This window comes from Xanthomonas arboricola pv. guizotiae (assembly GCF_002940205.1).
Classification (GTDB): domain Bacteria; phylum Pseudomonadota; class Gammaproteobacteria; order Xanthomonadales; family Xanthomonadaceae; genus Xanthomonas; species Xanthomonas arboricola_C.
Window position 1 is genome coordinate 1 of the sequence record NZ_MDSK01000018.1, and the last position, 56,029, is coordinate 56,029.

At 66.0% G+C, this 56,029-nt stretch carries 50 protein-coding genes, 2 pseudogenes and 1 riboswitch; of the genes and pseudogenes, 21 read left to right on the forward strand and 31 right to left on the reverse strand.

What is annotated here, in order from left to right; translation table 11 throughout:
• Positions 1–102 precede the first annotated feature (102 nt).
• Positions 103–509: pseudogene (locus XarbCFBP7408_RS12150) on the forward strand (integrase core domain-containing protein); the annotation flags it as partial.
• 198 nt (positions 510–707) lie between these two features.
• On the opposite strand, the gene XarbCFBP7408_RS12160 reads toward XarbCFBP7408_RS12150, so the two are convergent.
• The 5 genes and pseudogenes from XarbCFBP7408_RS12160 to XarbCFBP7408_RS12180 form a co-directional block, all read right to left on the reverse strand.
• Positions 708–1,043, reverse strand: coding sequence for a hypothetical protein (locus XarbCFBP7408_RS12160; RefSeq protein ID WP_104563180.1), 336 nt, complete (start codon positions 1,041–1,043; stop codon positions 708–710).
• Positions 1,044–1,154: 111 nt separating this feature from the next.
• Positions 1,155–1,451, reverse strand: a complete 297-nt coding sequence (locus XarbCFBP7408_RS23490; RefSeq protein ID WP_104563181.1) for a type II toxin-antitoxin system RelE/ParE family toxin — start codon at positions 1,449–1,451, stop codon at positions 1,155–1,157.
• Positions 1,334–1,732, reverse strand: coding sequence for an addiction module protein (locus XarbCFBP7408_RS23495; protein WP_429001788.1), 399 nt, complete (start codon positions 1,730–1,732; stop codon positions 1,334–1,336). Before XarbCFBP7408_RS23495 ends, XarbCFBP7408_RS23490 begins: the two co-directional genes overlap by 118 nt.
• A 161-nt stretch (positions 1,733–1,893) precedes the next feature.
• Positions 1,894–2,624: pseudogene (locus XarbCFBP7408_RS12175) on the reverse strand (IS5 family transposase).
• 96 nt (positions 2,625–2,720) lie between these two features.
• Positions 2,721–3,125, reverse strand: a complete 405-nt coding sequence (locus tag XarbCFBP7408_RS12180) for a hypothetical protein (protein ID WP_258072119.1) — start codon at positions 3,123–3,125, stop codon at positions 2,721–2,723.
• A gap of 331 nt (positions 3,126–3,456) precedes the next feature.
• Between XarbCFBP7408_RS12180 and XarbCFBP7408_RS12185 the strand changes: the two genes are divergently transcribed.
• Together XarbCFBP7408_RS12185 and XarbCFBP7408_RS12190 are read left to right on the forward strand one after the other, a co-directional pair.
• A complete protein-coding gene (locus XarbCFBP7408_RS12185) occupies positions 3,457–3,927 on the forward strand; it encodes a hypothetical protein (RefSeq protein WP_104563182.1) in 471 nt (156 codons plus the stop codon).
• Between the two features lie 131 nt (positions 3,928–4,058).
• Entirely contained in the window at positions 4,059–4,784 is a 726-nt protein-coding gene (locus XarbCFBP7408_RS12190) for an AraC family transcriptional regulator (protein WP_104563235.1), read from the forward strand.
• An 828-nt stretch (positions 4,785–5,612) separates the two neighbouring features.
• Here XarbCFBP7408_RS12190 and XarbCFBP7408_RS12200 read toward each other — a convergent pair.
• The 4 genes from XarbCFBP7408_RS12200 to gcvP all read right to left on the reverse strand — a co-directional run bounded on the left by XarbCFBP7408_RS12200 (position 5,613) and on the right by gcvP (position 13,955).
• A complete protein-coding gene (locus XarbCFBP7408_RS12200; protein ID WP_104563183.1) occupies positions 5,613–7,721 on the reverse strand; it encodes a catalase in 2,109 nt (702 codons plus the stop codon).
• Between the two features lie 205 nt (positions 7,722–7,926).
• Complete coding sequence (locus tag XarbCFBP7408_RS12205; RefSeq protein WP_104563184.1) at positions 7,927–8,781, reverse strand: aldo/keto reductase; 855 nt, start codon at positions 8,779–8,781, stop codon at positions 7,927–7,929.
• Positions 8,782–8,839: 58 nt separating this feature from the next.
• Positions 8,840–10,468 (reverse strand): carboxylesterase/lipase family protein, encoded by a 1,629-nt coding sequence (locus tag XarbCFBP7408_RS12210; protein ID WP_104563185.1) that lies wholly within the window; start codon positions 10,466–10,468, stop codon positions 8,840–8,842.
• Between the two features lie 553 nt (positions 10,469–11,021).
• On the reverse strand, positions 11,022–13,955 hold the full coding sequence (gene gcvP / locus XarbCFBP7408_RS12215; protein WP_104563186.1) for an aminomethyl-transferring glycine dehydrogenase: 2,934 nt from the start codon (positions 13,953–13,955) through the stop codon (positions 11,022–11,024).
• Positions 13,956–14,053: 98 nt separating this feature from the next.
• Positions 14,054–14,168, reverse strand: a riboswitch (glycine riboswitch).
• Positions 14,169–14,424: 256 nt separating this feature from the next.
• On the opposite strand from gcvP, the gene XarbCFBP7408_RS12220 reads away from it, so the two are divergent.
• Positions 14,425–15,678, forward strand: a complete 1,254-nt coding sequence (locus XarbCFBP7408_RS12220; RefSeq protein ID WP_104563187.1) for a multidrug effflux MFS transporter — start codon at positions 14,425–14,427, stop codon at positions 15,676–15,678.
• A 16-nt stretch (positions 15,679–15,694) separates the two neighbouring features.
• Complete coding sequence (locus tag XarbCFBP7408_RS12225) at positions 15,695–16,096, forward strand: hypothetical protein (RefSeq protein WP_016901679.1); 402 nt, start codon at positions 15,695–15,697, stop codon at positions 16,094–16,096.
• Positions 16,097–16,314: 218 nt separating this feature from the next.
• Here XarbCFBP7408_RS12225 and XarbCFBP7408_RS12230 read toward each other — a convergent pair whose 3' ends face one another.
• From XarbCFBP7408_RS12230 to XarbCFBP7408_RS12245, 4 genes are all read right to left on the reverse strand, one after another.
• Positions 16,315–18,333, reverse strand: coding sequence for a M2 family metallopeptidase (locus XarbCFBP7408_RS12230; RefSeq protein ID WP_104563188.1), 2,019 nt, complete (start codon positions 18,331–18,333; stop codon positions 16,315–16,317).
• Positions 18,334–18,443: 110 nt separating this feature from the next.
• The gene (locus tag XarbCFBP7408_RS12235; RefSeq protein ID WP_104563189.1) at positions 18,444–20,111 is read right to left on the reverse strand and encodes a phosphoethanolamine transferase; all 1,668 of its coding nucleotides are present in this window, start codon (positions 20,109–20,111) and stop codon (positions 18,444–18,446) included.
• Entirely contained in the window at positions 20,108–20,872 is a 765-nt protein-coding gene (locus XarbCFBP7408_RS12240; RefSeq protein WP_104563190.1) for a phosphatase PAP2 family protein, read from the reverse strand. Before XarbCFBP7408_RS12240 ends, XarbCFBP7408_RS12235 begins: the two co-directional genes overlap by 4 nt.
• A 100-nt stretch (positions 20,873–20,972) precedes the next feature.
• Entirely contained in the window at positions 20,973–22,706 is a 1,734-nt protein-coding gene (locus XarbCFBP7408_RS12245; RefSeq protein WP_181106535.1) for an ArnT family glycosyltransferase, read from the reverse strand.
• Between the two features lie 136 nt (positions 22,707–22,842).
• Here XarbCFBP7408_RS12245 and XarbCFBP7408_RS12250 point away from each other — a divergent pair, with 136 nt between their 5' ends.
• Together XarbCFBP7408_RS12250 and XarbCFBP7408_RS12255 are read left to right on the forward strand one after the other, a co-directional pair.
• Positions 22,843–23,559, forward strand: coding sequence for a response regulator transcription factor (locus XarbCFBP7408_RS12250; protein WP_016901685.1), 717 nt, complete (start codon positions 22,843–22,845; stop codon positions 23,557–23,559).
• Positions 23,552–24,847 (forward strand): sensor histidine kinase, encoded by a 1,296-nt coding sequence (locus XarbCFBP7408_RS12255; protein ID WP_104563191.1) that lies wholly within the window; start codon positions 23,552–23,554, stop codon positions 24,845–24,847. The genes XarbCFBP7408_RS12250 and XarbCFBP7408_RS12255 overlap by 8 nt, the downstream gene beginning before the upstream one ends.
• A gap of 206 nt (positions 24,848–25,053) precedes the next feature.
• On the opposite strand, the gene XarbCFBP7408_RS12260 is transcribed toward XarbCFBP7408_RS12255, so the two are convergent.
• From XarbCFBP7408_RS12260 to XarbCFBP7408_RS12280, 5 genes are all read right to left on the reverse strand, one after another.
• Positions 25,054–25,545 (reverse strand): hypothetical protein, encoded by a 492-nt coding sequence (locus XarbCFBP7408_RS12260; RefSeq protein WP_425522542.1) that lies wholly within the window; start codon positions 25,543–25,545, stop codon positions 25,054–25,056.
• A gap of 69 nt (positions 25,546–25,614) precedes the next feature.
• Positions 25,615–25,872 (reverse strand): cell division topological specificity factor MinE, encoded by a 258-nt coding sequence (gene minE / locus XarbCFBP7408_RS12265; RefSeq protein ID WP_005994583.1) that lies wholly within the window; start codon positions 25,870–25,872, stop codon positions 25,615–25,617.
• 2 nt (positions 25,873–25,874) lie between these two features.
• Complete coding sequence (gene minD, locus XarbCFBP7408_RS12270) at positions 25,875–26,684, reverse strand: septum site-determining protein MinD (RefSeq protein WP_046342008.1); 810 nt, start codon at positions 26,682–26,684, stop codon at positions 25,875–25,877.
• 35 nt (positions 26,685–26,719) lie between these two features.
• Positions 26,720–27,460, reverse strand: a complete 741-nt coding sequence (minC, locus tag XarbCFBP7408_RS12275; RefSeq protein WP_104563192.1) for a septum site-determining protein MinC — start codon at positions 27,458–27,460, stop codon at positions 26,720–26,722.
• Between the two features lie 3 nt (positions 27,461–27,463).
• The gene (locus XarbCFBP7408_RS12280) at positions 27,464–28,063 is read right to left on the reverse strand and encodes a GNAT family N-acetyltransferase (protein ID WP_104563193.1); all 600 of its coding nucleotides are present in this window, start codon (positions 28,061–28,063) and stop codon (positions 27,464–27,466) included.
• 226 nt (positions 28,064–28,289) lie between these two features.
• Here XarbCFBP7408_RS12280 and XarbCFBP7408_RS12290 point away from each other — a divergent pair, with 226 nt between their 5' ends.
• The 5 genes from XarbCFBP7408_RS12290 (at position 28,290) to XarbCFBP7408_RS12310 (ending at position 32,810) form a co-directional block, all read left to right on the forward strand.
• Complete coding sequence (locus tag XarbCFBP7408_RS12290; RefSeq protein ID WP_016901692.1) at positions 28,290–29,486, forward strand: sensor histidine kinase; 1,197 nt, start codon at positions 28,290–28,292, stop codon at positions 29,484–29,486.
• On the forward strand, positions 29,486–30,127 hold the full coding sequence (locus XarbCFBP7408_RS12295) for a response regulator (RefSeq protein WP_016901693.1): 642 nt from the start codon (positions 29,486–29,488) through the stop codon (positions 30,125–30,127). The genes XarbCFBP7408_RS12290 and XarbCFBP7408_RS12295 overlap by 1 nt, the downstream gene beginning before the upstream one ends.
• Before the next feature lie 373 nt (positions 30,128–30,500).
• The gene (locus tag XarbCFBP7408_RS12300) at positions 30,501–31,670 is read left to right on the forward strand and encodes an SRPBCC family protein (protein ID WP_104563194.1); all 1,170 of its coding nucleotides are present in this window, start codon (positions 30,501–30,503) and stop codon (positions 31,668–31,670) included.
• 91 nt (positions 31,671–31,761) lie between these two features.
• Positions 31,762–32,133: a DUF423 domain-containing protein gene (locus XarbCFBP7408_RS12305; RefSeq protein WP_104563195.1), complete on the forward strand. Its 372-nt coding sequence runs from the start codon at positions 31,762–31,764 to the stop codon at positions 32,131–32,133.
• Between the two features lie 2 nt (positions 32,134–32,135).
• A complete protein-coding gene (locus XarbCFBP7408_RS12310) occupies positions 32,136–32,810 on the forward strand; it encodes a DNA-3-methyladenine glycosylase family protein (RefSeq protein ID WP_104563196.1) in 675 nt (224 codons plus the stop codon).
• Positions 32,811–32,849: 39 nt separating this feature from the next.
• On the opposite strand, the gene XarbCFBP7408_RS12315 is transcribed toward XarbCFBP7408_RS12310, so the two are convergent.
• The 4 genes from XarbCFBP7408_RS12315 to XarbCFBP7408_RS12330 all read right to left on the reverse strand — a co-directional run bounded on the left by XarbCFBP7408_RS12315 (position 32,850) and on the right by XarbCFBP7408_RS12330 (position 35,141).
• Positions 32,850–33,647, reverse strand: coding sequence for a M15 family metallopeptidase (locus XarbCFBP7408_RS12315; protein ID WP_104563197.1), 798 nt, complete (start codon positions 33,645–33,647; stop codon positions 32,850–32,852).
• Positions 33,648–33,804: 157 nt separating this feature from the next.
• Positions 33,805–33,984 (reverse strand): hypothetical protein, encoded by a 180-nt coding sequence (locus XarbCFBP7408_RS12320; protein WP_047128318.1) that lies wholly within the window; start codon positions 33,982–33,984, stop codon positions 33,805–33,807.
• Positions 33,981–34,265, reverse strand: a complete 285-nt coding sequence (locus tag XarbCFBP7408_RS12325; RefSeq protein WP_016901699.1) for a hypothetical protein — start codon at positions 34,263–34,265, stop codon at positions 33,981–33,983. Before XarbCFBP7408_RS12325 ends, XarbCFBP7408_RS12320 begins: the two co-directional genes overlap by 4 nt.
• A gap of 9 nt (positions 34,266–34,274) precedes the next feature.
• A complete protein-coding gene (locus XarbCFBP7408_RS12330) occupies positions 34,275–35,141 on the reverse strand; it encodes an SPFH domain-containing protein (RefSeq protein WP_104563198.1) in 867 nt (288 codons plus the stop codon).
• A 126-nt stretch (positions 35,142–35,267) separates the two neighbouring features.
• Between XarbCFBP7408_RS12330 and purT the strand changes: the two genes are divergently transcribed.
• Positions 35,268–36,467 (forward strand): formate-dependent phosphoribosylglycinamide formyltransferase, encoded by a 1,200-nt coding sequence (gene purT, locus XarbCFBP7408_RS12335; RefSeq protein WP_104563199.1) that lies wholly within the window; start codon positions 35,268–35,270, stop codon positions 36,465–36,467.
• A 107-nt stretch (positions 36,468–36,574) separates the two neighbouring features.
• On the opposite strand, the gene XarbCFBP7408_RS12340 is transcribed toward purT, so the two are convergent.
• Entirely contained in the window at positions 36,575–37,804 is a 1,230-nt protein-coding gene (locus XarbCFBP7408_RS12340) for an endonuclease/exonuclease/phosphatase family protein (protein ID WP_258072120.1), read from the reverse strand.
• A gap of 52 nt (positions 37,805–37,856) precedes the next feature.
• Positions 37,857–38,771 carry an arginyltransferase gene (locus tag XarbCFBP7408_RS12345; protein ID WP_181106543.1) on the reverse strand — a complete coding sequence of 305 codons (915 nt, stop codon included), beginning with the start codon at positions 38,769–38,771 and terminating at the stop codon, positions 37,857–37,859.
• On the opposite strand from XarbCFBP7408_RS12345, the gene XarbCFBP7408_RS12350 reads away from it, so the two are divergent.
• On the forward strand, positions 38,662–39,399 hold the full coding sequence (locus tag XarbCFBP7408_RS12350) for an EF-hand domain-containing protein (protein ID WP_386142348.1): 738 nt from the start codon (positions 38,662–38,664) through the stop codon (positions 39,397–39,399). The two genes, XarbCFBP7408_RS12345 and XarbCFBP7408_RS12350, sit on opposite strands and share 110 nt — an antisense overlap.
• Before the next feature lie 193 nt (positions 39,400–39,592).
• Here the strand turns inward: XarbCFBP7408_RS12350 and XarbCFBP7408_RS12355 are convergent, their stop codons facing one another.
• The 4 genes from XarbCFBP7408_RS12355 to XarbCFBP7408_RS12370 all read right to left on the reverse strand — a co-directional run bounded on the left by XarbCFBP7408_RS12355 (position 39,593) and on the right by XarbCFBP7408_RS12370 (position 43,282).
• Entirely contained in the window at positions 39,593–40,786 is a 1,194-nt protein-coding gene (locus XarbCFBP7408_RS12355; RefSeq protein ID WP_104563201.1) for an RNA polymerase sigma factor, read from the reverse strand.
• A 99-nt stretch (positions 40,787–40,885) separates the two neighbouring features.
• The gene (locus XarbCFBP7408_RS12360) at positions 40,886–41,377 is read right to left on the reverse strand and encodes a pathogenicity-like protein (protein ID WP_104563202.1); all 492 of its coding nucleotides are present in this window, start codon (positions 41,375–41,377) and stop codon (positions 40,886–40,888) included.
• Positions 41,378–41,525: 148 nt separating this feature from the next.
• Complete coding sequence (tesB, locus tag XarbCFBP7408_RS12365) at positions 41,526–42,440, reverse strand: acyl-CoA thioesterase II (RefSeq protein ID WP_104563203.1); 915 nt, start codon at positions 42,438–42,440, stop codon at positions 41,526–41,528.
• 71 nt (positions 42,441–42,511) lie between these two features.
• The gene (locus XarbCFBP7408_RS12370) at positions 42,512–43,282 is read right to left on the reverse strand and encodes an enoyl-CoA hydratase/isomerase family protein (RefSeq protein WP_104563204.1); all 771 of its coding nucleotides are present in this window, start codon (positions 43,280–43,282) and stop codon (positions 42,512–42,514) included.
• A 53-nt stretch (positions 43,283–43,335) separates the two neighbouring features.
• On the opposite strand from XarbCFBP7408_RS12370, the gene XarbCFBP7408_RS12375 reads away from it, so the two are divergent.
• Complete coding sequence (locus XarbCFBP7408_RS12375) at positions 43,336–43,782, forward strand: copper chaperone PCu(A)C (RefSeq protein ID WP_104563205.1); 447 nt, start codon at positions 43,336–43,338, stop codon at positions 43,780–43,782.
• 259 nt (positions 43,783–44,041) lie between these two features.
• Here XarbCFBP7408_RS12375 and XarbCFBP7408_RS12380 read toward each other — a convergent pair whose 3' ends face one another.
• Positions 44,042–44,449, reverse strand: coding sequence for an acyl-CoA thioesterase (locus XarbCFBP7408_RS12380; protein WP_104563206.1), 408 nt, complete (start codon positions 44,447–44,449; stop codon positions 44,042–44,044).
• Positions 44,449–47,406, reverse strand: coding sequence for an excinuclease ABC subunit UvrA (uvrA, locus tag XarbCFBP7408_RS12385; RefSeq protein ID WP_104563207.1), 2,958 nt, complete (start codon positions 47,404–47,406; stop codon positions 44,449–44,451). Before uvrA ends, XarbCFBP7408_RS12380 begins: the two co-directional genes overlap by 1 nt.
• Before the next feature lie 292 nt (positions 47,407–47,698).
• On the opposite strand from uvrA, the gene rplU reads away from it, so the two are divergent.
• The 3 genes from rplU to obgE all read left to right on the forward strand — a co-directional run bounded on the left by rplU (position 47,699) and on the right by obgE (position 49,574).
• Positions 47,699–48,019 carry a 50S ribosomal protein L21 gene (rplU, locus tag XarbCFBP7408_RS12390; RefSeq protein WP_104563208.1) on the forward strand — a complete coding sequence of 107 codons (321 nt, stop codon included), beginning with the start codon at positions 47,699–47,701 and terminating at the stop codon, positions 48,017–48,019.
• 12 nt (positions 48,020–48,031) lie between these two features.
• Positions 48,032–48,292: a 50S ribosomal protein L27 gene (gene rpmA, locus XarbCFBP7408_RS12395; RefSeq protein WP_010365804.1), complete on the forward strand. Its 261-nt coding sequence runs from the start codon at positions 48,032–48,034 to the stop codon at positions 48,290–48,292.
• A 232-nt stretch (positions 48,293–48,524) separates the two neighbouring features.
• Positions 48,525–49,574 (forward strand): GTPase ObgE, encoded by a 1,050-nt coding sequence (gene obgE / locus XarbCFBP7408_RS12400; RefSeq protein WP_104563209.1) that lies wholly within the window; start codon positions 48,525–48,527, stop codon positions 49,572–49,574.
• Positions 49,575–49,666: 92 nt separating this feature from the next.
• On the opposite strand, the gene rpsT is transcribed toward obgE, so the two are convergent.
• Positions 49,667–49,936 carry a 30S ribosomal protein S20 gene (gene rpsT / locus XarbCFBP7408_RS12405; RefSeq protein WP_003484323.1) on the reverse strand — a complete coding sequence of 90 codons (270 nt, stop codon included), beginning with the start codon at positions 49,934–49,936 and terminating at the stop codon, positions 49,667–49,669.
• A 116-nt stretch (positions 49,937–50,052) separates the two neighbouring features.
• On the opposite strand from rpsT, the gene murJ reads away from it, so the two are divergent.
• The 3 genes from murJ to ileS all read left to right on the forward strand — a co-directional run bounded on the left by murJ (position 50,053) and on the right by ileS (position 55,819).
• A complete protein-coding gene (gene murJ, locus XarbCFBP7408_RS12410; RefSeq protein ID WP_104563210.1) occupies positions 50,053–51,645 on the forward strand; it encodes a murein biosynthesis integral membrane protein MurJ in 1,593 nt (530 codons plus the stop codon).
• Between the two features lie 295 nt (positions 51,646–51,940).
• Positions 51,941–52,981, forward strand: coding sequence for a bifunctional riboflavin kinase/FAD synthetase (locus tag XarbCFBP7408_RS12415; RefSeq protein WP_104563211.1), 1,041 nt, complete (start codon positions 51,941–51,943; stop codon positions 52,979–52,981).
• A gap of 6 nt (positions 52,982–52,987) precedes the next feature.
• Entirely contained in the window at positions 52,988–55,819 is a 2,832-nt protein-coding gene (ileS, locus tag XarbCFBP7408_RS12420; protein ID WP_104563212.1) for an isoleucine--tRNA ligase, read from the forward strand.
• Positions 55,820–56,029 lie beyond the last annotated feature (210 nt).

The window sequence follows — 56,029 nt, forward strand, 5'->3', positions numbered from 1 at the left end:
CCGTACCGCTCGCTCTCGGACCTCTGGCGAATACTTCATTGCTTTGCTCATGACTCCATCCTCTCAAGAGTTGGAGCCTCCGGGAATCCCGGGGGGTTCAGTGCGATCTCCGGACACGGCGTTGTGCGCGTGCTCGATCGGTTGGCACACAGTCGCGGTTTGCGGAAGGTGATCCGCACCGAGCGCGAAGCCTGCCCTAGGGGCACAACGGCAAGGAGTTTTGCGGCAAAGCGATGGTCGCCTGGGCGCATGACCGAGGTGTGCAGCTACGGCTGATCCAGCCGGGCAAACCGAACCAGAACGCCTACGTCGAATCGTTCAACGGCCGGCTGCGCGACGAATGCCTCAACGAACACTGGTTCCCAACGCTGTTGCATGCACGCACCGAGATCGAACGCTGGCGACGCGAATACAACGAGGAACGACCCAAGAGCGCAATCGGCGGCATGACCCCGGCTGCGTATGCCCAACATCTGGCAAACACCGATATCATCAGCCCCGGACTCTAAACCCGGCCGCTACTCAGGGCGGGGGGACGTCGTCCGGGCCAAGGTGGATCTGTCCGAGGTCGTGCCTCCACTGCAGGAAAGCGTCCGCCAGTCTCAGGCCCTGGATGCGCAACGGTCGCAGCAGGATACGGTTGAGCAAGCACCTACACGATCGATGTAAAGGTCGAGCCGCGAAGTGGCTTCGGCTTGAGTGAATTGTTAGGCTTCATTGTGCGGCTTGCGAGGCAAAGCGACAACGTTGCCAGAAGACGAATGCTTAGTGCCCTTTAGTGGTGCTGGACGGAGAAGACCAGGCGCTACAGTCCAACGCTGACCGTCATCCGTAAGCAAGGAGACCGATTTTTTGTTGTAGCGAACGATGACGCCATAAACCGGGCCACGCATGTCCGGCTCAAACGTGACGCGATCACCAATGCTGAAGCGGAGCATAGTTGCGTGAGCTCGCGCATGCTGCATAAAGCGAAGTCTCTCAACAATCCGATGATTGAGATCGATGAGCTCGGCTTCTGTGAGTTTGTCGATATCGATTGTCATGAGTTCTAACACCAGAGTTAGGCTGAGCCCCGGGGCGGAGCCAGTAACATGGCAAGCTCTACCTGCTATGTTCGTTGGCGTAACGAAGTGGGGCTCACCTTGAACAAATTGTTAGCCTCCAACGCGACGGACCAGTGTTGATGGATCTCGCCGATGATGAAACACCGCAAGGACAAGAAACTCATCACCGTTAGCGCGATAAACCATTAAGAATGGGAACCTGCGAAGCAAGACGCGCCGGCAGCTACCCGCAACAGCAGCGAACGTTTCTGGGCTGCGTACCGCTGCAGCTACGCTAGCATCCAATGCTCGGGCAAACTCAAGGCCAAGTCCGGCAGCGCAAGACGCGGACCAGGCCTGCGCCTCAAGAGCCTCAGCCCTGGCTTGAGGCCGAAAGAGGACACGCATTGGTAGTTGCGCTGGAAAAGCTCGGCGCGGACCTGATCCCAGGGCACCGCAGTCGCAGGGTCTAAGGCGTGCTCTTGCAACCGAGCCTGCACTGCCTGGAGCTGGGCGGATGTCAACGCCGCAGACTCCGGGCTCTCAGCAGAAATACTGTCCCAAATGTCTTCCGCCAGCTGGATACGCTCCGCTACGGAGAGTTTGAGGAAGTCGGGTCTGGGCTGGCTCATAGGGGGCAGTATAGACCGACTGCTCTTCTGGGAGCCAACGCCCACGGTAAGCCGCATCGGCGACGTCCCCCGCCCTGAGTAGCGGCCTAAGGAAGCTCTGAACAACTCCTCGATAGACTTCTGATCGACGCCTGAGGTTGGNGCTCAAGGCACTCAGATCCTCGATTTTTTGCCGTTTTGGGCGCATTTGCGGGGTATTACCCAGATTACAGGCGCACCTACCCCGCGGCGGGCATTAACTCTTTGCGCTTCAGCCACAGGTTCGACAGCGCAAACAGCGTCAGCACCTGCGAGGTGTTCTTGGCCAGGCCGCGATAGCGCACCTTGGTGTAGCAAAACTGGCGCTTGATCACACGAAACGGGTGTTCAACCTTCGCGCGCAGGCTGGCCTTGGCGTGCTCCCACCGCTTGGCCAACTTCAGTTCGCGCTTGTTCTTGATCTGCTTCAGCTTCGAGGGCTTTTCCGCGATCAGGTAGCGCAGCTTGCGCTTGCGTTTCATCTCACCGCGCTTCTCAAGCCCGGTGTAGCCACTGTCCCCGCACACCGTCTCTTCCTTGCCGTGCAGCAGCTTGTGCGCTTGCGTGATATCGGCCACGTTTGCCGCCGTGCATTCGACGTGGTGCACCAACCCGGAGTCATCGTCCACCCCGATGTGCGCCTTCATCCCGAAGTAGTACTGGTTGCCCTTCTTGGTCTGGTGCATCTCCGGATCGCGCTCGCCATCCTTAGGATCGCTCAATGCATACAACGCTGCAAAAAATGGATGCGCAGCATTGTCTCCAGCCGATACGGCTGTCGCCCCTGCTGCCCCGACTTTGGATAGTGCGGCTCGATCAGCCCCAGCAGGTCCTTCCACGGCACGACCTGATCCATCTCGGCCAAGAACACCTCACGCCGCGTCCGCTTGCGCTTGCCGTTGTACTCAGCGTCGCCGAAGGAAAGTTGCATCGTCATCGTCCCGTTGCCTCTGTGCGATTGTCGCAGGATCATGGGGAATTGTTCAGACCTTCCCTAATGCAGGTCGCAGGCGTTCGTTCGGTTTGCTCAGTTCGACAGCTGATCGCGTTTGGCCAACTGGCCTTCCACGATCTGCAGGATCTCCGCCACTGCAATGCCGAACGAACCGGCATTGCCGGCGTCGAAGGCGGCCTTCCATTGCGCATAGCCAGGCAGGTAATCCTGATTGGGCGCGGCAGTGCCGACGTGTTCGGCGGCGCTGCGTTCCAGGGTCTGCGCGATCACCGGGATGTGCGGCAGCGCGTCCAGGATCCCGTCGGGCAAGCCTGCGTGACGTACCTGGATGTCGCTGATGCTCACGTGCAGGATCTGGCCGCCGTGCGGGTGCACGTCGATCTGGTTGATCAGCAGCAGCGGGGTCTCGGTTGCAGTCCGCCCGCGGCAGCGCCAGAGCTGGCCGACCGCATAGACGGGAGGGGTGGTGTCGGGCATCGGGTACTCCACGATCAAACCGCAATGATGCAATGTGCTTGCGAAGATGGCGACTCTGCGCTGTACCGGACATGGCTGCAGTGGGTCTGGTCTTCGCCCCGACGTTTGCGCAGTCGCGCCTTGCCCCGCCAAGCGATGTCTGCAGGGGTTGCGTGAGCCTGAGAGCGTGTTGTCTGGATGAGCCCGCTTGTGGCAAACCGGGATGGCCTGGATCACCGCATCTGGCTGAATGCCAGCACCGGCCAGCACTGCCGCAACGCCTGCAAGCCATGTCAAGATAGCGATTCTTTAACTTTCCCAGCTCCCTGCCAGGATCGCAAGGACCGTTTGCATGCGCACCGTGTTCCGCCCCGTTGTGTGGGCGCTCGCCCTAGTCTGTAGTCCTGCCCTGAATGCCGCATCGCGGCCCGTGGCCGTGCCTGCGCGCACGCCGGTGTCTGCGACCGCCGCTGTTGGCGCCGATGCGGTGGCCAGCGATCCGGCCGTGCCGTTGCCGGCCACGTTGAAGTCCGGCATGGGCTACCGCGCGTTTGCGCAGGCGGTGATGGAACAGGGCTGGCAGCTGGTGGATCCGCTCGCCGCCGACAGCTGCATCGCCGCCGGCGACTGCGCCGTCGAGTTCATCGCGCCCGGCGGCAGTGCGCGCCTGCAGGTGCAGGTGGGCTCGCAGTCCGGTGCGGCGGTGGTCAGTGGCTGGCGCGCGCAGCAGGTGCCGCTGGATCGCATCGGTAATCCCACCGCAGCGGCGGTGGACGGCAAGGCTGCGCCGGCCGCGTCCAAGGTGGCCGACAACCCGCGCTGAGTGCAGTGCGCCGGCGTCTGAGGCGCGCGGCGTATCATGGCGCTGCACGCGCTGCGGTCTGCATCGGTGGCGCGTGTGATCGCCAGCAGCGTCTTTCCCGATCCCGAGTCCAGTCCCGCATGACCTCCTGCATGAAGAGCATCGATCCCGCCGATCTGGAAGCGTTGTTCGATGCGGTGCCGGACGTGCTGTTCTTCGTCAAGGATCGCGAGGGCCGCTATACCCACGTCAACCAGACCATGCTGCGGCGCCTGGGCCTGAAATCGCGCAAGGAGTTGATCGGCAAGCGCGTTGCCGAGGTCTATCCCAGCGGGCTGGGGACCAACTACGCCAATCAGGACGAGCAGGTGCTGGCCGGGGAAGTGATCGACAACCTGCTGGAACTGCATCTGTTCGCCAACCGCGAACCGGGCTGGTGCCTGACCTGCAAACGGCCGCTGCTGGTCGACGGCAAGGTGCAGGGCATCATCGGCATCTCGCGCGATCTGGGGCCGCAGGACGGGCACGCATCGCAGTACGAAAAACTGCGGCTTGCGCTGGCGTACCTCAACGCCAACTACGCGCAGAACGTGCGGATGCAGGCGCTGGTGGAGATCACCGGGTTTTCGATGTCCAAGCTGCAACGCTCGTTCCGCAAGGTGTTCCAACTCACCCCGCAACAGGTGCTGGCCAAGCTACGGCTGCAGATGGCGATGCATCTGCTGCACGGAAACAAGAGCCTCACCGAAATCGGGCATGCCTGCGGTTTCAGCGATCAGAGTGCCTTCGCACGGCAGTTCAAGCTGGCGGTCGGCATGACGCCACGCGAGTACCGCGCGCTGGCGAACGCGGCGCAGTTTCCTGCCGAACCGGCTTAGCGCGCCCGAGCAAGACGACTGCTCAGTAGCTGAGTTAGCCGAGCACGTGGCTCCCTTACTGCTTGCCGAGCACTGCGTGAATCCAGCGGAATTCCGGGTTGCAGTCTCGTTTGGTAGATGCAGTCAAAAGCCTGGGGAGTCGAGTGCGCGGTGCCCTCACCGCTTGCGGGACACGCCGTGAATCCGTCCATGGAGGCTCGGTGGCGGCATCCATGCCGCCACACGGTCCCGCAATCGGCGAGGGCACCGCACCAGACAGTTGGTCGGCTGTTTTCCTGAAAGCTTGTTGCTCAGCCTGGGCAGAAGAGAAGTTGGTAGGTCACGTGTTGAAAGCCTGTTGGCTACTCCGCTTGCAGCGGAGAGTCGTTAAGGGCTGGTCGGACCCAGAGCAATCCGCCCAGCGCACCGCATACTCTTGCTTGCAACCGTGGGCACCGACTCTCTCGACGGGTCCTTGCCCGCTCACCGTCGCGGGACCTTACGCGGCATGGATGCCGCGTAAGAGCCTACATGGACGTACTTGCGGCGTGTCCTGCGATGGTGGGCGGGCAAGGGCCTCGCAGCCGAGTCGCAGCCCGCTGCTCTACTGCCGACCTGGCCGCGCGCACCGATACCCAAAGACATGACCGCGCCACAACGTAGAGACAGCCAGGACTCCAAATCGCAGCATCGTTTATGAGACGCTGCCCAAAAAGTCGTTGAAAACTGGCCATCGCAGAGGATGCGCTGGTTTTCCGTAGAGGATGAATCGCTGCCGCATAAACGACTTGGGCGCGAACGACGTAGAAGTCGTTCGCGCCCAAGCCTGCGCAGCCCATGCGGATGCGGTTACGCCAGCATGCGCACCTTCGGTTCGCGTGCCCACTGGCGGGTCTTGGCGGCAGTGATGAATGCCTTGGTGTCCGCAGCCGCGATCACGCCCGCGTCCTTGCCGACATTGCCGGCCTTCAGCAGCAGCTGCGCGCCATCGTCGAAAGCGATCGCCTTCAGATGCGCCCACGCATTGCTGACGAAATCCAATGCCGCCGATTCGCGTGTCAGCGCCTTGGCAGCTTCCGACGACAACACCACCGCCACCGCATCGAACACCACCGAGGGTGTGCCGGCCAATTGACCGTCGGCAGCCAGTTGCTTGCCGTCGCTGAGCCTGGCGCCGCCCAGTTTTGGCGCAACGATCTTGACCGTGGCACCGGCGGCTTCGGCGGCCTTGCGCACGGCCTTGATCGTCGCTGCATCGGAGCCGTCGTGAATCAGGATGCCGACCGTGCGGCCCTGCAAGGTGTCCTTCATCTTGCCGATCAGCTGCAAGGCGGGCGACAGCGGCATGTCGGTCGGTGCGACCGCAGCCGGCGGTGCCGGCGGCAACGTGGTCATGCCCATGCCATCGGCCACACGCTGTGCCAGCGTCGGGTCGATGTGACGCAGGTGGCCGACGACGGCTTCGCGCACGTGCGCGGTCTCCACCTTGGACAACTCGAATACCAGCGCCGATGCGATATGCGCCTGTTCCGGTGCGGTCTGGCTGCGAAAGAACATGCGCGCCTGGCTGTAGTGATCGGCAAAGCTTTCTGCGCGCACGCGGCCCTTGGCACCGTCTTCGGCCGGAGTCGCGTGGCTGGGGAATCCACGCAGCGCCTCACGCGGCGCATCGGCCTGCAACGAGCTGGGCTCGTAGGCGACACGGCCCTTGGGGATGCCCATCTGCATATGGCCGTCGCGCTGGTTGTTGGCGAACGGGCACTTGGGCGCATTGACCGGGATCTGGTGGAAGTTCGGCCCACCCAGGCGGCTCAGCTGCGTATCCAGATACGAGAACAGGCGGCCCTGCAGCAGCGGATCGTTGCTGAAGTCGATGCCGGGCACGATGTTGGCCGGGCAGTACGCCACCTGCTCGGTCTCTGCGAAGAAATTGTCCGGCCAGCGGTCCAGCACCATGCGGCCGACGATCTGCAGCGGCACCAGTTCTTCCGGAATGACCTTGGTCGAATCCAGGTGATCGAACGGGAATGCATCGGCTTCCGCCTCGGTGAACAGCTGCACGCCCAGCTCCCACTCGGGGAAGTCGCCGCTCTGGATCGATTCGAACAGATCGCGACGATGGAAGTCCTGGTCGGCGCCGGCAATCTTCACCGCCTCGTCCCAGATCGTGGACTGCAGGCCGAGCTTGGGGCGCCAATGGAACTTGACGAAGGTGCTGTCGCCCTTTTCATTGAGGAAACGGAAGCTGTGGATGCCGAAGCCTTCGATCATGCGCAGCGAGCGCGGAATGGTGCGGTCGCTCATCGCCCACATGATCATGTGCATCGATTCGGGGCTCAGCGAGATGAAGTCCCAGAAGGTGTCGTGCGCACTGGCGGCCTGCGGGAAACCGCGGTCCGGCTCCATTTTCACCGCGTGGATCAGGTCCGGGAACTTCATCGAATCCTGGATGAAGAACACCGGGATATTGTTGCCCACCAGATCCCAGTTGCCTTCCTTGGTGTAGAACTTCACCGCAAACCCGCGCACGTCGCGCGGCGTGTCCACCGAGCCGGCACCACCGGCAACGGTGGAGAAACGCGTGAACAACGGCGTCTTTTCGCCGACTTCGGTGAAGATCTTGGCGGTGGTGTACTGGCTCAACGACTTGGTCAGCTCGAAATAGCCATGCGCCGCGCTGCCACGTGCGTGCACGATGCGCTCGGGAATGCGCTCGTGATCGAAGTGGGTGATCTTCTCGCGCAGGATGAAGTCTTCCAGCAACGTCGGCCCGCGCGGCGTTGCGCGCAGCGAGTTCTGGTTGTCGCCAACCGGAATGCCCTGGTTGGTGGTCAGCTGCGGATGCGTGCCGCCGGCCTTCTGATGCAATTCATCGCCCGTGCCGCGCAACGTTTCGGGAGTTGCGCTGACAGCAGCGGTGGACGGAAGTTGCGCGGACTTGCTGGGGGACTTGGGCATGGGACTCCACTCTGGCGGGCTTGAAATGCGGGCTGATCCACTGAGCCTGGGAGTGGCGCTGTTAAGTGCACGTGTCTGCATGCGAACGAATACTCACATGCAGCCAAAAGCTTGCGCTGGATCGCAGCTGCCCGATGCGTCTGTCACGCAATGCACCGATGCACGGTCTGCAACGCATGCAGCGAACGCGACCGGTACATGCCGACTACAGCAGATCCAGCGGCTGCTTGCGTGTCGGTGGCGGGAACGCACGGTCCAGTTCGGCAAGGTCCTGCGCGTCCAGTTGCAGCGTGCACGCCGCTGCATTCGCGCGCACATGTGCAGGCGTTCCCGATTCGGGAATGGCAATGACCCGGCCACTGCGGATTGCCCATGCCAGCGCTACCGCAGTTGCGGCCACGCCGCGTCGCTCGCCGATCGCGTGCAGTACCGGGTGATCCAGCAATGCGCGGCTGCCAAGCGGCGAATACGCCATCACCGTCACCTCGTGCTGTGCGCACCACGGCAGCAGATCGAACTCGATGCCGCGGCTACCGGCGTGATACAGCACCTGATTGACCAGGCAATGCTGGCCGCCCTCGATCTCCCACAGCTCCTGCATGTCCTCCACATCGAAATTCGATACGCCCCAGTCGCGGATCTTGCCGGCATCACGCAAGGCCTCGAAGGCATCGACCACTTCGCGTAGCTCGCTGCCACCGCGCCAGTGCAGCAGATACAGATCCAGCGTGCGCACGCCAAGCCGCTGCAGGCTGGCCTCGCAGGCACGCGCGATGCCGCGTGCGCTGGCATTGCTCGGCAAGACCTTCGACACCAGATACGGCGGCTGCGCGCTGCCGATAGCCTGGCTGATCAGTTGCTCGGAGCGCCCGTTGCCATACATTTCGGCGGTATCGATCAAGCGCATGCCCAACTGCTGGCCGGTCTGTAATGCGTCGATTTCCTGCTGCGGCGCATGTCGGCCCTGGCCTAGATTCCAGGAGCCCATGCCGAGCGCAGGCACGTTTCGCCCATTGCGCAGGCGCACTTCGGGGCAATGCGGAAAGGTGGGTTCGGACATCTGTCACTCCTGTAGCGTCGGATTGGGTGTGACAGCATTCGCCATCTCTGCTGCCGTTCTAATGCAACGGTGGCTGCGCGGATGTGGAGGCGATGTGCGCTTGCGCATCCCAGAACGCGCAGCGATGCCGTTGTACGAAGTCGGGCGTTGCACCGATCCTGCCCGGCGACAGCGTCAACGGGGTGTCTCCATCGAAGCGCGGCCACTGCGGCCGGCCGCCACCGTTCGGATCGCCGGTGCGTGCAAACGCGCCCCAGTAATCCTGCAGCGTATCGGCGAAGGCCTGCTGCGCCGGCGTGAACGCCGGCGCGCCACTGAGCACCCACGGACGCTGGAACAGGTACACCAGCTCGGACGCGTGATACGCGCCCAGCGGATGCGAGAACGGCAGGCGCAACAGGCCGTAAGGCGCCTGCGGGTCGTCGAATTCGTACGCATACACCGGCGCGCGGCTGCGCAAGGCCTGGCCCAGCCTACGTGTTGGGCAAGCGAATCCACCATCGGTGACGATGTCGGCAAACGCATCCCAGCGCGATTGCGCGGCAACGTCCGCGTAGCGCGCCATGATCGCGCTAGGGTCGGCATGCATGCGCTTGAGGCGTGCCTCATAACCGCTGCGCAGGTTGAGCTTGCCGATGTAGGACAGCAGCTGCGCAAACAGCCGCCCTTCGTTGCGGTTGCTGCCGATCAGCACCGGCACCTGCGCGTCTTGAAGGTTGGCGATCGCCTTGGCGGGCGGCAACGGCAACACCTCGCCGCCGGACATCGGCGCCCACGCATCGCTGCCGGTCAGGCCACGGCGCTGCGGTTTTGCATCGGCCACGGTGTCAGCGGGCAATGCGCGCAGGCACGCGGCAACATCGCCTGCGCGCTCGCAGCCAAGCGTCTGCGCCATGCGCACACCGCCGCGCTCGGCTTCGGCACGTGGCAGGCTGGAATCGCTGGCCAGGCAACTGCCGCTCTGCAGGATTGCGCGTTGGAACAGACCGGCCGCGCCCGGTGCGGCCAGTTGATAGCAGATGCTCCAGGCACCGGCCGATTCGCCGAAGACGGTGACGTTGTGCGCATCGCCGCCGAAGACGGCGATATTGCGCCTGACCCAGCGCAACGCAGCCTGTTGATCGAGCAATCCGTATGCGCCTTCGCCCTCGCCACGCAGCGCCGGATGCGCAAAGAAACCGAACACTCCCAGCCGGTAATTGGGCGCCACCACGATGACGTTCTGCCGCGCGGCCAATGCACTCAGGTCGTAGTCGACATTGCTGCCCAGCTCCAGCGCGCCACCGTAGATCCACACCATCACTGCGCGCGGATGCGCCGGCGCAGGGCCGGGTGGCGCATAGACGTTGAGGGTGAGGCAATCCTCGGACACCTGCTTCTGCCCGAAGCGATAACGCGGCAGGCACGCCGGCCCGGCCTGGGTGGCATCGCGGACTCCCTTCCAGGCTGGCGCCGCCTGCGGCGCGCGAAAGCGCAATGCGCCCACCGGCGACGCGGCGAACGGCACGCCCAAGAACACCCGCCCCTGCGCGCCGGCAACACCGCGGACTGCGCCGGCATCGGTCTGCACCACCTCGGCCTGCGCATCGGCCGCGTGCACCAGCGCCGGCACCTCGCCAGGACGGCGTGGCGCGCACGCGGTCACTGCAAGGCTGGCAAGCAGCAGGCAGGCCAGGTGACGTGTCAATGAAGCTCTGTCGCGCTCGATCACTGTCTGTTGTGTCCTCTCTCAGGCGTACATCATCGCGAGCGGACGTGTAGGGAAGGAAAACGCGTGGGCTGCCTGAGTGAGAGCGGCCGATAGACTCGCCCGAACGCTGTGGGATGGTGGCAAGGTATTGCCTGACGCGTGCAGTGATGTCGGCAATGGCCGTCACATCGGTTGGATCGAAGGACCCCGATCGAGAGCCTCTGCGGCATGGATGGCGCACAACGGCCGTGCCGGCGGCGCGTCCTGCACTATGGGCGGGCACGGGCCCTGCAGTCAGGCCGCAGATCATCCGCTCTGCAACTGACGCCTCCACGCCGTTCAACTATCTCTCGATGCGGCCTGGACAGTGAGGTCTAACGGCGAGGTTCCCGCGCCGAGCGGTGGTCGCATACGCCGCAGGCGCTTGCCGCACGCGCGCGATGTGTCCAGAACACAGCACCGCAGCCGCAGCCGCAAAAAAACGAAAAATCCGGCCCGGGATTGCTCGGGCCGGGTTTCAATGCCGCACGTCAATGCCGCATGTCAACGCCTACGCCTCCACGTCGTCCTTGTACGCATCCACCGGGATGCAGGCGCACATCACGTTCTTGTCGCCGTAGACGTTGTCCACGCGCGCCACCGGCGGCCAGTACTTCTGCTGCTTGAGGCTGGGCAGCGGGAAGGCGGCCAGTTCGCGCGGGTAGGCGTGGGTCCACTCGCTGGCCGACACCTGGGTGGCGGTATGCGGGGCGTGCTTGAGCGGGTTGTCGTCGCGGTCCAGGCGGCCGTCTTCGATGGCGCGGATCTCTTCGCGGATCTGGATCATCGCGTCGATGAAGCGGTCCAGTTCGTGCTGCGATTCGCTTTCGGTCGGCTCCACCATCAAGGTGCCGGCGACCGGGAAGCTCAGCGTCGGCGCGTGGAAGCCGAAGTCGATCAGGCGCTTGGCGATGTCTTCGGCACCGATGCCGCTGGTCTTTTCCAGCGGGCGGATGTCGAGGATGCACTCGTGCGCCACCAGGCCGTTGCGGCCGGTGTACAGCGTCTTGTAGTGCGGCGCCAAGCGCCTGGCGATGTAGTTGGCATTGAGCAGGGCCACCTGGGTCGCCTTGCGCAGGCCGGCGCTGCCCATCATGGTCACGTACATCGAGCTGATCGGCAGGATCGACGCAGAACCATAAGCCGCCGCGCTGACCATGCCCCCAGTGCGCAAGGAGCCGGCAGCTCCGCTTTCGGAGTTGAGTCCGCCGCCATGGATGGCGGCATCTTGACCTTCGCCGGCATGGATGCCGGCACGAGGAAGGTAAGGCGCCAGATGCGACTTCACCGCGCACGGGCCCACACCTGGGCCGCCGCCGCCGTGCGGAATGCAGAAGGTCTTGTGCAGATTCAGGTGCGACACGTCCGAGCCCCACTTGCCGGGCTTGGCCACGCCGACCAGGGCATTCATGTTGGCGCCGTCGGTGTAGACCTGGCCGCCATGCGCATGCACCGCTTCGCAGATCGCCACTACGTCTTCTTCGAACACGCCGTGGGTGGACGGGTAAGTGATCATCAACGCGGCCAGGCGCTCGGAGTACTTCTCCGCCTTGGCGCGGATGTCGTCGACATCGACATTGCCGTTGGCATCGCACTTGGTCACCACCACGGTCATGCCGCACATCTGCGCCGAGGCCGGATTGGTGCCGTGGGCGGATTCGGGAATCAGGCAGATATCGCGATGCGCTTCACCGCGTGAACGGTGATACGCGCGGATCGCCAGCAGGCCGGCGTATTCGCCCTGCGCGCCGGAGTTTGGCTGCAGGCTCACCGCGTCGTAGCCGGTGCACTCGACCAGCATCGCTTCCAGCTCGTCGATCAGCTGCGCATAGCCGGCCGATTGTTCTGCCGGTGCGAGCGGATGGATGGCGCCGAACTCCGGCCAGGTCACCGGAATCATTTCGGCGGTGGCGTTGAGTTTCATCGTGCAGCTGCCCAGCGGGATCATGGTGCGATCCATCGCCAGATCCTTGTCGGCCAGCGAGCGCATGTAACGCAGCAGCTCGTGCTCGCTGTGGTGAGTGTTGAACACCGGGTGGGTCATGAATGCACTGCTGCGCAGCAGACCCTGCGGCAGGGCATCGGCGGTAGCGGCATCGAGCGCATCCACATCGGCAGTGGCACCGAACAGCTGCGCCAGCGCAATCACGTCGGCGCGCGTGCTGGTTTCGTCCAGGCTGATGCCGACCGCTTCGCTGTCGATCGCGCGCAGGTTGATGCCGGCGGCGCGGGCCTTGGCGTGGATGGCCTCGGCATCGATCGCCTTGACGTGCAGGGTGTCGAAGAACTGCTCGCCCACGGTGATGCCGGCACCGCGCAGGGCGGCGGCCAGAATCGCGGCAAGGCGATGGGTGCGCCGCGCGATGCGGGTCAGGCCCTCGGGGCCGTGGTAGACCGCGTACATCGAGGCCATCACTGCCAGCAGCACCTGCGCGGTGCAGATGTTGGAGGTGGCCTTCTCGCGGCGGATATGTTGCTCGCGCGTTTGCAGGGTGAGGCGATAGGCCGGGTTGCCGGCGGCATCGATCGACACGCCGATCAGCCGGCCCGGCATCGAGCGCTTGTAGGCATCGCGGCAGGCCATGAACGCCGCATGCGGGCCGCCGAAGCCGAACGGCACACCGAAGCGCTGCGAATTGCCGACCACGATGTCCGCGCCCCATTCGCCGGGTGCGGCGATCAGGGTCAGCGCCAGCAGGTCGGTGGCCACCGCGACCAGGCCGCCTTGTGCGTGCACCGCATCGGCCAGCGCGGCGTGATCGCCGATATGCCCGAAGCTGTCCGGGTACTGCAGCAGCACGCCGAAGCACTCGGCCTGCAAAGCCTCTTCCGGCGTGCCGACGCGCAGCACGATGCCCAGCGGTTCGGCGCGGGTGCGCAGCAGTTCCAGCGTCTGCGGGTGCACCGCGTCGTGCACGAAGAAGGTGTCCGACTTCGACTTGGCCGAGCGCTTGGCCAGCGTCATCGCTTCGGCCGCGGCGGTGGCTTCGTCCAGCAGCGAGGCGTTGGCGATCTGCATGCCGGTCAGATCGGCGCACAAGGTCTGGAAGTTGATCAGCGCTTCCATGCGGCCCTGCGAAATCTCGGCCTGATACGGCGTGTACGCGGTGTACCAGGCCGGGTTTTCCAGGATGTTGCGCAGGATCACCTTCGGCGTATGGGTGCCGTAATAGCCCTGGCCGATGAAGCTGCGCTGCACCTGGTTCTTGCTGGCGATGGCGCGGATCTTGGCCAGCGCCTCTTCTTCGGTGATCGCCTCGGGCAGCGCCAGCGCCGCGGGCGACTTGATGTTGCCCGGCACGATCGCATCGGTCATCGCATCCAGCGAGGCGTGGCCGACCACCCCCAGCATCTGCGCGATTTCTGCGTCGTTGGGGCCGATATGGCGTTCGACGAACGCACTGTGGTGTTCGAGGTCGCGCAAGGAAGACGTGGTCTGGGACATGGCGGGCATCCGGGGCAGGGGGCAGACGAATGGTCGACAGCCACCGCACCGGCGTGACGCGCGCAGCGCATCACCTCCTGTCGCAGCGACAGTCTTCCTCGCGCCCCTCTGTCCTTTTGCCTGAGAGTTTAGGAACGCGGCATGGCGCTGGGCCTGCCTGCGTTCCGTGCCCCTTCGGCGCCGGCATCGGCCGGTCTCTCCAGAGTTGTACTGCGGATGGTATCGGGCCTGAGCGATTACGGGCTGTTGCGCCTTCGGCAGCGGCAGTGCCGCTTCTCCCACCGTGTTGCCGGCCGATTATAGCCTGCGTGCGCACGCGCCGGAGCGCACGCGGCAGGCCTATGTACTCGGGTCTGCTTAACCTTGCAACGGCGAGCGCCTATCATCGACGCCCTTGTGCTCATCCCGACGCCGCCCCCAGGGCGGCGCCGGCGTGCGTCCCCCGATGCACCACGTTTCGGATCCCTGCATGACCCCCACCACGCCTTCCACCCGTCGCATGGCGCTGCTGCTCGCCGGGTTGGCGATGTTTGGCCCGTTTTCCATCGACACCATCTTCCCGGCGTTCTCGCGGCTCAGCCGCAGCCTGGCGGTGGACGAGGTGGCGATCCAGCAGACCATCAGCGTCTATCTGCTCGCCTACGGGCTGATGAGCATCGCGCACGGCCCGCTGTCGGACGCCTGGGGCCGCAAGCGGGTGATCCTGGGCGGGCTGCTGCTGTTCATCGCCGGCTCGGTGGGCTGCGCGCTGTCGCAGGACCTGCCCACCCTGCTGGCGTTCCGCGCGTTGCAGGGGCTGTCGGCCGGGGTGGGCATGATCGTTGGGCGAGCGGTGATCCGCGACCTGTTCCAGGGGGCGGACGCGCAACGGCTGATGAGCCAGGTGTCGATGATCTTCGGCATCGCCCCGGCGATCGCGCCGATCATCGGCGGCTGGATCCTGCTCAGCGGCGCCGGCTGGCCGCTGATCTTCTGGTTCCTGGTGGCATTCGGGCTGGTGCTGCTGCTGGCCACGCTGACCTGGCTGCCGGAGACCCACCCGCCGCAGGCGCGCACGCCGCTGCAGCTGCGCCGCCTGATGCGCGACTACGTGCGGATCGGCTTCAACCCGCGTTTCCAGCGGCTGGCCGCGGCCGGTGCGTTCAACTTCGCCGGGATCTTCCTGTACATCGCCTCGGCGCCGGTGCTGATCATGCGCCACCTGCACCTGGGCGAGGGCGACTTCGCCTGGCTGTTCATTCCCACCATCGGCGGCATGACGCTGGGCTCGTTCCTGTCCGGGCGCATGGCCGGCAGCATGGACCCGGTGCAGCAGATCCGCATCGGCTTCATCTGCTGCGGCGTGGCGGCGCTGGCGAACTTGGGCTACACCATGACGGCAGCGCAGATCGCGCTGCCCTGGGCGGTGCTGCCGATCTTCCTGGCCGGCGTGGGCATGGCGCTGATCTTCCCGATCCTGGCGCTGGCGGTGCTGGACATGTACCCGCATCAGCGCGGCCTGGCCTCCTCGCTGCAGGCCTTCACCCAACTGATGACCAATACGCTGGTGGCCGGGGTGCTGTCGCCGCTGCTGAGTGAACACCCGCGCCATCTGGCGATCGGCATGACCGGTTTTTTCCTGCTGGGCTGGCTATTCTGGCGCTGGGAACGCCGCAGCGGCCGCCGTCTACGCCGCCGCCAGGCCGAGGAGGCAGTGCCTCTGGAGCCGGCCGACCATCTCTGACCTCACAGGAGCCTGCATGTCCACCGATTCCAAGCTGCGCCGCGACGCCCGCAAGCGCGCCGCCGAGCGCCAGCGCAACCAGGCCGCCGCCAATCCCGCGCCGGTCTCGCCGATCGAGCCGCATGCCGAACTGCGCGACCAGCAGCGCACGCTGCTGGCCGGCATCGTCCGCCGCGATGGCGAATGGGTGCTGGGCATGGACGGCCGCATCGCCGGCGAAAGCACCAGCGCCGCCCAGGTGCTGGCCCTGATCATGCGCGCGGCCGAGCTGCACGAACGCCAGGGCACGCCGGTACGGCTGACCTATTCGGACGCGCTCAAGGACGCGGCGCATGCCGAGGCGGCCGCCGACGGCAGGGATTTCGAGGCGTTCCGGATCGAGTTCGCGCAGAAGCTGGTGCCCGCGCGCACCAACTGAGGCCATGCACGCAGCGGTGGTCGGCCAAGCCGACTCCGAACACGGCCCATTGCGCGTGGATGGGCCGCGTTCGGGGCCGGGCGCTGCGCATCAATTGGCTGCGCTTCAAGCAGTGCGCTGGATCAGCGCGCCGGTGCCGGTCGGCCTACGTCCTGCTGCTGCGCCTCCCGTGCGGCGACCAGGGTGGCGGCTGCCGCATGGCGCGGGGAGCGCGCGCGTCAGTGCGTTGCGGCAGGCACAGGCGCATTGCCTGTGGCAGCGGGTGCGCTTGCCTGCCAGCCGCACAATTTTCCCTGATTTTGCTGCTTCAGCCAGGCGTCCATCGGCGCGAAGTATTCCAGCATCGGGCCGGCATCCAGGCGGTCGTTGCCGGTGAGTTCCTTCAGCGTGGTCTGCCAGGGTTGGCTGGAGCCCCGTTGCAGCATCGACCAGAATTTTTGCCCGGCGTCCTTGTTGCCGTAGAAGCTGCACTCGTACAACGGGCCTTGCTGGCCGGCGGCCTCGCACAGGCCCTTGTAGAACTGGAACTGCAGGATGTGCGCAAGAAAATACCGGGTGTACGGCGTGTTGCCGGGCACATGGTACTTGGCGCCGGCATCGAAGAACTCTTCGCCGCGTGGACTCGCCGGTGCCACGCCCTGGTACCTGGCTTTCAGGTCCCACCAGGCCTGGTTGTAACGCTCGGGGGGGATCGAGCCGTCGAACACGCCCCAGCGCCAGCGGTCGATCATCAGGCCGAACGGCAGGAAGGCGACCTTGCTCAGCGCCATGCGCATCTGCGAATTGAGCAACGCCTCGCGGCTGGTTTGCTGTTCGCCGATCATGCCGATCGACTGCAGATACCTGGGCGTCATCGCCAGCACGATGGTGTCGCCGATCGCTTCATGGAAACCGTCGTTGGCACCGTTCTGGAACAGTGGCGGCAGCGGGTTATAGGCCAGGTCGTAATAGAGGTGCCCAAGCTCGTGATAGATGGTGGTGAAATCCTCTTCGGTCGGCTTGATGCACATCTTGGTGCGCACGTCCGCACCGATATTCTGGGTCGCTTCGCCGCCCATGTTCATGTCCCATGCGCTGGCATGGCAGACCACGTCGCGGTCCAGCGGTTTGATGAACTGCGAACGCTGCCAATAGCTGTCGGGAAGCTTGGGCATGCCGAGCGAGGTGTAGAAATCCTGCGCACGTTCGGTCATCTGTTTTGCGGTGCGCAGCTGCGCTTCGCGCTCGGCCTGGAAGCGTACGCCGCTGCCGCCTTCGGTGCCGGTGGTGCGCGCCAGCACCGCACTCAGGTTGCCCTGGTACTGTTTTTCCAGCGCAGCGGTGATGTCCAGGTCGCCGTCACCCGGGTACGGCTGCAGCAGGTCCCACAGGTTGCTCCAGTCCTGCTGCCACATATTGCCCATCAGATGCGCGGGCAGCATGCCGCCGGCAAGCTCGCCCTTGTCCTTGCCGTATTGCGTATCGAGCTTGCCGCGCGCATAGCACTGCAGTTGTGTGTACAGCGGCTTGACCTGGTCCCAGAGACGGTCGGTTTCGCTGGCCAGTTGCGCTGGCGGCATGTCGTAACCGCTGCGCCACAGCACGCCGACATTGGCAAAGCCCAGCCCGCGTGCGCCCTCGTTGGCGAGTTCGACAAAGCGCTGGTAGTCCTTGCGCATCGGGATTGCGGTGCCATGCCAGCCCTGCCAGGCATCCAGTTGTTCGGCGTAATCGCGGCTGCTGGCCAGCACCTGTTCCAGCTCGCCGAGCTGGCGGCAGCGGCGTTGTTCGCCATCGCCTATGCAATAACTGGCCGCACCGTAGTCGCCTTCCATCTTGGCGGCGATCCGGGTGAGCTCTGCCAGCTTGGCCGGGTCGCGTGGGGCGGGCAGGGCGCTCATCAATTTCAGCAGTTGCAATGCACGCGCGCTGTCGGCCGACATCGGGCTGCCTGCATACTGCTTGGATTGTTCGATCCAGCGGTCCAGTTGCGCCAGCGAGCGTTCGTTGGCCTTGGCGGCCAGCAATTGCGAATCGGCGTTGATGTAGGTCGAGGACAGCCACTGCGCGGCGGTGAGTTCCGGGTATGCGGCCTTGTACTCGGCGCTGATGCGCGCGACGAACTGGTCGGCGCTTTCCTCCGGCGCGGCTTTGCTGGCAGCGGGCTTGGCGGGTGCCGCCGCGTCCTGGCGGCAGGCCGACAACGACAGGGTGCCGGCAGCCACAGCCAGTGCCAGCAACAGCAAACGAGGATTCACGGGTGGTCCTTGCGGTGAAGTCCGACGCAGGCTAGAGCGCGCCGGGGTTCAGGGCAAGGGGCAACGCCCGCCATGCATGTACTGAGGCGGGCGGCTGCAGGCGTTATCGATCAGCGCAGCGTGCTGCCCGTGCACTTGGCGAACAGGTCGCGCTCCGGCGCATAGGCGCTGGTCTTGACCTGCATCAGTCCCAGCACAGACGGAAACAGCGCGTCCTGGTCGGTGTACTGGCCGGCACGGTGGCGCAGGCAGGTCTCGTCCAGGCCGCGGTCGCGTGCGAACTCCGGCGAGAACCACATCACCATCGGCACGTGGGTCTGCTCCCTGGGCGCGATCGCGTACGGCACGCCATGCAGGTAGAGGCCTTTTTCTCCCAGCGACTCGCCGTGATCGGAGAGATAGATCATCGCGGTATCGTAGTCCTGCAGCCCGCGCAGCGTATGGATGGCCTGGTTGAGGAAGTGATCGGTATAGGTGATGGAATTGTCGTAGGCGTTGACGATGCTCTGACGGCTGCAACTCCCCAGATCGGCGGTCCTGCACACCGGCTTGAAGCGCTCGAATTGTGCCGGGTAGCGCTCGAAGTAACTCGGCCCGTGGCTGCCGAGTTGATGCACCACCACCACGCGGTCGCCGGGTTTCGCACGCACTTGCGCAGCCAGGTCGCTCAGCAGGATCTCGTCCATGCAACGACCATCGGCGCATAGCCCTGGCGTGGTGGCATCGTCCAGCTTCTGGATGTCCAGGCCATCGCAGACGCCCTTGCAGCCGGACTGGTTGTCGCGCCATAGCGTGGAAATGCCGGCGTGTTCGAGCACATGCAGCAACGACTGGTGGCCGCGAATCGTGTCCTCGTTGTAATCGCGGCGGCCGAACGGCGAGAACATGCACGGCACCGAGACCTCGGTGCTGGTGCCGCAGGAATGCATGTCGGGGAAATTGATCACCCCGGCCTGCGCCAGCTCGGGCGTGGTCTGGCGCGCATAGCCGTTGAGGCCCCAGTTCTGCGCACGTGCGGTTTCGCCCAGCACCACCAGCAGCAGGCGCGGACGGCTCCCCGGTGCACGTGGTGTGGCCATGGCGTCGTGTTCGACCGGTTGCTTGGGCGCATGCTTGAGCGGCGAATCGGATTTGAGGTTCTGCCGCAGCGCCACGATATAGTTGATCGGCGTGGCCAGGTAACGCACCTCGCGGTGATTGCGCATCAATGCCGAGACGTCCTGCGACGACAGCATCGCGCCGGCCGCACCGACCACTGCCACCACCAGCAAGAAGCCGGCGCGGATTGCCAGTGATCTGCCGATGCTGCGTGCCTGCAGGCGCGTGCGCCACAACAGCGTGGCCGGAATCAGGAAGTAGCACAGCAGCGGCAGGATCAAGCCGGGCGTAAGCAGTTCGCGCGATTCCTTGTGGTCGGTATGCAGCACGTTGCGCAGCATGTCCGCATCCAGGTAGACGTTGTAGCTGTCCATGTAATGCGCAGCCAGCGCGGTGGTGAACAGCAACAGCGTCAACAGCGGCTTGGCGTTCCAGCGCCACACCAGCAGGCCCAGCAACAACGCATGCACGGCCACCAGCAAGGCCATCAACGAGATGGCAAACCCGACACTGCCCGGATGCGTGGCCATCGCCGTGTGCCAGAACAGCTGGTTGCACACCAGCGCGAAGAACAGACTCGACAGCAACACCAAGGTCTCGGTCGAAACCGTCGGTTGCATCGTCCAGCTCAGTGCGCGCAGGCGCTTGAGCGAGCGCGATTGCGGTAGATAGGTACTCATGCTGCATCCCCCGATTGCAACACCACAGCATTGGCGCGATGCGGTCGAGCCAGCATCGCGCAGTACAGTGCAAGTGCAGTTCCCCAACACACCGCCAGCGACCACAGGTCGTGCGATAAAAAATGCGCGCCGCGCAGTTGCTGCGCAAGACCGAAAATGAGACCTGCCGCCAAACCTGCGAATAGTCCTGGCAGGCGCCATGCAGGACGTAGAGACAGTGCACAGAAATACAGCGCGACCCAGGCATAACCAGCGCTTGCATGGCCTGCCGGAAAACAACCGGACGCAGCAATGCCGTGGCGTGATTCGAATAGACCGATCATCGGATGCGTGCCGCCATAACGGCTCAAATCCCAAGGGCAATCCATCGCTGTCCACGACTTGAGCAAGGACACCAGCGAAGTCGACAATGCGATCGATGCGGCCAGATACGTCAGCGGCCAGCGCATCGCGCGCGCGCGCGGCCTGCTCCATGCCACGATCGCCAGCGCCAGCACGCCGACACCGGCGGCCGTGCTCAACCATTTGCCGACGCGGTGAATCACCCCGCTGGTGAACCAGTGGTCCTTGAGCAGCCACTGCCCGCCTTGCAGCCGATACAGCGCATCGGCAATCCACTGGTCGCCGCCGGCGCCCATCAACAACGCGCTGAGCACCAGCACGCCGACCAGCGGCAGCCACAGATGCCGAACGAGAAAGCGGGTTTGCGCGAGAGTGGCTGTGCGCGCCAGGGCTGGCGCGTATACGGGAAGCGAGGTCATCGAAGCATCGGCCGGTGGTCTATGCCCGGCATCTTCGAAAGCGGCATGTCGGAAAGCGGTCGGACCGGAGTTGTCCGGCGGTTAACGCGCTATCCGGCGTTCAGTCTGTCTCGCTGTCGCCACCGCCGGTGTTGGTGTCGGAGGCGGTTGCAACGCAACCGGCATGCCAGGCCGTGCCCGGCACCAACTGCCATTGATTGCGGTTGGACTCGCCAATATCGATCCGTTGCGCCGGATCGATGCACGCCGGTACCGCCTGCTTGAGAACGAACAGCCAACGGCGCTCAGGTGCGTGTGCAAGCCATGGACCTGCCTTGGCCCACTGCTGCTGCCAACTCGCCTTGAAGCCGAAGTCGGTGACCGGTCGATCCGCCTGCAGCATGTTCTGCTCGCGCCAGGCCAGCATGCCCAGCTCGGCCTCCGGGCCAATGCGCTGTCCCACGCGCTGCATCAAGCCAGCGGCAGAACTGTAAGGGTCCAGTGCCGGCATCAAGCCCAGGCCATACACGCTCCATAGTGCGGCGGTCACCACCACCACCGCGGTGCCGGTGCGCTTGCCACGCGACCATGCAATTGCCGCGAGGCCGGCCACGCCCAGGCCGATCGACCACAGACCCACCGACCGCAGCGAGGCCAACTCCATCCCGCGCTGCAGGGCGGTGTTTTCCGCCCAGTGCAGATGCAGTGCGATACCGCTGCCCAATGCGAGAGCGGCCAGCGCAAGCAGCAGCAGGTAGCCGGTCAGCAATATGCGGACACCACGCTTGCGCAGCAGCCCGGCCAGAAGCGGTGCGGCGGCGATGCACAGGGCCGGCAGCATCGGAAAGATGTAGACCTCGCGCTTGCCCGGGCTGGCGCTGAAAAACACCAGCACCAACATGCTCCAGGCAAGCAGCAACAGATAGCGCGGGTCGCCGCGTCGCAGCCGCCGCCACCAGGCCGGCAGCAGCCAGGGCAACAGCAGGCAGCCGGGCAACCACAGCGTGGCGATCACCTGCAGGTAGTACCAGGCCGGCTTGAGGTGATGCCAGGCGTGGGCGTAACGGGTACCGGTCTGCTTGAACAACAACTCGTGCGCGTAGGCATGCAGCGCCGGGTCGTTGCTCTGCCACAACGCGATGCCCAGCGGACCAAGCCATACCGCGGTCCCCGCCAGGAACGCGGGCAGCACCAGCAACCAGCTGCGCCCGGCCTGTGCGCGTGCCGGCAGCACGCGCCAGTGCCTGCGCGGCAGCGCCATCCACGGCAGCAACAGCAGCAAGGGCAGAAAGCCCACACCCTTGGTCACCGTGCCCACGCCGGCGGCGAACAATCCCAGCGTCCATGCGCGCCAGTCCGGCCCGCGCAGCAGATGCCGCAGCATCCCCCACAACGACAGCGTGGTCAGCGCCACCAGCACCATGTCGATCTGCGCACGCTTGGCCATCAGGCCGAACTGCAGCACCGCAAACAACGCCAGTACCGCATGCCGCGCCACGCGCCGGTTCCACAACCGCCGCGCGATGTCCCAGGTCAGCCATAACGTGGCGAGCGCAGCCAGCAGCGACGGCAGCAGGAACGCGACCGGCCAGTGCGGCACCAGCTCGTAGCTGGCTGCCTGCAACCACATGAAGACCGGCGGTTTTTCGGCGTACAGCTCGCTGCCCCGGTGCGGCAATAGCCACTGACCGGTCGCGACCATGCTGCGTGCGGCCAGCACAAAGCGCGGCTCGTCCGGCGGGTTGGGCTGGCGCAGGCCCAGCCCGGCCAGCAGGCTGACGACGATCAGCAACACGGCGACAAGCAGCGCACGCTGGCGGGAAGTGGCGGCGGAGATGGCAGGCGACACGCGCACGCTCCGATCGGTGGGGCGCCACACTATCCGGCAAGCAGGTCGGAATTTTGTCGGAGCCATCCAGAGCGGCTGTGTTCGGCCAGGCTCGGTTAGGATGCGCACATCGTCCCTGCCGGGCCGCCCTGGAAACGCGCTGATGCGGCTGCTGGTCATCGAAGACAACCGCAACATGGTTGCCAACCTGTTCGACTATTTCGAAGCGCGCGGGCACACCCTGGACGCAGCGCCCGACGGCATCACCGGCCTGCATCTGGCCACCACCCAGCAGTACGACGTGCTGGTGCTGGACTGGATGATGCCGCGCATGGACGGCCCGGAAGTGCTGCGCCGCCTGCGCGAGCAGCACCAGTCCGAGCTGCCGGTGATCATGCTCACCGCCCGCGACGAGTTGCCCGACAAGATCGCCGGCTTCCGGGCCGGTGCCGACGACTATCTGACCAAGCCGTTCGCGCTGCCGGAACTGGAGGTCCGCATCGAGGCCCTGCTTGCGCGTGCGCATGGGCGCCGACGCGGCAAGTTGCTGCAGGTGGCTGATCTGCGTCTGGACCTGTCCACGCTGGAAGCCACCCGCGCCGGCCAGGTGCTGCATTTGTATCCGGCCTGCCGCAAGCTGCTGGAAGTGCTGATGCAGGCCAGCCCCGCCGCGGTTACCCGCCAGCGGCTGGAGCAATCGCTATGGGGCGACGATCCGCCCGATGGCGACATGCTGCGCTCGCATATCTACGAGTTGCGCCGCAGCGTGGACGGCCCGTTCGCGCAGAAACTGATCCACACCCTGCCGCGGCTGGGCTATCGCCTGGCGCCGCTGGAAGGTGCCGGCGATCCGGCCGCGGGCGAGTGCAGCGATGCTTAGGCAGCGCCCGTTGGGCCGCCGCGTGCTGGTGTGGTTGTTCGGCTACACGCTGTTGATGGTGCTGGCGGTGTTCGGCACCGCGCAGTATCTGCACGAGCGCGCAGAACACGGCGTGTGGCGCTCGTTGTTGAATTCGGAGCTGGACAGCATCCTGGACCGCAGTGCGCAGAATCCGGATTACCGCTGGCAGGACTCGGACACCTTGCGGCTGTATCGCGTCGACGGCGGCGCGGCAGTGCCGCCGGTGTTGCGCACGCTGCATCCCGGCCTGCACGACGAGCTGGAAATCGCCGGCCGCCAGAGCGCGGTGATGGTGCGCGACACGCCGCATGCCGGGCGCCTGGCGCTGGTGCTGGATATCACCGACTTCGAGGCGCTGGAGCAGTTCATCACGCGCTGGATGCTGGCGGCAGGCGTCGCGCTGATCGGCATCACCTTGCTGATGGGCACTTATGCGATGGCGCGGCTGGTGCGCCCGCTGGTGGAGCTGGCGCGCGACATCGGCGCGCTGCATCCCGAGCGGCGTGCGCAACGTATTGCTGTTGGCCCGCAGGGCAGCGCCGAGCTGTACGTGATTGCCGACGCACTCAACGACTATCTCGATCGCAACGGCCAGTTCGTCGAGCGCGAACGCGCCTTCATCGACAGCGCCAGCCACGAGTTGCGCACCCCGCTGGCGGTGATCGGCAACGCCGCCGAACTGGCGCTGGAACAAGCCGGTACACCCCCGGCGGTGCGTCATCAGCTGGAGCGCATCGCGCAGACCAGCGCTGCGGTGGAGCAGTTGATCACCTTGTTGCTGGTGCTGGCCAAGGACCCCGGCCGGCTGACGCGCAGCAGCGATACGCTGCGTCTGGACCAGTTGCTGCCGGAGATCGTCGCCGACCACGCGCATCTGCTTGCCGACAAGGACCTGCAGGTACTCACCGATCCGCTTCCGCCATGCAGCCTCACCGTACCGGTGGCGATCGTGCAGACCGCCATCGGCAATCTGTTGCGCAACGCGATCGAGAACAGCGACCGCGGCATCATCCGCGTCTCGCTATCGGCACCAGGGGTGGTGCGCATCGCCGACCCGGGCCACGGCATGACGCCGGAGGAGATCAGCGCGATCTACGCGCGCCTGGCGCGCGGCAACGCACGCCAGGGCAACGGCATCGGGCTGGAACTGATCGGACGGCTCTGCGAGCATCTGGGCTGGCATCTGAACCTGGATTCCAATGCCGGGCAGGGCACGGTGGCGACGCTGGACCTGTCCGGGGCCATGGCCGCGACAGCGAACGGATGATGGGGCAGGCGCGCAGGCGGTGACATCGCACGCGGTCGCGCAGGCGCCGCGTGTGTGGAATCCAGCGGACTGCGGTGCCAGCTGTGGCATCTGCCAGCGCCCGACGGCCGTTTACGACGGCGTGGCAGCCACCGTGTCGAGTGGACGCATCGACGCGTCCCGAGAGCCGCGTCCAGCGCCGCGCCCCTCGACCACGGCGCGGGCACTCAGGCCGGCAGCAAGCCGCGCGCGCTCAACCAGCTGCGCGCATTTTCCGCGTCCTGCTCGAACCAGGCGCGCGTGGATCCCAGCCGGTAGGTGTAGCCCCAAGTGTCCATGTCGGTCATCAGGCGCGCGCTGCCGACGCCCGGCAATTGCTCGGCCAGCAGGATCTGCAGATAACAGGTGGCGTCTTCCTCATCCACCGAATCGGTGGCGTCGGTATGCACGGCCGCGCGTTTGTCGGCCGGCAGGACGATCAGGTGCCCGGCCTCGTGCAACAGCGAATGCACCGGCGTGTCGTCACGCACATAGACATCGCAGCCGATGATGCCGGCTTCCGGTTCGCCCCAGAAACTGCCGGGGATCGGCGCGCCGGCTTCCACGCGATGCAGGCGCAGGCCATAGCGGGCGAGCAGGGCGGCCGGTGCGTCCAGGCCGATATCGCCCACGCACAACACGCTGGCTGGCTCGGCGCTGGGAGAGGAATCGATGGTCACACGCAAGGACTCGCGGTCGGTTCGGGCCGTCAAGGCGGCACCGTGCAAACACGGCGCCGCAGGGGACGCTTACTTGTCGCCGTCTTCGGGCAAGGCGACCGAAATATCGAGCACGTCATGCTCGCCATCCTTGACCAGATCAACCCGCACCGCATCGGCGTCGATGTTGACGTACTTCTTGATCACTTCCAGCAATTCGCGCTGCAGCAGCGGCAGGTAATCCGGCCCGCCGCGGTGGTTGCGCTCCTGCGCAATGATGATCTGCAGGCGGTTCTTGGCCGTCTCGGCGGTGTTCTTCTTGCTCTTGAGAAAATCGAGCAGGCCCATGCTTACCCTCCGAACAGCTTGCTGAAGAAGCCTTTCTTCTCCACGGATGTGAATCGCATCGGGCGCTCTTCGCCCATGATGCGGGCGACCGCGTCGTCGTAGGCCTGGCCGGCCGGGGACTCGGCATCCAGGATCACCGGCTCGCCCTTGTTGGAAGCGTTGAGCACATCGCCGGATTCGGGAATCACGCCGATGGCCTTCAGCCCCAGCACTTCCTCCACGTCGGTGATGCTGAGCATCTCGCCGCCTTCCACGCGGCCCGGGCTGTAGCGGGTCAGCAGCAGGAAGGCCGGCACGGTCTGGCCTTGCTCGGCCTTGCGGGTCTTGGAATCGAGCAGGCCGATGATGCGGTCCGAGTCGCGGACCGAGGAAACTTCCGGATTGACCACCACCACCGCGCGGTCGGCGAAATACATCGCCAGGAACGCGCCTTTCTCGATGCCGGCCGGCGAATCGCAGACGATGTAGTCGAAGCCGTCGGCGGCCAGGTCCTTGAGCACCTTCTCCACGCCTTCCTGGGTCAGCGCGTCCTTGTCGCGGGTCTGCGAGGCAGCCAGCACGTACAGGTTGTCGAAGCGCTTGTCCTTGATCAGCGACTGCTTGAGCGTGGCTTCGCCATGCACGACGTTGACGAAGTCGTACACCACGCGCCGCTCGCAGCCCATGATCAGGTCCAGGTTGCGCAGACCGACGTCGAAGTCGATGACGGCGACCTTCTTGCCGCGCCGTGCCAGCCCGCAGGCCAGGCTCGCGCTGGTGGTGGTCTTGCCAACGCCGCCCTTGCCGGAGGTGACTACGATGATTTCAGCCAAAGGATTTCTCCGAATATTTCTGTGGTTGGGCTGCGTCAGTCCAGCGCAGCGATCTTGATCTGATCCTGCTCCAGCCAGACCTGGACGGCCTTGCCACGCAGGTCCATGGGAACATCGTCCAGCACCTTGTAGTGGCCAGCGATGGCAACCAGTTCGGCGTGGAAGTCGCGGCAGAAGATGCGCGCGTCAGGGTTGCCCTGGGCGCCGGCCAACGCGCGGCCACGCAGGGTACCGTAGATATGGATGCTGCCGTCGGCGATGACCTCCGCCCCGGCACCGACCGTACTGAGCACAGTCAGGTCGCAGTTCTCCGCATACAGCTGCTGGCCCGAGCGCACCGCGTTGCGTTGCATGCGCCCAGGCGCCGGCCGCGCCGCCGGCGCTGCGGGTTCGGCACGTGGTGGCGGGGGCGGCGGCGGGCTCACCGCGGTCGGCTCGTATTGCGCACGGAACTTGGCCAACAGCGGCACGCCGAGCTGCTGCGAGAGCAGGTCGATCTCGCTGGTGCCGTAGGCCAGTGCCACCGGCAACACGCCGGCATCGCGCAGGCCGTCCAGCAGCGCCTTGGCCGTGGCCAGGTCCGGTACCTGCGACAAGCCGCCGAAATCCAGGATCACCGCCGCGCGTCCGAACAACTTCGGCGCGCGGGTCACGCGCTCGCGCATCTCGCGCACCAGGCGCGGCACGTCCAGCGTGCGCACGCGCAGGTTGGCAATGCCCACCTGGCCGATCTTCAGTTCGCCGGCCTGTTCAAAATCCACATTCACGCTCGCCACGCCTCAGCTCCCCGTCGACGGGTTGTCGGTGGCGGCGGCATGACGCGGCCGGCCGACCCACGGCAGGTGGTCGGGCAACGTGCCGGCATAGGTCTCCTTGACCCACGGATAGCTGCACATGTCTTTCATCAGCATGCTGGCGCGCACCTCGACATCGGCCATGGTGTTCTGGCCGACCTCGCGGAAGCCGAAGCTGCCATGGAACAGCAGCGCCGCATCGGCGCCATGGTCCAGGAACACCTCGCAGGCCAGTTGCGGGTAGCGCAACTCGGTGTAGCTCTGCACATCGGCGTAGAACGCACGCCCGACGCCACCGCCGCGACGGCGGCTGGCGACCACGATGCGGTCGATATAGAAGAATTCCGGGTAACGGTCCCGGAACCAGGCGAAATTGCTGCTGTCATGCGCACTGCCGCTGCCGAACCCGACCAGGAACCCGGCCAGGTTGCCGTCGCGCTCGGCGACGCGGAAATATTCGGCCTGCTCGTAGAAACGTTGCAGCTTGGTTGAATCCAGCGGCAGGATTGCCAGTCCGGCATTGTTGTTCAGGGCCAGGACGGAATCGAGCTCGTGCTCGCGCACGTCGCGGATAACGATCGACATTGGGACTCCGTGGGGTAACGCTCTCGACCCGAAATCGGATCTGCGTCGGATTATTGCATGCGTGGCCTGAAGCGGCGACCCGCCGTGTGCCGCCAGCCAGGCATGAGAACCGACTGCAGCATGCCGATGCCGGCAGCTCCTGCTGCCAGGGCCGGCGCGCCATGCCACCCACATGCATGACTTCCGGCAAGAGGGCAGCCGCCCGGCGAGCGCCTAAGATGCCTGCATGTTGGGATACCTCAGTCATACGCGCGTCCTGCGCTTCGCCGGCCTGTTCACCTGGGCAATGATCGCCATGCCCTTGGTGTACACCTACTGGCCGGCGGCCGAAGAGGGCGACCACCGCAGCGTGGCCGAAGGCCTGCTGATGTCGGCGTTCTTCGTCGGCTTCGGCGCCAGCTACTTCTGGCTGACCCGCGGCCTGAGCAGCGGCGGCCATGCGCATTGGTACGACCGGCTGATCCTGCTGCTGCTGACCATCTTCGCGCTGGCGGTCAGCTATCTGAGCGGGACCGGGCTGGGCAGCATCCTGATGATGGTGGCGGCCGGGGTGATCCCCTGGCTGCTGCCGCTGCGCATCGGCGTGGCCTGGCTGGTGCTCAGCCAGCTGGCGGTGCTGCCGGTGTTCTATTACCTGCGCCCGGACTTCACCCTGTTCGCCGCGCTGATGCAGTCGCTGCTATACGGCGGCTTTTCGATGTTCATCTTCGTGACCAGCCTGGTCGCGCGCCAGCAGACCGATGCCCGCGAAGAACAGCGCCGGCTCAATGCCGAACTGCGCGCCACCCGCGCGCTGCTGGCCGAAAGCGCCCGCGTCAACGAGCGCACCCGCATCTCGCGCGAGCTGCACGACCTGCTCGGCCACCACCTCACCGCGCTGAGCCTGAACCTGGAAGTGGCCGGCCACATCACCGACGGCCAGGCCCAGGAACATGTGCGCCAGGCGCATACGCTGGCCAAGCTGCTGCTCACCGATGTGCGCGAAGCGGTCAGCCACCTGCGCGACAGCGGCGCGATCGACCTGGAAGCGGCCCTGCGCCCGCTGGTGACCCAGGTGCCGTCGCTGGACATCCATCTGGACATCGCCCAGCCGCTGACCCTCGACGACCCCGAGCGCGCCCACGTGCTGCTGCGCTGTACCCAGGAAATCATCACCAATGCGGTGCGCCATGCCGGTGCGCGCAACCTGTGGATCCAGGTGCGGCGCGATGCCGACACCGTGTTGATCGACGCGCGCGACGATGGCCATGGCGCCGACACGGTGGCGCCCGGCAACGGGCTGCGCGGCATGCGCGAGCGGCTGAACCAGTATGGTGGCCAGCTCGAGATTCAAACCCGGCGGGGTGACGGCTTCGGCCTGCGCATCTCCGTCCCAGGCGCGCCGGCACTGATGCCTGCGGCCGTGACTCAAGGAGTGTTCTGATGATCCGTGTGTGCCTGGTCGATGACCAAACCCTGGTACGCCAGGGCATCCGCTCGCTGCTGGCGCTGGATAACGGCATCGAGGTGGTGGCCGAGGCCTCGGACGGCAAGCAGGCGGTCGAGCAGATCCCGCAGGTCCAGCCCGATGTGGTGCTGATGGACATGCGCATGCCGGTGATGTCCGGCCTGGAGGCGCTGCAGATGCTCTCGCGCAACGGCACGCTGCCGCCGACCATCATCCTGACCACCTTCGACGACGACCAGCTGGTGCTGGCCGGGCTCAAGGCCGGCGCCAAGGGCTACCTGCTCAAGGACGTCTCGCTGGAACAGCTGGTCGGTGCGATCCGCACCGTGGCCGACGGCGGCTCGCTGGTGCAGCCGGCGGTGACCCAGCGCCTGCTGTCGGGCCTGGAGCACATGCGCAACGAGTTCGTCAGCCTGGACCGGCCCGATCCGCTGACCGACCGCGAGACCGAGATCCTGCGGCTGATGGCCAGCGGCTTCTCCAACAAGGAGATCGCCAACTCGCTGGGCGTGGCCGAGGGCACCATCAAGAATCATGTCTCCAACATCCTGTCCAAGCTCGGCGTGCGCGACCGTACCCGCGCAGTGTTGAAGGCCTTCGAGCTGCAATTGGTCTGATCGCAGCGCAGGTGGCGCTGCGTGCGGCATGGCGGCCACGCGTGCGCGACGCTGCGCGTACGCCAGGGCACCCGGCGGGGTGGTCTGGTCGTTTCCGACCTGATCACGCACGCGGCCGGGAGGCAGAACGTGGCGCCGGCGGCAATCGCATCACACGCAGGCATCGCGCGATGTGCATGATAGCTGCGCGCAATCTGACCAAACCCTTGTGCAGGTTGGGGTTGCGCCGTCATGGGCTGCGCGGTTGCGCGGTGGATGACACCGCAAGACCGCGCTACCCGTCGCACAACTGAACATCTTTCTCGAAGCCTGCTAGGATGGCGGCTTCGCTTCACTCAACCCGGCCGTGGGATCGGCCCCGGAGACCTCCTGAATGACCCGTATTATCGAGTTCCTGATCGCCTTGGGGATCGTGGCTGGCTTGTTTGTCGTGGTGGGCTTGGTGTTGCCCTCGGAGCGGCAGATATCCGAGAGTGTTGAGACCAACCGCAGGATGACGATTGTTTACGACACCGTGAACAGCTTCCGTCGTTTCAAGGATTGGAACCCGCTTGTGCTGCGTGACCCGAAGATCCAGTTGAAGCTGGTCGGCCCGAACGAGGGCAAGGGTGCACGCATCGAATACAGCTCCACCGAAGGCTATATCGGCGACGGCAGCTGGGAGATCACCAACAGCGTCAAGAACGAGCGTGTTGAGATTTCGATCGACGATCCCACCAAGGGCTACGACAAGGTCACCAACTTCACCCTTGCGCCGACCGGCAAGAATAACAGGAACGTCAAGATCACCCAGGACTACAGCGTCAAATACGGCTGGAACCTGTTCGGTCGTTATGCCGGCCTGTATGTCAGCCGCCACGTGGGCGACGACCTGAAGCTGGGTCTGTCGCGTCTGGCGACCGCACTGGCCACCGTGCCGAATTTCGACTACCGCGCCCAGCTCGACGGCAAGCCGGTGTTGAGCGATCTCAAGCTCGTCGATGTGCCGGCCGAGGACCTGTTGGTCGTCAATGCGGGCAACATCGATCGTGACAACGAGACGATCAAGAAGTCGATCAAGGACAACCAGGAGTGGATCAAGCGCGTGATGGACGCCAATGGCCTCGAAGCTGCCGGTCCGGTCCGCATCGTGACCACCGACTTTGCCACCGACAAGTACGCCTTCGACGTGGTGCAGCCGGTCCGCAAGCGTGCCGGTGGCGCGCCGAAGGCCGACGCCGCCAAGGCCGATGCCAAGAAGGATGACGCCGCGGCTGCCGCACCTGTGGATGCAACTCCGGTTGCTGCAGCGGGCGCGGAGTTGAAGGTCAACATTCCGTCGGAAGCGCCGGTCAAGTACGAGCGCACCAAGGCACACCGTTCCGCGTTTGCGACCTACGCAGGCCACATGGCCGGCCTGGATGCAGTGCGTAGTTCCCTGCGTGCCTGGGCTGCCACCAACGGCAACGACGTGACCGAGCGTCCGTACGAGTCGTGGAAGGGCGGCGTGGACAAGTCGTTTACGCAGGACGGTACCTACGACGTCTACTGGGCCATCAAGTAGTCGTCTCACCACGATGATCTGATCCAGACGAAAACGCGCCGGTCCTGCGGCGCGTTTTTTTTGCGCCTCGGCGCTGCAATGGAGCCGCTTCATGTCCCTGCTCGAACGTCGCAAGAAACATCCGTCGCTGCTGGCGTTTTGCGGCGGCCTGCTGGCCGCCAGCGCGGTGGGCCTGTCGGCCTATGCCTCGCACGGGGTGGCCGATGCGCTGGTGCAATCGCGGCTGCAGCTGGCAGCGCTGTATGCCTTCGGCCATGGCGCGCTGCTGACGGTGCTCGGCGCTACCGAAACGCGCGCGCTTGGCCGGCTCGGCCTGTATCTGCTGTTGCTCGGCACGCTGCTGTTTGCCGGCAGCCTGGTCGGCGGCGCGCTGCTGCACTGGTCCACCAGCCTGGCACCGGTCGGCGGCGTCAGCCTGATGCTGGGCTGGGTGGTGCTGGCGATTGGCGCATTGAGGCGCTGAGCATGCCGCGCCATGCCCGCGGATTCGACGTGGAGGCCGCCTTCGCGCACCTGACCCGGCGCGATCGCGCGCTGGGTGCGTGGATGAGGCGCATCGGCCCGATCGCCGCACAGCCGGGTTGGCGCAAGCCGTTCGATCCGGTGGATGCATTGGCGCGGGCGATCCTGTTCCAGCAACTCAGCGGCAAGGCCGCATCGACGATCGTGGCACGGGTGGAAGCGGCCATCGGTGCGCCGCGCCTGCATGCGGACACGCTCGGTCGCATCGACGACGCGGCACTGCGTGCGTGTGGCGTGTCCGGCAACAAGTCGCTGGCGCTGCGCGATCTGGCGCGCCGCGAGCGCGACGGCGAGATTGCCTCCCTGCGCAGGCTCGCCTGCATGGACGAGGAAGCGATCGTGCAGGCGCTGATCCCGGTGCGCGGCATCGGCCGCTGGACGGTGGAGATGATGCTGATGTTCCGCCTGGGCCGGCCGGATCTGCTGCCCGTCGATGACCTGGGCGTGCGCAAGGGCGCCCAGCGCGTGGACGGGCAGGAACGGATGCCGACACCGAAGGAACTGGCCATCCGCGGCGAACGCTGGGGCCCGTACCGCAGCTACGCCGCGTTCTATCTGTGGAAGATCGCCGACTTCAGCGTGGCAGCCAGGGTGCCGACGCCGCGCTCGCAGGAGTAGGGCGTTGGATTGCGCGGTGCGTGCGGCTTGCCGCGCGCATTACCCCGCCGACCAACGCCAATGCCAGGGCTCGTAGATGATGCCGTGGGGATTGTCGCGCGGATAACTCAGCCGGTAGCCAAAGCGATCCGCGTTGTCGCGCAGCCATGCGAAGGCGCGCGTGGTCTCGAAGGATTCTTCCACCGGCGGCTCGCCGGGCGTGCCGATGTCCAGTGCATCGCCGCTGTGGTGCTCGCTGAAGCCCGGCGCGGTGTTGACCGCCAGGATCTGCGCCACCGTCAGGCCGCGCGCCAGCTTGCGTTCGAAGATCGCCAGTTGGTAGTCGTGGCTGCGATACCCGGACAGCGCATCCAGCAGCACGCCGGCGCCCGCCGCGTCGGCCTGCATCTGTCGCCATGCACGGCGTGCGCCGGCGCTGAGCCACAACGGCCGCGCAAAGCGATCGCGTCCGGCAAAGTGCAGGGCGGCAGGTTCGGCGACCAGGCTCAGCCCGGTCTGCCGTGGATACGCCTCCACGTCGATGTGCAGTTGCGCCAGCCGCTGCTGCACGCCGCTGACCGGCAGCAGCGTGTTCGCCCGGTCCGATGCACGCCCGCCTGGAAGCTCCAGCAGCGCCAGTGCCTCGTCCAGCCCCGGCTCGTACGCCAGTCGCGGAATCAACGGCATCACGCCCTGCGGCAGATGCGCGGCCAGGTAGCGTCCGTCGCGCTTGCGCCGCAGCAGCCAGTCGGCCTGCGCCAGCACGCGCGCATCCGCATTGCCGCGCGCGCGCAGCAGGTCTGCCGGCCACAGTTCGATGCTGCGGGTGTTGAGGAGCAGCCGTGGAGAATTGCGCATCCACGCAGCTTAGCGGGTGCTGGGTGCGCGCTGCCAGTCCAGCGCGGCGCGAACGCTGGCGTGCGCCGATGGAGATGCTCCGTTGAGTGGCGGCGCGGCGGATGCATGCGAACGCGGGAGCGGTCGCTTTGCCCGCAACCACTACGGCCGTTCTTGTTCAAGCACCGGCGTCCTTGTCGCCCTGCGGCTTCGGCAGGCGCCCGGCCTTGCGTAGCGCATCGCGCAGCACGTATTCGATCTGTGCGTTGAGGCTGCGCAGTTCGTCGTCGGCCCAGCGCTGCGCGGCGGCCAGCACGTCGGCGTTGATGCGCAGCGGATAGGCCTTCTTCTCGCTCACTCGCGCTCCTGGCGGCCGCTGTGGCGGCGCAGGTGCATCACCATCGAGACGATCAAGACATTCACGCCGACGAGCATGCCGATCACCACCGCGTAGATGCCGGCGCGGTTGTCGCCGGCCCAGTACAGGCAGGCCGCACCGATCAGGATGACCAGGCTGATCAGGGCCCAGCGCAGCCCCAGGCCGCGCGCGCGGTCGTCGTCGTCCGCGCCGATGGAGGCGGCGATTGCCAACGCAGGCAAGCCGGAAAGCGCGACGACCAACGGCACCATGACATTCATTGCATCACCTCAGTACAGCGAGCCGGCGTTGACCACCGGTTGGGTCCCGCGATCAGAACACAATACGGTGAGCAGGTTGCTGACCATGTGCGCCTTGCGCTCTTCGTCCAGCTGCACCACGCCGTTTTTCTGCAGCTCGGCCAGCGCCATTTCAACCATGCCCACCGCACCGGCGACGATGCGCGTGCGTGCGGCGATCACCGCATTGGCCTGCTGACGCTGCAGCATGGCCTGGGCGATTTCCGGCGCGTAGGCGAGGTGACTGATGCGCGCTTCGATCACGTCCACGCCGGCCTGGGTCAGGCGCTCGTCCAGATGGCGCTTGAGCTGTTCGCTGATTTCGGCCGGATGGCTGCGTAGCGAGATCTGATCGTCCTCGTGCTGGTCGTACGGGTAGCTGGTGGCCATCGCGCGCAGCGCTGCTTCGGACTGGATATGCACGAAGCTCTCGTAATCGTCGACGTTGTAGACCGCCTCGGAGGCGTCCAGTACCTGCCACACGATGACCGCGGCGATCTCGATCGGGCTGCCATCCAGTTCGTTGACCTTGAGCCGGCCGCTCTCGAAGTTGCGCACGCGCTGGCTGACCCGGCGCTTGGCGTAGAAGGGGCTGTTCCAACGCACCCCCTGGTCCTTGACCGTGCCGACGTACTTGCCGAACAGGCTCAGGACGGCAGCCTGATTCGGCTCCAGCGTGTACAGGCCGACCAGGACGAACACGTTGCCGGCGGCGACCAGAATGGCCGGCAGCATGGACAGGGGCGGCAGATAGCCCATGCCCGCAGCGATCAGCGCCGTGGCAGCCGACAGCAATACGACGACGCTGACAGCGATCACCGGAATGCCGGGAAAGGATCCGAGCGATTTCTCTTTCATGGTTGGGGCGTCCTTGTGGTTGAATTAAAAGATATCAAATTGATATCAAAAATGTAGGTGTTTCCGACCGGCGGTCGTGGCATTGGCCCGTTAAAATGTCTGCCCCCCATCGATCTGGATACCCCCATGACCACCCTCGGCACCCCGCTGTCGCCTTCCGCCACCCGCGTACTGCTGCTGGGCTCGGGCGAGCTGGGCAAGGAAGTGGCGATTGAATTGCAGCGCTTCGGGGTGGAGGTGATCGCGGCCGACCGCTATGCCAACGCGCCAGCGATGCAGGTGGCGCACCGTTCGCACGTGCTGGACATGCTCGATCCCCAGGCGCTGCGCGCGCTGATCGCCAGCGAGCAGCCGCACCTGATCGTGCCGGAGATCGAGGCGATCCATACCGAAACCCTGCTCGCGCTGGAACGCGAGCAGGGCCAGCGGGTCATCCCGACCGCGCGCGCCGCACGCCTGACCATGGACCGCGAGGGCATCCGCCGCCTGGCCGCCGAAACACTGGGCCTGCCGACCTCGCCGTATCGCTTCGTCGACACCGCTGCCGAGTATCGCGAGGCGATCGCCGCGGTGGGCCTGCCGTGCGTTGTCAAGCCGGTGATGTCGTCCTCGGGCAAGGGCCAGAGTACCTTGCGCAGCGAAGCGGACATCGATGCGGCCTGGGACTACGCGCAGACCGGCGGACGTGCCGGTGCCGGCCGCTGCATCGTCGAAGGCTTCATCGACTTCGATTACGAGATCACCTTGTTGACCGTGCGGCACGCCGGCGGCACCTCGTTCTGCGACCCGATCGGGCATTGGCAGAAGGACGGCGACTACCGCGAGAGCTGGCAGCCGCAGCCGATGTCGGCGGCCGCCTTGCAGCGCTCGCAGCAGATCGCGCAGGCCATCACCGACGACCTGGGCGGCCTGGGCCTGTTCGGGGTGGAGTTGTTCGTCAAGGGCGACGAGGTGTGGTTCAGCGAGGTCTCGCCACGCCCGCACGACACCGGGCTGGTGACGCTGGTCTCGCAGGAGCTGAGCGAATTCGCCCTGCACGCGCGCGCGATTCTCGGCCTGCCGGTCGGCGCGGAGAACGGCGGCGTGATCCGTCAGAGTGGCCCCTCGGCCTCGTGCGCGCTGCTGGCGCATGGTCACGGCGTGCCGGTCTTCGACAATGTCGCGCGCGCCTTGCGCGACCCGGACACCGCGTTGCGCCTGTTTGGCAAGCCGCGCGTGGACGGTCACCGCCGCGTCGGCGTCACGCTGGCGCGCGCGGACAGCATCGACGCCGCGCGCGAGAAGGCGCGTGCAGCGGCAGAGGCAGTGCAGATCCAGCTGGACTGAGCGCTGCGCGCGTCATGGCGCGGTTGCGGCGACCAGCCGCAATCGCGCCACGACCCAAGCAACCACCCGACGCGTCAAATCCCGAATCCCGAATCACCGCTGCCGAATCACCGCTCCCCAGCCACATCCACCCAAACCGCATGATGGTCGCTGCCATCGGCGATCGCCGCTTCCGGCGTGGCGCTGGCGGGCCAGAAGATGCCGCTGCCGACCAAGGTGAACTGGCGCGAAGGCAGCACGTAGTCCAGCCGCATCGTGCCCGCCTGCGGCCCGAAGTCGCCGGTCACCTGCTGCGGGTCGCCCGCATGGGCAATGCCTTGCACGGCGTATTCGGCGGTTTTCTCCGGGCCGCCTGCACTGTGCGGCGTGGGGTACTGCAGCACCCGCGGGTGCGTGATCAAGGCGCGGATCGCATCGTGCCGGCCGGCGCCATCGACCGGGTCGTTATTGAGGTCGCCGAGAATGACGAAGCGCGCATCGGCGGGCAGCCCGCCGCAGCGGCCCTGGTCGTCGCACAGCCAGCTGGCGTCGCTGGGATTGTCCAGATACTCGCGCCACAGCCGCAGCTCGTCGTGGTTGCGGGCGACGTTGCGCTTCTCGGCGCCATCGAACACCGGCGGGGTGGGGTGCGAGACCAGTGCATGCACCACACCGAGCGGTGTGCGCACCGGCACGTCCCAATGCGATTTGGACGACAGCCGCAGCTGCGCCCAGATCGCGTCGCGATAGAACGCTTGCTTGCTGGACGGGTCGGTCGGGCGCAGCGCACCCGGCAGCGCGCTCCATTTCAGCAACTGGAAACTGCGCACCGCCTGCGTGTCGATCGGGTAGCGCGACAGCACCAGCATGCCGTACTGGCCGGGATGCAATCCATAACCCCAGGCATCGTTGCCGCGGGTGCGGCCATCGCCACCGACGCTGCCGTTGTTGTCCAGATCCAGGCCGCTCGGCACGCCGGTATTGACCGGGGCCAGATAGCGGTACGGATAGCGCAACGCTTCGCCACCACCCGGCTGGGCGACCTGCAGGTAGCGCTGCTGGAACAGATCGGCGGCGCGGTGCTCGGGGTCGAAGTCGAACTCGTTGAGCAGCACCAGATCCGGACGCACCCGCTGCAGCACCGCGGCGATCTTGCGCGCATGCGCGCTGTCGCCCTGCAGTTCGCGCACCAGGCCGCCGGCCTGATCCGAATACAGCGAGGTGTTGTAGGTCGCGATGCGCAGCTGGGCCGGCGCGGAGTCGGCAGTTGCCTTGGGGCTTGTCTCCGGAGAGTTCGCCTGATGGGCGCAGGCGGCGCAGAGCGCGGTCAGCGCAAGCAGTAAGAGAGGTCTGATCATCGCCACATTCTCGCATGTGCAAGACGACAGCCCGATGTCGTCCCGGCGGGGTTCACCCTTCCGGTGCAGCGGCAGGAAGCCCGCGCCACTGGCGGCCGTCGTAGGCCTCCAGTGCGCTGAAGCGGCGCTTGTAGTTCATCTTGGCATGGCCGTCGATCCAGTAGCCCAGATACACATGCGCGCGGCGCTCGCGTTGCGCCCACTGGATCTGCTGCAGGATCGCGAAGGTGCCCAGGCTGCGCGCAGCGGCATCCGCTGCGTAGAACGTATAGACCGCCGACAACGCATGCTCGGTGACATCGGTCACCGCAACGGCGAGCAGCCGCCCCGGTGCGTGCGCCACCGCCGGTTCGCGGATTTCCAGGAAGCGTCCATGCGACCAGCCGCCGATCAGGAACTGGTCGAATTCGGTGGCGCCATGTTCGTCCATGCCGCCGCCGGGATGGCGGTGCTTGAGGTACTGCCGGTACAACGCGAGTTGTTCGTCGGTGCGCTCGGCAGCAACCACGCGCACCACCAGGTCCTGGTTGCGCGCCAGGCAGCGGCGCTGGCTGCGATCGGGCCGGAACGCATCCACCGCGATGCGCACCGGCACGCAGGCGCGGCAACGTTCGCAATGCGGCCGGTAGACCAGATCACCGGAGCGACGGAATCCCCACGCCAAGGCCTGCGGATAGATCGCACCCAGACGCGGGTCGTGCGGATCCAGCACCAGGTCGCGCGCACGGCGCTCGGACCAGTAGCCACAGGCATGCTCGCCGGTCTGGAACAGGCGCAGGTCGTCATGGGTGTCGGCGTGGATGGCCATGGCGTCAGGATAGCGCCTGCGCGTCGCAACAGCGGCGACTGTCCGCCGGATGAATACGTCCGGTTGCCGCGTCAACGCGCGCGCCGATGGCTCGTTGATGTGGGTGTTGGTGGCAGCGCACGGTGGATCCGGATGCGCCACCCACGCGATGCGGCCCATGCAGGTGCCGCGTGTGGTTCCCACATTCCAGGAGTTTCTCATGACGTCTCGCAAACCGTTTCTCGCACTGGCCGTGCTGGCTGCCCTGTCCACCGGCGCGGTGTTCGCCGCTCCGCCTGCCGCCGGCGATGCGCCGCGTCCTGCCAAACTCGACAAGAACGGCGATGGCGTGATCGATCGCAGCGAAGCCGCTGCCGACCCCAGGCTGGCCGCACAGTTCGACACGCTGGACACCAACAAGGACGGCAAGCTGTCGCGCGACGAGCGCCCGCATCATCGCGGCCCGGGGCGCGGCGGACGCGGCGAATGGCTGAGCAAGCTCGACACCAACAAGGACGGCCGCATCAGCCGAGAAGAAGCCAAGGCCGACCCCAAGTTCGCCGCGCGCTTCGATGAGATGGACATCAACAAGGACGGCTTTGTCGATCGCGCCGACCGTGAGCTGCGCATGCAGCAGCATCGCGATGCGTGGTTTGCCAAGGCCGACACCGACAAGGACGGCAAGCTGAGCAAGGCCGAGTTCGATGCCGCATCCAAGCAGCGCGGCGAGCATGGCCGCTGGGGGCAGGGCGAGCATGGCGACCACGGCAAGCGTCCGATGCCGGCCAAGCCGGCTGCGGGCAACTGAGTTCGTCCGCTCGCTACAGCGTTACCCGGTCGCAGGACTGCGGCCGGGGCAGCACTGTCGTGATACGCAGCAGGTAAACCGCAACACGCAACAAGGCGCCGATCGACCAACGGCCTCCCGCGCAAGCAGGAGGCCGTTTTTGTTGACTGGAATGGCCGCACTTGCCGCATGCGGCGATGGCGCCACGCCGGGATCAGAGCATCCCCAGCTTCATGTAGTGCCGCACGATGGGCAGCATGACCGCCGCCGTGCTCACCAGCATCGCGGCCGGGCTGAACATGCAGCGATACAGCAGCGGTGCCCGCGTGGTGCCGCGTCGTTGCGCATCGCGTTCCAGCATCGGGCGCATGACGCGTGGCAGCACCCGGATGGATTGGTAGTTGAGCACCGCCATGCCTGCGCCCAGCAGCAGCAGCGACGTCCATGCGCCGGCATCCAGGCGTTTGAGCAGCAGCGTGCTGCCCACCACCAGCACCGACGTCAGCGTGGTGATGTGCAGGAAACGACGAATCGCCGCTGCTTCGGCGGCGGTCTGCGCAAAGCGCAGCAGATACCAGCACGACCAGTACGTGCCGACGCCGGCAACCAGCACGGCGCCGGCGGCGAATAGAGACGGCAGGCCGAGCCAGAGGCTTAGCGCACCAGCGGCGCCACCCCCGCCCAATGCCGAGCCGGTCAGCCCGCTCACGCCTAATTTGCCCGCGCCCCCCATGCCGGTCAGCACGATGGCCGCGCTCGCCGTCCCCGGCGCGGCCAGCAGGGTTGCCGAGGTCACCGCGGTGGCAAAGGCCACGCTGGGCGCGCTGGCACGGGCGAACTCGCCGAACCGGTGCAGCAGCTCGCCGCGCACGCTGGCACGTGCCCGCGACAGGCGCTTGCGCACGGCCGCATCGCTCAGGCCAAGCAGCGAGGCGACCTGCCGCGAACTCTGGCCTTCGCGATAAAACAGCAGCAGCGTCTCGCGGCTCTCTTCGGGCAATGCAGAAATGATGTCGAGCGCGGCGATCTCTTCTTCCACCTGCAGCAACTGGTCGGCGGGCGAGGGGGCCGGGTCGGCAGCCATCGCGATCGCCAGGTCCGCCGCTTCGCCGCTGAGCGCGCGATGCCGGTTGGCGCGCAGCCAGTCGCGCGCCAGGTTGCGGGTGATCTGCCGCAGCCACGGCAGGAAACTGGCCGGCTGATGCAATTGCGCCAGCCGCTGCCAGGCGCGCAGGAAGGCTTCCTGGGCGATGTCTTCGCTGGCGGCGATATCGCGGGTGATCGCCAGTGCGATGGCGGTCACCGTGTTCTGGCAGGCGCGCACGATGCGGCCGTAGGCCTGCTGGCAGCCGGCTGCGGCGACCGGCAATTCGCGTTGCAACATCAGGTCCAGCGTGTCGGTGTGCATCGGCGCAATCCATGTCCTGGTCCCAGCATGACGCAGGCGAGCGGCAGATGTGACCGACGCGGTGGCGGTGGCGCCTGGAGCAGCGCCGGGTGGCTGCGCTCAGCGCGCCGGCTGGATCCGTACACGCACTTCGTCGTCCTCTGCGGCGGGCGCTGGCTGCGCTGCCGGCTGCGCAGCCGGGGTGACCGCATCCGGGGCATCGCGATGGCGCAGCACTACGAACATGGCGACCGCGCCGATCACCAGCAGCAGCACCAGCCGGATGCGCCAGGCCCAGCTGCGCGCATTGGTGCTCGAGCCGTTTTCGCCGTCGCGGAAGGTGTATTCCACATTCGGCAGGTCGCGGCGGGTGGTGTCGAGCAGGCGTGCGTCGCGCAGCAGGTCGCGGGCACGCGGCTGGTCGTCGGCGTGCACGATCCACACCGTGGGGTAGGCCTGGGCGTTGCCCTGTTCGAGATAGCTGAACTGGCCGCTGCGCTTGCTCTCGTAGGAGCGGCCGTTGCTCATGCGCACGTCGATACCGGCGTTGCGCAGGAGATCGGCCACGCCTTCGGCGGTTTCGATACGTTGACTGCTGAAGATCTTGCGCATGTTTAAGGAGTGCCCGCGATTGCCGAGCAGGGCGCGCTGCGAAGGCGCTTGCTCGAGCTGAAAGAAAGGAGCCGCAAGGAGGTCGATCCAGGCCGGAAAGTGCCGGCGGCCATCAGCATGCCTGCGCGCGGCGAACGCGGTGCAGACATCAACATGGCGAGTCGTTTGCCGGCACCGCGATCGCGCTGCCCTCGGGCACCACGCGGATCAGGCCTTCCTGGGTGGTGCTGGCGACCAGCACGCCATCGCGGGTGAAGAACTGCCCGCGCGCCAGGCCCCGCGAGCCCTGTGCGGTGGGGCTGTCGAGCGAATACAGCAGCCAGTCGTCGGTGCGGAACGGGCGGTGGAACCACAGCGCGTGATCGAGCGAGGCCATCTGCACGTTCGGCGTGTAGTAGCTGATGCCGTGCGGAAAGGTGGAGGTGCCCAGCAGCTGGAAATCCGAGGCATAGGCCAGCAAGGCCTGGTGCAGGCCGACGTCGTCGCCGACCGGGTCGCTCAGGCGCAGCCACATCTGCTGGAACGGCGGGCGCTTGGGCGGCTTGAGTTCGTCGCGCGGAAACACATGGCGAAACTCGAACGGGCCGCCACGCGACAGCCAGCGCTGCACCTTGGCAGGCAGTTTTTCCAGCACCTCCGCCGCCAGCGGCGGGGTGGGTTCGATGTCTTCGGGCGGCGGCACCGCCGGCATCGCGGACTGGTGTTCGGCGCCGTCTTCGCGCTGCTGGAACGAGGCCGCGCAGAAGAAGATCACCTTGCCATGCTGGATCGCGGTGACCCGGCGCACCGAAAAACTGCCGCCATCGCGGGTGCGGTCGACGTCGTAGACGATCGGGTGGTCGATGTTGCCGGCGCGCAGGAAATAGGCATGCAGGGAGTGCGCCTGGCGGCCGTTGTCCACGGTGGCCTGCGCGGCGGCCAGCGCCTGGCCCAGCACCTGTCCGCCGAACACGTACTTGGTGCCGATATCGCGGCTCTGGCCGCGGAACAGGTTGTCTTCCAGGCGCTCCAGCGACAGCAGGCTGATCAGTTCGGAGACGACGGGTTCGGCAGTGGCGGACAAGGGGCTGGCCTGGGCGTGCGACGGACCGCGATTATAGCGGGCCGCCCCCTGCGCGCCGTGCGGGAGCGGCGTCAGGCCTTCTGCAGCCGCGCCACCAGGCCGTGTAGGGCGGCCTGCGCATCCGGCGCGTACCAGCCGTCGATGAAGCGCTCCAGCTGGATCAGCTCGGGCGCCAGCGCCGCGCGCAGATCGGCGCGCGCAATCGCGCGCGTGGTCAGCATCGGCTGGCGCGGCAGCTGCTGCAGGTCCTGCAGCCAGGCCACCGCGCGGGCGGTGACCAACTCGCCATCGACCAGTTCGTCGACCAGGCCGATCGTGACCGCCTGCTCGGCCGGCAGCAGCTGCCCGGAGATCAGCAGGCGCTCGGCGCGGTGCGCCCCGACCACGCGGCGCAGCAGGCGCTGGATGCCTTCCGGCGCCGCCAGGCCCACCTGCACCTCGTTCAGGCCGATCGCATACGGTTTGGCGGTATCGGCGCTGCGCGCCATCACCCGGTAGTCGCAGCACAGTGCCAGCACGCAGCCGCCGGCCGGCGCATGCCCGCCGATGGCCGCGACCACTGGCACGCGGCTGTTGGCCAGCGCCTGCGCGGCCTCGAAGAAGGCTGTCCAGCTGGCCAGCAATGCGGCGCGGTCGGTGCCATGCGCCAGCAGCTGCGGCACGTCCATGCCACCGGAAAAGATCCGCTCGCTGCCCGACAGCACGATGCCGTCGGTCTCCTCGCCGGCCTGCTGCACCGCAACGCGCAAGGCGTGGCACAGCGCGCTGTCCAGCGCATTGACCGGCGCGCGCGCCAGACGGATTTCGCGAAGACGGCCATGGTCTAAGATCTGGATGCTCATTCGGGGCTCCTGGAGGTCGGGTCATGATAGACGGCAGTCGAAGCAGGCAGCGCATGTGCGGACGCGTGCTGCTCGGTGCATGGGTGATGTTGGCAAGTGCAGGGGTTGGCGCGCAGTGCCTGCCCGAGTTCAAGGACGGCTGGATCCGCATCCCGCCACCCGGTGGCATGGGCATGGGCATGGCAGCGGGCTTCGGGCAGTTCCACAATGGCTGTGCGCAGCCGTTGAAGGTCACCGCGGCCAAGAGCGGTGCGTTTGCCGATGTGTCCATCCATGAGACCACGCAAACCAACGGTGTCAGCCGCATGCGCGCGGTGCCGGAGCTGGCGTTGCCGGCCGGCAAGTCGGTGCCGCTTGCGCCGGGCGGCCTGCATCTGATGCTGATGGAAGCGCGTGCGCCGCTGCAGGAAGGCGCGCAGGTGCCGGTGACCTTTACCTTGCAGGATGGCCGCGAGATCAAGACCACGCTGCAGGCACGCAAGCGCGCACCCGGTTCGTAAACGCGCGCAGTGCGTGGCTGAGCGGAGGCTGCAGCCTTGCAGGTTGCAGTTCTTGCAGAGCCCACTGCGCGATGTTGCCGACCAAACGCAACGCGTGGTGGCGAGCAGGCTGCCACTTCACTGTGTCGGTCTCGATCACGCGGCCTGTCGGTGGTATCGCGTAGCGGCACGACAGGATCGCTGCAGACAAAAACGGCGGCTCCCGGAAGAGCCGCCGTCGTCTTATCGCGCTGGAGATCCAGCGCGCAACTGGCAAATCTCAGCTGCTGGCGGCGCGTACCGCGTCCGGCAGCGATGCGCTCTTGCCGGTCTGCGTATCGATCCACACCACCACGACGTTGCCGTCCGAGTACAGCTTGCTGTCGTCCTTCTGGTCGAAGATGCGGTGGCCGATGGTCACACTGCTGGTGCCCAGGCGTTCGACGAACAACTCGACGGTGATGTCGTTGGGCCAGATCAACGGCTGCTTGTAGTTGACGTTGGTGGCCGCGACCACCGGCGCGATGCGGTCAGTCATCGCCACGCCTTCAACGCCCAGCATCCAGCGCACGCGCGCTTCCTCCAGATACGAAATGTACTTGGCGTTGTTGACATGGCCCATGTTGTCCATGTCGCGCCAGCGCACGCTGATCGGGATGCGTGCCAACACCTTGTGCTGTTCGCTCATCAGCTTGCCTTCTTCTTTGCGGTTTTCTTGGTGGCGGACTTGGCGACCTTCTGCGGTTTGACCTTGCGTGGCGGGCGCGCATCCGGCTTGTTGGCCATCGCCGCCGGCCGGGTCTCGCGCGCCTTCACCGACGGCAGCATCTTGGCCAGGAACTGCCCGGTGTAGGACGCCTTGTGCGCAGCCACATCTTCCGGCGTGCCGGAGACCAGGATGCCGCCGCCGCGATGGCCGCCTTCCGGGCCCAGATCCACGATCCAGTCGGCGGTCTTGATCACGTCCAGATTGTGTTCGATCACCACCACCGTGTTGCCCTCGTCGCGCAGCTTGTGCAGCACGCCGAGCAGCGCTTCGATGTCGTGGAAGTGCAGGCCGGTGGTCGGCTCGTCCAGGATGTACAGGGTGCGTCCGGTATCGCGGCGCGACAGCTCCTTGGACAATTTGACGCGCTGCGCCTCGCCGCCGGACAAGGTGGTCGCGCTCTGGCCCAGCTTGATGTAGCTCAGACCCACGTCGACCAGCGTTTCCAGCTTGCGCGCGATCGATGGCACCGGCTCGAACAGGCGCAGTGCGTCTTCCACGGTCATCTGCAGCACGTCGCTGATGTTGAAGCCCTTGTAGCGGATCTCCAGCGTCTCGCGGTTGTAGCGCTTGCCGTGGCAGACATCGCAGGGCACGTAGACGTCGGGCAGGAAGTGCATCTCCACCTTGATCATGCCATCGCCCTGGCAGGCCTCGCAGCGGCCGCCGCGCACGTTGAAGCTGAAACGGCCCGGCGAATAACCGCGCGCGCGCGCTTCCGGCACCTGCGCGAACAGCTCGCGCAACGGCGTGAACATGCCGGTGTAGGTGGCCGGATTGGAGCGCGGCGTGCGTCCGATCGGCGACTGGTCGATGTCCACCACCTTGTCGAACAGGTCGAGATTCTCCACTTCGCGATGCGGCGCCACCGTGTGCGAGGCGCCATTGATCTCGTTGGCCGCCAGCGTGAACAAGGTATCGTTGATCAGCGTCGACTTGCCCGAGCCGGACACACCGGTGATGCAGGTCAGCAGGCCGGCCGGAATATCCAGGTCGACATTCTTCAGGTTGTTGCCGGTCGCCCCGCGCAGATGCAGCATCATCTTCGGGTTGGGCTTGTGGCGCTGCTTGGGAATCTCGATGCGGCGCTTGCCCGACAGGTACTGGCCGGTCAGCGAGCCGGGCGCATCCAGGATGTCCTGCAGCGTGCCTTGCGCGCAGATTTCGCCACCGTGCACGCCGGCGCCGGGGCCGATGTCCAGCACGTAATCGGCCAGGCGGATCGCGTCTTCGTCATGCTCGACGACGATGACGGTGTTGCCCAGGTCGCGCAGCCGCGTCAGCGTGCCGAGCAGGCGTTCGTTGTCGCGCTGATGCAGGCCGATCGACGGCTCGTCCAGCACATACATCACACCGACCAGGCCGGCGCCGATCTGGCTGGCCAGACGAATGCGCTGCGCCTCGCCACCGGACAAGGTGTCGGCCTTGCGCTCCAGGGTCAGGTAATCCAGGCCCACGTCGACCAGGAAGCCCAGCCGCTCGCCGATCTCCTTGACGATCTTGGCCGCAATCTCGCCGCGCCAACCCGGCAGCGACAGGCCACGGAAAAAGCTCAGCGCTTCGTTGACCGGCAGCACCACCAGCTCAGGCAGCGGGCGATCGGCGACGAACACATTGCGCGCCGCACGATTCAGGCGCGTGCCGTTGCAGGCCGGGCAGGGCTGCTGGCTGACGTACTTGGTCAGCTCCTCGCGCACCGCCGGCGATTCGGTTTCGCGGTAGCGGCGTTCCAGGTTCGGCAGGATGCCCTCGAAACGGTGCTTGCGGGTGGTGCGCCCGCCGGCATCGGTAAAGTAGGTGAAGCTGATCACCTCATCGCCGCTGCCGAACAGCACCGCCTGGCGCACCTTGGCTGGCAGCGTGTTCCACACCGCGTCCACGTCGAACTTGTAGTGCTTGGCCAGCGAGGCGATCAGCTGGAAATAATAGGCATTGCGTCGATCCCAGCCGCGCACCGCGCCGGCCGATAGCGACAGCTCGGGATGCACGACCACGCGATCCGGGTCGAAGAACTCGGCCACGCCCAGGCCATCGCAACTCGGGCAGGCGCCCACCGGTGCGTTGAACGAAAACAGCCGCGGCTCCAGCTCCGGCAGCGAGTAATCGCAGACCGGGCAGCTGTACTTGGACGAGAACAGGTGCGGCGCTGCGGCCGGGTCGTCCAGTGATTGCACCGCGACCATGCCTTCGCCGAGCTTGAGCGCAGTCTCGAAACTTTCCGCCAGCCGTTGCTTGATGTCTTCGCGCGGACGGAAGCGGTCGATCACCGCCTCGATGGTGTGTTTCTGGCGCAGCGCCAGCGGCGGCACCGCGTCGATCTCATACAGCTCGCCGTCCACGCGCACGCGCACGAAGCCCTGCGCGCGCAGTTGTTCGAACACCTGTGCATGCTCGCCCTTGCGCTCGCGGATCACCGGGGCCAGCAGCATGTAGCGCTGCTCCTGGTCCTGCGTGAGCATGTGGTCGACCATCTGGCTGACGGTCTGCGCCTCCAGCGGGAAGCCATGGTCCGGGCAGCGCGGCTGGCCCACGCGTGCGTAGAGCAGGCGCAGGTAGTCGTAGATCTCGGTGATCGTGCCGACCGTGGAGCGCGGGTTGTGGGAGGTCGATTTCTGTTCGATCGAAATCGCCGGCGACAAGCCTTCGATATGGTCCAGGTCCGGCTTTTCCATCACGCTGAGGAACTGGCGCGCATACGCCGACAGCGACTCGACGTAGCGGCGCTGGCCTTCTGCATAGATGGTGTCGAACGCCAGCGACGACTTGCCCGAGCCGGACAGGCCGGTGATCACGATCAGTTTGTCGCGGGGCAGGTCGAGGTCGATGTTCTTGAGGTTGTGCGTCCGCGCGCCGCGGATGCGGATGAAATCCATCGCCATGGGGGATCCGATGTCGGGCCGGCGAACCGGCAGTGATGCGAGCGTGCTCAGCAGGAATGAGTGGCAGTCGATCAGCCTACCCGCCGACCTAGGTGAGGGCAATTGCCCCAAATGCCAGTCTGACCGGGCGCCTGTAGCGACCGGATGATGCGTTCTGCCAGCCCGCTGCCGGCGGGTTTCGGCGGGACTGCTTGCGACTTGACCAGAAACCGGCTAGGCCAGTACAATTCCGCTCCTGTCTGCCCCATGGGCAAGTCAGGCGACCATAATAACTACAGAGGAAAACCTGGTCATGTACGCAGTTCTGGTAACCGGCGGTAAGCAATACCGCGTCGCGCAGGGCGAAACGCTCCGCGTGGAAAAGCTCGAAGTCGAAGCTGGCAACGAGATCACCTTCGACACCGTCCTGATGTTGGGCGATAGCGATGGCATCAAGCTGGGCGATGCGCTGAAGGGCGCCTCGGTCACGGCCAAGGTCGTGGCTCATGGCCGCGCCGACAAGGTGCGCATCATCAAGTTCCGTCGCCGCAAGCACCACATGAAGCGTCAGGGACACCGTCAGCACTACACCGAAATCGAGATCACCGGCATCGCCGGTGGCGACAAGAAGTAAGGAGAACCAGTCATGGCACATAAAAAGGGCGTAGGTTCCTCGCGCAACGGTCGCGATTCGAACCCGAAGTACCTCGGCGTGAAGATCTTCGGTGGCCAGGCCATCGACGCCGGCAACATCATCGTGCGTCAGCGCGGCACCCAGTTCCATCCGGGCGCCGGCGTCGGCCTCGGCCGTGACCACACCCTGTTCGCGCTGGTCGACGGCAAGGTGGAGTTCTCGGTCAAGGGTGCGAAGAAGCGTCGTACCGTCAGCGTGGTTGCCGAGGCGTAATCGCCCGCTCCATGCAGGCCAGTCCGTCAGGCATCGCTGCCTGACGGACGAGACGGAAAGCCCCGCTTTTGCGGGGTTTTTCGTTTGACGGCCGGGAGTCGGGATTCGGGATTGGGGATTCGCAAGAGCGGATCCCTCGGCATCCTGGCGTTCCCATCCTTCCCTGCTGACGGGCTCGCCAAGGTTGCGTTGCCGCGTTGTCACCAATCCCAAATCACGAATCCCGAATCCCATGAAATTAGTCGACGAAGCAGAAATCCTGGTCAGTGCCGGCAATGGCGGCAATGGCTGTGTCGGCTTTCGCCGCGAGAAGTTCATCCCGCTTGGTGGGCCCGATGGCGGCGATGGCGGTAACGGCGGCAGCGTCTGGATCGTTGCCGACGAGAACGTCAATACGCTGGTCGATTTCCGCCATGAGCGCACCTTCAAGGCGCAGCGCGGCGAGAACGGCATGGGCCGCCAGGCCTACGGCAAGGGCGGCGAAGACCGCATCATCGTGGTGCCGGTCGGTACCGTGGTGATGAACGTGCAGACCGATGAAGTCATCGGCGACCTGACCCGGCATGGCGATCGCCTGCTGGTGGCCAAGGGCGGCAAGGGCGGCCTTGGCAACATGCATTTCAAGAGTTCGGTCAACCGTGCGCCGCGCCAGTCCACCACCGGTGAAGAGGGGGAGGAGCGCCTGCTCAAGCTGGAGCTGAAGCTGCTGGCCGACGTCGGCCTGCTGGGCTTTCCCAATGCGGGCAAGAGCACCCTGATCCGCGCGGTGTCCTCGGCAACTCCCAAGGTGGCCGATTACCCGTTCACCACCCTGTACCCGAATCTGGGCGTGGTCAGTGTCGAGGCGTATCGCAGCTTCGTCATCGCCGACGTGCCGGGCCTGATCGAGGGCGCGGCCGACGGTGCCGGGCTGGGCACGCAGTTCCTGCGCCATCTGCAGCGCACCCGTCTGCTGCTGCACCTGGTGGACATTTCGCCGATGGATGGTGGGGTGGAAGCGTCGCCGGTGGACCAGGTGCGCACCATCGAGCGCGAGCTGGAGCGCCACGATCCCGAGTTGCTGAAGAAGCCGCGCTGGCTGGTGCTCAACAAGGCCGACCTGATGTTCGAGGACGAGGCGCGTGCTGCGGCCGAGACGATCGTGGCCGAACTCGGCTGGACTGCGCCGTGGTATCTGGTCTCGGCGCTGGGCCGCGATGGCACCTTCCCGATCATGAAGGACGTCATGGCGTTCTTCGACCGGCAGCGCGAGGACGAGCTCGAGGCGCGCAATGCCGGCTGAGCGCATGTGCAGGCACACAAAAAACCCGGCCAAGGCCGGGTTTTTCTATGCCACCGCAAGCCAGGCCTGCGGTGATGCCGACACGGGCTCGCTTACGCGGCCTTGATGGCCTTGATGCGAGCGGTCAGGCGGCTCTTGTGACGCGCAGCCTTGTTCTTGTGAATCAGGCCACGGGCGCTGAAACGGTCGAGAATGGGCTGGGCAACGGCGAAAGCGGCTTCGGCGCCTGCAGCATCGTTGGCGTCAAGGGCCTTGATCACCTTCTTGACGGCGGTGCGCAGCATCGAACGCTGACCGGTGTTGCGCTCATTGCGCACAATGGTCTGCTTGGCGCGCTTCTTGGCGGACTTGATATTGGCCACGGTGGTGGGTTCCTGAAAAATCGGTATGGTGGAAAAAGCAAGCGCGAAAGTATGATGGACCCAGATATGTACGTCAAGTCAGTTGTCAAGAGGGATGCAGCGTGAGCAAGCCCGGCATGTTGAGAGGCCTGCTCTCATTCAGCAGCATGACCATGATCTCGCGGGTGTTGGGCCTGATCCGCGACCAGGCGATTTCCACCACCTTCGGCGCCAATGCGGTCACCGACGCGTTCTGGGTGGCGTTCCGGATCCCCAATTTCCTGCGTCGGCTGTTCGCCGAGGGCTCGTTCGCCACCGCCTTCGTGCCGGTGTTCACCGAGGTCAAGGAAACCCGCCCGCATGCCGATTTGCGTGAGTTGATGGCGCGCGTGTCCGGCACCTTGGGTGGAATGTTGCTGCTGATCACCGCACTCGGGTTGATCTTCACCCCGCAGCTGGCCGCGGTGTTTTCCGATGGCGCGGCCACCGATCCGGAAAAATACGGATTGTTGGTCGATCTGTTGCGGCTGACCTTTCCGTTTCTGCTGTTCGTCTCGTTGACCGCGCTCGCCGGCGGCGCGCTCAACAGCTTCCAGCGCTTCGCCATTCCGGCGCTGACGCCGGTGATCCTCAACCTGTGCATGATTGCTGGCGCGCTGTGGCTGGCGCCGCGGCTGGACGTGCCGATCCTGGCGCTGGGCTGGGCGGTGCTGGTTGCCGGGGCGCTGCAATTGCTGTTTCAGCTGCCGGCCCTGAAGGGCATCGACCTGCTGACGCTGCCGCGCTGGGGCTGGACGCACCCGGACGTGCGCAAGGTGCTGACCCTGATGATTCCGACCCTGTTCGGTTCGTCGATCGCGCAGATCAACCTGATGCTGGACACGGTGATCGCCGCACGGCTGGCCGACGGCTCGCAGTCGTGGCTGTCGCTGGCCGACCGGTTCCTGGAACTACCGCTGGGCGTGTTCGGGGTGGCGCTGGGCACGGTGATCCTGCCGGCGCTGGCGCGCCATCACGTCAAGACCGACCGCAGCGCGTTCTCCGGCGCGCTGGACTGGGGATTCCGCACCACGCTGCTGATCGCGATGCCGGCGATGCTCGGCCTGCTGCTGCTGGCCGAGCCGCTGGTGGCGACCTTGTTCCAGTACCGCCAGTTCACCGCCTTCGATACGCGCATGACCGCGATGTCGGTCTACGGCCTGAGCTTCGGCCTGCCGGCGTACGCCATGCTCAAGGTGTTGTTGCCGGCCTTCTACGCCCGCCAGGACACCCGCACCCCGGTGCGTGCCGGTGTGGCGGCATTGATCGCCAACATGGTGTTCAACTTCGCGTTGCTGGCGGTGGTCTACCAGATCATGGTGCCGCCCGAGCTCAAGGCGCAGGGCGTGATGCAGGCGCTGGGCAAGCAGCCGGGCCTGCATCTGGCGCTGGGCATTGCCAGCGCGCTGTCCAGTTATCTCAACCTGGCTTTGCTGTGGTACTGGCTGGGCAAGTCCGGCGTGTACCAGCGCCGGCCGGGTTGGGCTGGCTATGTGCTGCGCCTGCTGCTGGCATGCGCGGCGATGGTGGCGGTGCTGTTGAGCCTGCTGTGGTGGCTGCCATCGTTCACCGTGATGGATAAGTGGGATCGCATCGGCTGGCTGGCGGTGCTGGTCGGCAGCGGTGGGGCGACCTACCTGGTGGCGCAAGTGGCGCTGGGATTGCGGCCGCGGCATCTGCGCGAGGGCTGAGCCCGGATTTCGAGTGCTGCGGTGACCCTCGCTCTGGCGCTGCCGGCGCCTGCATCGAGAAGGGCCGCGCCTGCCCGGGCTCTGCAGGGTGCGGCCCGCGCTGGCGATTGCAGCCAGCGATCGGTGCACGGGTCGCCGCATGACCGGGCGGAGTCTGCCCGGATGTGTTGGCATCTTGCCGATAACGCACCTGCCTAGTCGGTTCGGGCCATGCGGCTTGACAGGCCCGGCTATACTTGCGGGTTATGCATCAACGAGGGTCGGCCGGCAGGCCGGCATCTGTTTGGATCGAGGAATGAGCAGGCTGTTTAGAGACGTCGAGGGCGGGACGCTGTTCCCGCACGGAAGCGTGGTCTGCATCGGCGCCTTCGATGGCCTGCACCTGGGGCATCGGGCATTGGTGCAGCACGCGGTCGCGCGCGCGCGCGCGCTGGGCGTGCCGGCGGTGGCGGTGAGCTTCGAGCCGTTGCCGCGCGAGTTTTTCGCCCCGGCCGCGCCGCCGCCGCGGTTGACCCTGGCCCGCGCCAAGATCGAAGGGCTGCACGGCTTCGGTGCCGACAGCGTGGGCATGATCCGTTTCGATGGTCGCCTGTCGGCGATGAGTGCCGAAGACTTCGTACGCCTGGCCCTGGTCGGCCGGCTGTGCGCCAAGGAGGTCTGGATCGGCCCGGAGTTCCGTTTCGGCCATCGACGTGGCGGTGATATCGGTCTGCTGCGCTCGCTTGGTGCCCAATATGGCTTTGCAGCGGGCGAAATCGCGCCGGTGCATCTGCACGGCGAGCGCATCTCGGCCACGCGCATCCGCGAGCTGCTGGGCGCGGGCGAGTTCGCGCACGCCGGGCAATTGCTTGGGCATCCGTATGCCATCGGCGGGCGGGTGGTGCGCGGCAAGCAGCTTGGCCGCACCCTCGGCTATCCCACCGCCAATCTGCGTTTCCCGCGCACGCCGGCGCTGTCGGGCATTTACGCGACCTGGGTGCATGGCGTGGCCGAGCGGCCGTGGCCGTCGGTCTCGAGCTTTGGCACGCGCCCGACCGTGGCCGGTGTGGAGCCGCTGCTGGAAGCGCATCTGTTCGATTTCCAGGGCGACCTGTATGGCCGGCATATCGAGGTCGAATTCGTCGCCAAGCTGCGCGACGAAGAGAAGTTCGATGGCCTGGAGGCGCTGACGGTGCAGATGCATCGCGATGCCGAGCAGGCGCGTGCGGTGTTGGACAGGCACGCAGTTTCTGTAACACATGCGAGTCCCTCGCAAGAACCCGAAGATACTGCGAGTCCCTCGCAAGAGCCCGCACATCCATGTGCGGACTTCTCAAGTAATCCAGCGCAACGGTAGAGACCTGTGACCCAAGACTACAAAGCCACTCTCCATCTGCCCGCGACGGAATTCCCGATGCGCGGCGACCTGCCCAAGCGCGAGCCGGCGATGCTGGACCGCTGGGAGCGCGAGGGGCTGTACGCGCAATTGCGCGCCAATGCGGCGGGGCGCCCGCTATTCGTGCTGCACGACGGCCCGCCGTATGCCAATGGCCAGATCCATCTGGGCCATGCGGTCAACAAGATCCTCAAGGACATCATCGTCAAGTCGAAGTACCTGGCTGGCTTCGATGCGCCCTACATCCCGGGCTGGGATTGCCACGGCCTGCCGATCGAGATCGCAATCGAAAAGAAATACGGCAAGGTCGGGGTCAAGCTCGATGCGGCCGAATTCCGCCAGAAATGCCGCGAATACGCCACCGAGCAGATCGATCTGCAGCGCCGCGATTTCAAGCGCCTGGGCGTGATCGGCGATTGGGACAACCCGTACAGGACGCTGGATTTCCGCTTCGAAGCCAACGAGATCCGTGCGTTGGCCAAGGTGGTCGACAATGGTCACCTGACCCGCGGCGTCAAGCCGGTGCACTGGTGCTTCGACTGCGGTTCGGCGTTGGCCGAGGCCGAGATCGAATACGCCGACAAGGTGTCGCCGACGGTGGATATCGCCTATCCAGCGCGTGATCCGGCAGCTGTCGCTGCCGCATTCGGCGCCAGCCTGCCGGCGGGCGTGGGCGTGGCGGTGCCGATCTGGACCACCACGCCGTGGACGCTGCCGGCCTCGCTGGCGGTGAGCCTGGGCGCGGAACTGGACTATGTGCTGGTCGAAGGCCCGGCCGATCGCGGCCAGCCGCGCTGGCTGGTGGTTGCCGAAGCGCTCGCTGCCAGGGCGCTGGCCCGTTACGGCGTGGACCAAGTCGTGGTGCATGGCCACGCCAAGGGCGCCGCGCTGGAGCAGATGCTGCTGAACCACCCGTTCTATGCCGGGCGCGAGATTCCGCTGCTGCTGGGCGACCACGTGTCGGCCGAGGACGGTACCGGCGCGGTGCATACGGCACCGGGCCATGGACAGGAGGACTACCAGGTCTCCAGGCAGTACGGCCTGCTGGAGCGTTACGGCGCCGCGCAGATCAACCCGGTCGACGGACGCGGCGTGTACCTGCCGTCCACTCCGCCGCTGGGCGACACCGTGTTGGCCGGGCTGCATATCTGGAAGGCCAACGACATCATCATCGAGGCGCTGCGCGATACCGGCGTGTTGCTGGCGGCCAGCAAGATGGAGCACAGCTATCCGCATTGCTGGCGGCACAAGACGCCGATCGCGTTCCGTGCCACGCCGCAGTGGTTCATCTCGATGGAGCAGGCCAACCTGCGCGCCGATGCGCTCAAGGCCATCGACAACGTGCACTGGTATCCGTCCTGGGGCCAGGCGCGTATCGCCGGCATGGTCGACGGTCGTCCGGACTGGACCATCTCGCGTCAACGCACCTGGGGCGTGCCGATCGCCTTGTTCGTGCATCGCGAAACCGGTGAGCCGCACCCGCGCAGCACCGGGTTGCTGCGCCAGGTGGCCGACCGCGTGGAACTGGGCGGCGTGGACGTGTGGTACACGCTGGACGCGGCCGAACTGCTGGGCGATGAAGCGGCCGATTACGACAAGATCACCGACATCCTGGATGTGTGGTTCGACTCCGGCGTGACCCACGAGGCGGTGCTGGTGGACCGCGGCCTGCCCAAGCCGGCCGACCTGTACCTGGAAGGCTCCGACCAGCACCGTGGCTGGTTCCAGTCCTCGCTGCTGACCGGCGTGGCGATGGACGGGGCGGCGCCGTACAAGCAGTGCCTGACCCACGGCTTCACCGTGGACGAGCACGGCCGCAAGATGTCCAAGTCGCTGGGCAACGGCATCGAGCCGCAGGACATCATGAAGACGCTGGGCGCGGACATCCTGCGCCTGTGGATCGCCTCGGCCGATTACAGCAACGAGATGTCGCTGTCGCAGGAGATCCTCAAGCGCAATGCCGATGCGTATCGCCGCCTGCGCAATACCGCGCGCTTCCTGCTCGGCAACCTGCATGGCTTCGACCCGCTGCAGCACCTGGTGGCGCTGGACGACATGGTGCTGCTGGACCGCTGGATCGTGCACCGCGCGCACGAGCTGCAGGAAAAGATCGCTGCCGCGTATGCGCGCTACGACTTTGCCGAAATCGTGCAGGCGCTGCTGAATTTCTGCAGTGTCGACCTGGGCTCGCTGTATCTGGACGTGACCAAGGACCGCCTGTACACGATGGCCGAGGAGGCGCGCGGCCGCCGTTCGGCGCAGAGCGCGATGTATCACGTGGCCGAGGCGTTCGTGCGCTGGATCGCGCCGGTGCTGAGCTTCACCGCCGAGGAGCTGTGGGGCTACCTGCCGGGCAAGCGGGTCGACAACGTGTTGTTCGCCACCTGGTACGACGGCCTGGCGCCGTTGCCGGCCGATGCCGCGTTGAGCAGTGCCGATGTCGACAGGTTGCTGGCCTTGCGCGAGCAGGTGGCCAAGGTGCTGGAGCCGATGCGTGCCAACGGGGCGATCGGCGCGGCGCTGGAAGCGGAAATCACCGTGGCCGCCGATGCGCAGACTGCCGCGCGCTGGCAGCCGCTGGCCGGGGAGCTGCGCTTCCTGTTCATCAGTGGCGACGTGACCGTGACCGCGGCCAGCACCGACGACATCTTCGTCAGCGCGCAGCCGACCAGCAAGGCCAAGTGCGTGCGTTGCTGGCACCACCAGGCCAGCGTGGGCAGCGATCCGCGTCACCCGGAACTGTGCAGCCGCTGCGTCAGCAATATCGAAGGCCCCGGCGAGCAGCGTCGCTGGTTCTGATGTCTTGATTGCTTCTCCCGCAAGCGGGAGTCCGCTGCATTACCCCTTCTCCCGCAAGCGGGAGTCCGCTGCATTACCCCTTCTCCCGCAAGCGGGAGAAGGTGGCGCGCAGCGCCGGATGAGGGCCGCGATGGCGCGTCCGGCGCTGCTGACCGATTTGCCCGTCGGGCAGCTTCTTCCGAACCCGGGAGTAGCAACAGCTAAGGTGAT

Bases quoted from the DNA above. Each gene is read 5' to 3' on its own strand.
- XarbCFBP7408_RS12200 (WP_104563183.1), bottom strand. From the start codon at position 7,721: ATGCCCAAGTCCCCCAGCAAGTCCGCGCAACTTCCGTCCACCGCTGCT.
- murJ (WP_104563210.1), top strand. From the start codon at position 50,053: ATGTTGAGAGGCCTGCTCTCATTCAGCAGCATGACCATGATCTCGCGG.
- XarbCFBP7408_RS12235 (WP_104563189.1), bottom strand. From the start codon at position 20,111: ATGAGTACCTATCTACCGCAATCGCGCTCGCTCAAGCGCCTGCGCGCA.
- rpmA (WP_010365804.1), top strand. From the start codon at position 48,032: ATGGCACATAAAAAGGGCGTAGGTTCCTCGCGCAACGGTCGCGATTCG.
- obgE (WP_104563209.1), top strand. From the start codon at position 48,525: ATGAAATTAGTCGACGAAGCAGAAATCCTGGTCAGTGCCGGCAATGGC.
- XarbCFBP7408_RS12375 (WP_104563205.1), top strand. From the start codon at position 43,336: ATGTGCGGACGCGTGCTGCTCGGTGCATGGGTGATGTTGGCAAGTGCA.
- minE (WP_005994583.1), bottom strand. From the start codon at position 25,872: ATGGGCCTGCTCGATTTTCTCAAGAGCAAGAAGAACACCGCCGAGACG.
- XarbCFBP7408_RS12255 (WP_104563191.1), top strand. From the start codon at position 23,552: ATGCTTAGGCAGCGCCCGTTGGGCCGCCGCGTGCTGGTGTGGTTGTTC.
- XarbCFBP7408_RS12280 (WP_104563193.1), bottom strand. From the start codon at position 28,063: ATGTCGATCGTTATCCGCGACGTGCGCGAGCACGAGCTCGATTCCGTC.
- XarbCFBP7408_RS12205 (WP_104563184.1), bottom strand. From the start codon at position 8,781: ATGTCCGAACCCACCTTTCCGCATTGCCCCGAAGTGCGCCTGCGCAAT.
- purT (WP_104563199.1), top strand. From the start codon at position 35,268: ATGACCACCCTCGGCACCCCGCTGTCGCCTTCCGCCACCCGCGTACTG.
- XarbCFBP7408_RS12310 (WP_104563196.1), top strand. From the start codon at position 32,136: ATGCCGCGCCATGCCCGCGGATTCGACGTGGAGGCCGCCTTCGCGCAC.
- XarbCFBP7408_RS12370 (WP_104563204.1), bottom strand. From the start codon at position 43,282: ATGAGCATCCAGATCTTAGACCATGGCCGTCTTCGCGAAATCCGTCTG.
- XarbCFBP7408_RS12290 (WP_016901692.1), top strand. From the start codon at position 28,290: ATGTTGGGATACCTCAGTCATACGCGCGTCCTGCGCTTCGCCGGCCTG.
- XarbCFBP7408_RS12305 (WP_104563195.1), top strand. From the start codon at position 31,762: ATGTCCCTGCTCGAACGTCGCAAGAAACATCCGTCGCTGCTGGCGTTT.
- XarbCFBP7408_RS12340 (WP_258072120.1), bottom strand. From the start codon at position 37,804: ATGATCAGACCTCTCTTACTGCTTGCGCTGACCGCGCTCTGCGCCGCC.
- XarbCFBP7408_RS12380 (WP_104563206.1), bottom strand. From the start codon at position 44,449: ATGAGCGAACAGCACAAGGTGTTGGCACGCATCCCGATCAGCGTGCGC.
- XarbCFBP7408_RS12240 (WP_104563190.1), bottom strand. From the start codon at position 20,872: ATGACCTCGCTTCCCGTATACGCGCCAGCCCTGGCGCGCACAGCCACT.
- XarbCFBP7408_RS23490 (WP_104563181.1), bottom strand. From the start codon at position 1,451: ATGCGTGTCCTCTTTCGGCCTCAAGCCAGGGCTGAGGCTCTTGAGGCG.
- XarbCFBP7408_RS12225 (WP_016901679.1), top strand. From the start codon at position 15,695: ATGTCCACCGATTCCAAGCTGCGCCGCGACGCCCGCAAGCGCGCCGCC.
- XarbCFBP7408_RS12250 (WP_016901685.1), top strand. From the start codon at position 22,843: ATGCGGCTGCTGGTCATCGAAGACAACCGCAACATGGTTGCCAACCTG.
- XarbCFBP7408_RS12160 (WP_104563180.1), bottom strand. From the start codon at position 1,043: ATGACAATCGATATCGACAAACTCACAGAAGCCGAGCTCATCGATCTC.
- XarbCFBP7408_RS12220 (WP_104563187.1), top strand. From the start codon at position 14,425: ATGACCCCCACCACGCCTTCCACCCGTCGCATGGCGCTGCTGCTCGCC.
- XarbCFBP7408_RS12315 (WP_104563197.1), bottom strand. From the start codon at position 33,647: ATGCGCAATTCTCCACGGCTGCTCCTCAACACCCGCAGCATCGAACTG.
- XarbCFBP7408_RS23495 (WP_429001788.1), bottom strand. From the start codon at position 1,732: ATGCGGCTTACCGTGGGCGTTGGCTCCCAGAAGAGCAGTCGGTCTATA.
- XarbCFBP7408_RS12325 (WP_016901699.1), bottom strand. From the start codon at position 34,265: ATGAATGTCATGGTGCCGTTGGTCGTCGCGCTTTCCGGCTTGCCTGCG.
- XarbCFBP7408_RS12295 (WP_016901693.1), top strand. From the start codon at position 29,486: ATGATCCGTGTGTGCCTGGTCGATGACCAAACCCTGGTACGCCAGGGC.
- XarbCFBP7408_RS12415 (WP_104563211.1), top strand. From the start codon at position 51,941: ATGAGCAGGCTGTTTAGAGACGTCGAGGGCGGGACGCTGTTCCCGCAC.
- rplU (WP_104563208.1), top strand. From the start codon at position 47,699: ATGTACGCAGTTCTGGTAACCGGCGGTAAGCAATACCGCGTCGCGCAG.
- XarbCFBP7408_RS12350 (WP_386142348.1), top strand. From the start codon at position 38,662: ATGAATACGTCCGGTTGCCGCGTCAACGCGCGCGCCGATGGCTCGTTG.
- XarbCFBP7408_RS12300 (WP_104563194.1), top strand. From the start codon at position 30,501: ATGACCCGTATTATCGAGTTCCTGATCGCCTTGGGGATCGTGGCTGGC.
- XarbCFBP7408_RS12355 (WP_104563201.1), bottom strand. From the start codon at position 40,786: ATGCACACCGACACGCTGGACCTGATGTTGCAACGCGAATTGCCGGTC.
- XarbCFBP7408_RS12360 (WP_104563202.1), bottom strand. From the start codon at position 41,377: ATGCGCAAGATCTTCAGCAGTCAACGTATCGAAACCGCCGAAGGCGTG.
- uvrA (WP_104563207.1), bottom strand. From the start codon at position 47,406: ATGGCGATGGATTTCATCCGCATCCGCGGCGCGCGGACGCACAACCTC.
- XarbCFBP7408_RS12330 (WP_104563198.1), bottom strand. From the start codon at position 35,141: ATGAAAGAGAAATCGCTCGGATCCTTTCCCGGCATTCCGGTGATCGCT.
- gcvP (WP_104563186.1), bottom strand. From the start codon at position 13,955: ATGTCCCAGACCACGTCTTCCTTGCGCGACCTCGAACACCACAGTGCG.
- XarbCFBP7408_RS12345 (WP_181106543.1), bottom strand. From the start codon at position 38,771: ATGGGCCGCATCGCGTGGGTGGCGCATCCGGATCCACCGTGCGCTGCC.
- XarbCFBP7408_RS12180 (WP_258072119.1), bottom strand. From the start codon at position 3,125: ATGCCCGACACCACCCCTCCCGTCTATGCGGTCGGCCAGCTCTGGCGC.
- XarbCFBP7408_RS12185 (WP_104563182.1), top strand. From the start codon at position 3,457: ATGCGCACCGTGTTCCGCCCCGTTGTGTGGGCGCTCGCCCTAGTCTGT.
- XarbCFBP7408_RS12190 (WP_104563235.1), top strand. From the start codon at position 4,059: ATGAAGAGCATCGATCCCGCCGATCTGGAAGCGTTGTTCGATGCGGTG.